This window comes from Bradyrhizobium sp. 157, from assembly GCF_023073815.1.
GTDB lineage: Bacteria > Pseudomonadota > Alphaproteobacteria > Rhizobiales > Xanthobacteraceae > Bradyrhizobium.
In genome coordinates this window covers 1-55,599 of the sequence record NZ_JADPKF010000091.1, presented here as the reverse complement: position 1 = coordinate 55,599, position 55,599 = coordinate 1, and the positions used below count along the sequence as shown (strand labels likewise).

At 62.0% G+C, this 55,599-nt stretch carries 56 protein-coding genes and 1 pseudogene (1 of these 57 only partly in view); 36 read left to right on the top strand and 21 right to left on the bottom strand.

The window, feature by feature from the left end; all coding sequences use genetic code 11:
- The 5 genes from pqqE to pqqA form a co-directional block, all read right to left on the bottom strand.
- On the bottom strand, positions 1-704 hold the 5' portion of the coding sequence (pqqE, locus tag IVA95_RS27235) for a pyrroloquinoline quinone biosynthesis protein PqqE (protein WP_247513306.1). Its footprint begins 505 nt before the window's first position; only the first 704 of its 1,209 coding nucleotides appear in the window; its start codon is at positions 702-704; its stop codon lies off the left edge, out of view.
- Positions 701-1,012, bottom strand: a complete 312-nt coding sequence (gene pqqD / locus IVA95_RS27230) for a pyrroloquinoline quinone biosynthesis peptide chaperone PqqD (protein WP_247513305.1) — start codon at positions 1,010-1,012, stop codon at positions 701-703. Before pqqD ends, pqqE begins: the two co-directional genes overlap by 4 nt.
- Positions 1,013-1,055: 43 nt before the next feature.
- Positions 1,056-1,811, bottom strand: a complete 756-nt coding sequence (gene pqqC, locus IVA95_RS27225; RefSeq protein ID WP_247513659.1) for a pyrroloquinoline-quinone synthase PqqC — start codon at positions 1,809-1,811, stop codon at positions 1,056-1,058.
- A 20-nt stretch (positions 1,812-1,831) separates the two neighbouring features.
- Positions 1,832-2,761, bottom strand: a complete 930-nt coding sequence (gene pqqB, locus IVA95_RS27220; RefSeq protein ID WP_247513304.1) for a pyrroloquinoline quinone biosynthesis protein PqqB — start codon at positions 2,759-2,761, stop codon at positions 1,832-1,834.
- 140 nt (positions 2,762-2,901) lie between these two features.
- A complete protein-coding gene (gene pqqA / locus IVA95_RS27215; RefSeq protein WP_082637312.1) occupies positions 2,902-2,982 on the bottom strand; it encodes a pyrroloquinoline quinone precursor peptide PqqA in 81 nt (26 codons plus the stop codon).
- A gap of 304 nt (positions 2,983-3,286) precedes the next feature.
- On the opposite strand from pqqA, the gene IVA95_RS27210 reads away from it, so the two are divergent.
- The 7 genes and pseudogenes from IVA95_RS27210 (at position 3,287) to IVA95_RS27180 (ending at position 9,261) form a co-directional block, all read left to right on the top strand.
- Positions 3,287-3,544 carry a hypothetical protein gene (locus tag IVA95_RS27210; protein WP_028347078.1) on the top strand — a complete coding sequence of 86 codons (258 nt, stop codon included), beginning with the start codon at positions 3,287-3,289 and terminating at the stop codon, positions 3,542-3,544.
- Between the two features lie 185 nt (positions 3,545-3,729).
- The gene (locus IVA95_RS27205; protein WP_247513303.1) at positions 3,730-5,070 is read left to right on the top strand and encodes a PQQ-dependent sugar dehydrogenase; all 1,341 of its coding nucleotides are present in this window, start codon (positions 3,730-3,732) and stop codon (positions 5,068-5,070) included.
- A gap of 114 nt (positions 5,071-5,184) precedes the next feature.
- Entirely contained in the window at positions 5,185-5,751 is a 567-nt protein-coding gene (locus tag IVA95_RS27200) for a c-type cytochrome (RefSeq protein WP_247513302.1), read from the top strand.
- A 72-nt stretch (positions 5,752-5,823) separates the two neighbouring features.
- Positions 5,824-7,215 carry an amidase family protein gene (locus tag IVA95_RS27195; RefSeq protein WP_247513301.1) on the top strand — a complete coding sequence of 464 codons (1,392 nt, stop codon included), beginning with the start codon at positions 5,824-5,826 and terminating at the stop codon, positions 7,213-7,215.
- Positions 7,216-7,227: 12 nt separating this feature from the next.
- On the top strand, positions 7,228-7,704 hold the full coding sequence (locus tag IVA95_RS27190) for a glutathione peroxidase (RefSeq protein ID WP_247513300.1): 477 nt from the start codon (positions 7,228-7,230) through the stop codon (positions 7,702-7,704).
- 17 nt (positions 7,705-7,721) lie between these two features.
- Positions 7,722-7,970, top strand: coding sequence for a DUF3297 family protein (locus tag IVA95_RS27185; protein ID WP_247513299.1), 249 nt, complete (start codon positions 7,722-7,724; stop codon positions 7,968-7,970).
- Between the two features lie 123 nt (positions 7,971-8,093).
- A pseudogene (locus tag IVA95_RS27180) lies at positions 8,094-9,261 on the top strand (mandelate racemase/muconate lactonizing enzyme family protein).
- Between the two features lie 147 nt (positions 9,262-9,408).
- Here the strand turns inward: IVA95_RS27180 and IVA95_RS27175 are convergent.
- The 3 genes from IVA95_RS27175 to IVA95_RS27165 all read right to left on the bottom strand — a co-directional run bounded on the left by IVA95_RS27175 (position 9,409) and on the right by IVA95_RS27165 (position 12,181).
- Complete coding sequence (locus tag IVA95_RS27175) at positions 9,409-9,840, bottom strand: GNAT family N-acetyltransferase (RefSeq protein WP_247513298.1); 432 nt, start codon at positions 9,838-9,840, stop codon at positions 9,409-9,411.
- A gap of 22 nt (positions 9,841-9,862) precedes the next feature.
- Complete coding sequence (locus IVA95_RS27170) at positions 9,863-11,215, bottom strand: malonyl-CoA decarboxylase (protein WP_247513297.1); 1,353 nt, start codon at positions 11,213-11,215, stop codon at positions 9,863-9,865.
- A 165-nt stretch (positions 11,216-11,380) separates the two neighbouring features.
- Complete coding sequence (locus IVA95_RS27165; RefSeq protein WP_247513296.1) at positions 11,381-12,181, bottom strand: helix-turn-helix transcriptional regulator; 801 nt, start codon at positions 12,179-12,181, stop codon at positions 11,381-11,383.
- A gap of 68 nt (positions 12,182-12,249) precedes the next feature.
- On the opposite strand from IVA95_RS27165, the gene IVA95_RS27160 reads away from it, so the two are divergent.
- The 6 genes from IVA95_RS27160 (at position 12,250) to IVA95_RS27135 (ending at position 18,779) form a co-directional block, all read left to right on the top strand.
- Entirely contained in the window at positions 12,250-13,431 is a 1,182-nt protein-coding gene (locus IVA95_RS27160; RefSeq protein WP_247513295.1) for an MFS transporter, read from the top strand.
- Between the two features lie 179 nt (positions 13,432-13,610).
- The gene (locus tag IVA95_RS27155; RefSeq protein WP_247513294.1) at positions 13,611-14,027 is read left to right on the top strand and encodes a hypothetical protein; all 417 of its coding nucleotides are present in this window, start codon (positions 13,611-13,613) and stop codon (positions 14,025-14,027) included.
- Positions 14,027-14,689, top strand: a complete 663-nt coding sequence (locus IVA95_RS27150; RefSeq protein ID WP_247513293.1) for an OmpA family protein — start codon at positions 14,027-14,029, stop codon at positions 14,687-14,689. The genes IVA95_RS27155 and IVA95_RS27150 overlap by 1 nt, the downstream gene beginning before the upstream one ends.
- A gap of 112 nt (positions 14,690-14,801) precedes the next feature.
- Positions 14,802-15,548 carry a transporter substrate-binding domain-containing protein gene (locus IVA95_RS27145; protein ID WP_247513658.1) on the top strand — a complete coding sequence of 249 codons (747 nt, stop codon included), beginning with the start codon at positions 14,802-14,804 and terminating at the stop codon, positions 15,546-15,548.
- Between the two features lie 581 nt (positions 15,549-16,129).
- Positions 16,130-16,981 (top strand): formate/nitrite transporter family protein, encoded by an 852-nt coding sequence (locus tag IVA95_RS27140; protein WP_213252842.1) that lies wholly within the window; start codon positions 16,130-16,132, stop codon positions 16,979-16,981.
- 61 nt (positions 16,982-17,042) lie between these two features.
- On the top strand, positions 17,043-18,779 hold the full coding sequence (locus IVA95_RS27135; RefSeq protein ID WP_247513292.1) for a bifunctional protein-serine/threonine kinase/phosphatase: 1,737 nt from the start codon (positions 17,043-17,045) through the stop codon (positions 18,777-18,779).
- Between the two features lie 113 nt (positions 18,780-18,892).
- Here IVA95_RS27135 and IVA95_RS27130 read toward each other — a convergent pair whose 3' ends face one another.
- A complete protein-coding gene (locus IVA95_RS27130; RefSeq protein WP_247513291.1) occupies positions 18,893-19,687 on the bottom strand; it encodes a substrate-binding domain-containing protein in 795 nt (264 codons plus the stop codon).
- A gap of 228 nt (positions 19,688-19,915) precedes the next feature.
- Complete coding sequence (phaZ, locus tag IVA95_RS27125) at positions 19,916-21,139, bottom strand: polyhydroxyalkanoate depolymerase (RefSeq protein ID WP_247513290.1); 1,224 nt, start codon at positions 21,137-21,139, stop codon at positions 19,916-19,918.
- A 178-nt stretch (positions 21,140-21,317) separates the two neighbouring features.
- Here phaZ and IVA95_RS27120 point away from each other — a divergent pair, with 178 nt between their 5' ends.
- Positions 21,318-21,971, top strand: a complete 654-nt coding sequence (locus IVA95_RS27120) for a glutathione S-transferase family protein (RefSeq protein ID WP_247513289.1) — start codon at positions 21,318-21,320, stop codon at positions 21,969-21,971.
- Between the two features lie 308 nt (positions 21,972-22,279).
- Positions 22,280-22,714 carry a cupin domain-containing protein gene (locus IVA95_RS27115; protein WP_247513288.1) on the top strand — a complete coding sequence of 145 codons (435 nt, stop codon included), beginning with the start codon at positions 22,280-22,282 and terminating at the stop codon, positions 22,712-22,714.
- A 226-nt stretch (positions 22,715-22,940) separates the two neighbouring features.
- Here IVA95_RS27115 and IVA95_RS27110 read toward each other — a convergent pair whose 3' ends face one another.
- The gene (locus IVA95_RS27110; RefSeq protein ID WP_213252836.1) at positions 22,941-23,174 is read right to left on the bottom strand and encodes a hypothetical protein; all 234 of its coding nucleotides are present in this window, start codon (positions 23,172-23,174) and stop codon (positions 22,941-22,943) included.
- Between the two features lie 226 nt (positions 23,175-23,400).
- Between IVA95_RS27110 and IVA95_RS27105 the strand changes: the two genes are divergently transcribed.
- Positions 23,401-23,757, top strand: coding sequence for a hypothetical protein (locus IVA95_RS27105; RefSeq protein WP_247513657.1), 357 nt, complete (start codon positions 23,401-23,403; stop codon positions 23,755-23,757).
- A 401-nt stretch (positions 23,758-24,158) separates the two neighbouring features.
- Here IVA95_RS27105 and IVA95_RS27100 read toward each other — a convergent pair whose 3' ends face one another.
- A complete protein-coding gene (locus IVA95_RS27100) occupies positions 24,159-25,265 on the bottom strand; it encodes a mandelate racemase/muconate lactonizing enzyme family protein (RefSeq protein WP_247513287.1) in 1,107 nt (368 codons plus the stop codon).
- A 118-nt stretch (positions 25,266-25,383) separates the two neighbouring features.
- On the opposite strand from IVA95_RS27100, the gene IVA95_RS27095 reads away from it, so the two are divergent.
- The 9 genes from IVA95_RS27095 (at position 25,384) to IVA95_RS27055 (ending at position 34,948) form a co-directional block, all read left to right on the top strand.
- Complete coding sequence (locus tag IVA95_RS27095) at positions 25,384-26,217, top strand: AraC family transcriptional regulator (protein ID WP_247513286.1); 834 nt, start codon at positions 25,384-25,386, stop codon at positions 26,215-26,217.
- Between the two features lie 283 nt (positions 26,218-26,500).
- Entirely contained in the window at positions 26,501-27,427 is a 927-nt protein-coding gene (locus tag IVA95_RS27090; protein ID WP_247513285.1) for an SMP-30/gluconolactonase/LRE family protein, read from the top strand.
- Positions 27,428-27,541: 114 nt separating this feature from the next.
- Positions 27,542-28,135 carry a GNAT family protein gene (locus IVA95_RS27085; protein ID WP_213252832.1) on the top strand — a complete coding sequence of 198 codons (594 nt, stop codon included), beginning with the start codon at positions 27,542-27,544 and terminating at the stop codon, positions 28,133-28,135.
- 25 nt (positions 28,136-28,160) lie between these two features.
- Complete coding sequence (locus IVA95_RS27080) at positions 28,161-29,804, top strand: GMC family oxidoreductase N-terminal domain-containing protein (RefSeq protein ID WP_247513284.1); 1,644 nt, start codon at positions 28,161-28,163, stop codon at positions 29,802-29,804.
- Between the two features lie 16 nt (positions 29,805-29,820).
- Positions 29,821-30,231, top strand: a complete 411-nt coding sequence (locus tag IVA95_RS27075) for a hypothetical protein (RefSeq protein ID WP_247513283.1) — start codon at positions 29,821-29,823, stop codon at positions 30,229-30,231.
- A 700-nt stretch (positions 30,232-30,931) separates the two neighbouring features.
- The gene (locus IVA95_RS27070; RefSeq protein ID WP_247513282.1) at positions 30,932-31,381 is read left to right on the top strand and encodes a cupin domain-containing protein; all 450 of its coding nucleotides are present in this window, start codon (positions 30,932-30,934) and stop codon (positions 31,379-31,381) included.
- Positions 31,382-31,530: 149 nt separating this feature from the next.
- Positions 31,531-32,184 carry a glycerophosphodiester phosphodiesterase gene (locus tag IVA95_RS27065; protein WP_247513281.1) on the top strand — a complete coding sequence of 218 codons (654 nt, stop codon included), beginning with the start codon at positions 31,531-31,533 and terminating at the stop codon, positions 32,182-32,184.
- 1,812 nt (positions 32,185-33,996) lie between these two features.
- On the top strand, positions 33,997-34,188 hold the full coding sequence (locus IVA95_RS27060) for a hypothetical protein (RefSeq protein WP_247513280.1): 192 nt from the start codon (positions 33,997-33,999) through the stop codon (positions 34,186-34,188).
- 52 nt (positions 34,189-34,240) lie between these two features.
- Positions 34,241-34,948, top strand: a complete 708-nt coding sequence (locus tag IVA95_RS27055; protein ID WP_247513279.1) for a hypothetical protein — start codon at positions 34,241-34,243, stop codon at positions 34,946-34,948.
- 104 nt (positions 34,949-35,052) lie between these two features.
- On the opposite strand, the gene IVA95_RS27050 is transcribed toward IVA95_RS27055, so the two are convergent.
- The 3 genes from IVA95_RS27050 to IVA95_RS27040 are packed head-to-tail and all read right to left on the bottom strand — an operon-like array spanning position 35,053 to position 37,849.
- Positions 35,053-36,033, bottom strand: coding sequence for a PDR/VanB family oxidoreductase (locus tag IVA95_RS27050; protein ID WP_247513278.1), 981 nt, complete (start codon positions 36,031-36,033; stop codon positions 35,053-35,055).
- Between the two features lie 9 nt (positions 36,034-36,042).
- Positions 36,043-36,795 carry a GntR family transcriptional regulator gene (locus tag IVA95_RS27045; protein WP_247513277.1) on the bottom strand — a complete coding sequence of 251 codons (753 nt, stop codon included), beginning with the start codon at positions 36,793-36,795 and terminating at the stop codon, positions 36,043-36,045.
- 4 nt (positions 36,796-36,799) lie between these two features.
- Complete coding sequence (locus IVA95_RS27040; RefSeq protein ID WP_247513276.1) at positions 36,800-37,849, bottom strand: aromatic ring-hydroxylating dioxygenase subunit alpha; 1,050 nt, start codon at positions 37,847-37,849, stop codon at positions 36,800-36,802.
- A 184-nt stretch (positions 37,850-38,033) separates the two neighbouring features.
- Here IVA95_RS27040 and IVA95_RS27035 point away from each other — a divergent pair, with 184 nt between their 5' ends.
- The 3 genes from IVA95_RS27035 to IVA95_RS27025 all read left to right on the top strand — a co-directional run bounded on the left by IVA95_RS27035 (position 38,034) and on the right by IVA95_RS27025 (position 40,641).
- Entirely contained in the window at positions 38,034-38,591 is a 558-nt protein-coding gene (locus tag IVA95_RS27035) for a MarR family winged helix-turn-helix transcriptional regulator (protein WP_247513275.1), read from the top strand.
- Positions 38,566-39,606 carry a tripartite tricarboxylate transporter substrate binding protein gene (locus tag IVA95_RS27030; RefSeq protein WP_247513274.1) on the top strand — a complete coding sequence of 347 codons (1,041 nt, stop codon included), beginning with the start codon at positions 38,566-38,568 and terminating at the stop codon, positions 39,604-39,606. The genes IVA95_RS27035 and IVA95_RS27030 overlap by 26 nt, the downstream gene beginning before the upstream one ends.
- Before the next feature lie 351 nt (positions 39,607-39,957).
- Positions 39,958-40,641, top strand: a complete 684-nt coding sequence (locus tag IVA95_RS27025; RefSeq protein WP_247513273.1) for a methyltransferase — start codon at positions 39,958-39,960, stop codon at positions 40,639-40,641.
- Between the two features lie 53 nt (positions 40,642-40,694).
- On the opposite strand, the gene IVA95_RS27020 is transcribed toward IVA95_RS27025, so the two are convergent.
- The 3 genes from IVA95_RS27020 to IVA95_RS27010 form a co-directional block, all read right to left on the bottom strand.
- A complete protein-coding gene (locus IVA95_RS27020) occupies positions 40,695-42,197 on the bottom strand; it encodes an NAD(P)/FAD-dependent oxidoreductase (RefSeq protein ID WP_247513272.1) in 1,503 nt (500 codons plus the stop codon).
- A gap of 82 nt (positions 42,198-42,279) precedes the next feature.
- The gene (locus IVA95_RS27015; protein WP_213253813.1) at positions 42,280-43,122 is read right to left on the bottom strand and encodes a MoxR family ATPase; all 843 of its coding nucleotides are present in this window, start codon (positions 43,120-43,122) and stop codon (positions 42,280-42,282) included.
- A gap of 98 nt (positions 43,123-43,220) precedes the next feature.
- Entirely contained in the window at positions 43,221-43,463 is a 243-nt protein-coding gene (locus IVA95_RS27010) for a GlsB/YeaQ/YmgE family stress response membrane protein (protein WP_247513271.1), read from the bottom strand.
- A gap of 141 nt (positions 43,464-43,604) precedes the next feature.
- On the opposite strand from IVA95_RS27010, the gene IVA95_RS27005 reads away from it, so the two are divergent.
- The 3 genes from IVA95_RS27005 (at position 43,605) to sseA (ending at position 46,379) form a co-directional block, all read left to right on the top strand.
- On the top strand, positions 43,605-44,780 hold the full coding sequence (locus IVA95_RS27005) for a VWA domain-containing protein (RefSeq protein ID WP_247513270.1): 1,176 nt from the start codon (positions 43,605-43,607) through the stop codon (positions 44,778-44,780).
- Positions 44,781-44,980: 200 nt separating this feature from the next.
- Positions 44,981-45,391 (top strand): rhodanese-like domain-containing protein, encoded by a 411-nt coding sequence (locus tag IVA95_RS27000; protein WP_247513269.1) that lies wholly within the window; start codon positions 44,981-44,983, stop codon positions 45,389-45,391.
- A 136-nt stretch (positions 45,392-45,527) separates the two neighbouring features.
- A complete protein-coding gene (gene sseA, locus IVA95_RS26995) occupies positions 45,528-46,379 on the top strand; it encodes a 3-mercaptopyruvate sulfurtransferase (RefSeq protein ID WP_247513268.1) in 852 nt (283 codons plus the stop codon).
- A gap of 15 nt (positions 46,380-46,394) precedes the next feature.
- Here sseA and IVA95_RS26990 read toward each other — a convergent pair whose 3' ends face one another.
- On the bottom strand, positions 46,395-47,195 hold the full coding sequence (locus tag IVA95_RS26990; protein WP_247513267.1) for a hypothetical protein: 801 nt from the start codon (positions 47,193-47,195) through the stop codon (positions 46,395-46,397).
- Between the two features lie 343 nt (positions 47,196-47,538).
- On the opposite strand from IVA95_RS26990, the gene IVA95_RS26985 reads away from it, so the two are divergent.
- Together IVA95_RS26985 and IVA95_RS26980 are read left to right on the top strand one after the other, a co-directional pair.
- The gene (locus IVA95_RS26985) at positions 47,539-48,876 is read left to right on the top strand and encodes a L,D-transpeptidase (RefSeq protein ID WP_247513656.1); all 1,338 of its coding nucleotides are present in this window, start codon (positions 47,539-47,541) and stop codon (positions 48,874-48,876) included.
- 207 nt (positions 48,877-49,083) lie between these two features.
- Positions 49,084-50,046, top strand: coding sequence for an NAD-dependent epimerase/dehydratase family protein (locus IVA95_RS26980; protein WP_247513266.1), 963 nt, complete (start codon positions 49,084-49,086; stop codon positions 50,044-50,046).
- 215 nt (positions 50,047-50,261) lie between these two features.
- On the opposite strand, the gene IVA95_RS26975 is transcribed toward IVA95_RS26980, so the two are convergent.
- A complete protein-coding gene (locus tag IVA95_RS26975; RefSeq protein WP_247513265.1) occupies positions 50,262-51,221 on the bottom strand; it encodes a D-2-hydroxyacid dehydrogenase family protein in 960 nt (319 codons plus the stop codon).
- 126 nt (positions 51,222-51,347) lie between these two features.
- Entirely contained in the window at positions 51,348-51,542 is a 195-nt protein-coding gene (locus IVA95_RS26970; protein ID WP_247513264.1) for a hypothetical protein, read from the bottom strand.
- A gap of 230 nt (positions 51,543-51,772) precedes the next feature.
- Between IVA95_RS26970 and ettA the strand changes: the two genes are divergently transcribed.
- From ettA to IVA95_RS26955, 3 genes are all read left to right on the top strand, one after another.
- Positions 51,773-53,422 carry an energy-dependent translational throttle protein EttA gene (gene ettA, locus IVA95_RS26965; protein WP_247513263.1) on the top strand — a complete coding sequence of 550 codons (1,650 nt, stop codon included), beginning with the start codon at positions 51,773-51,775 and terminating at the stop codon, positions 53,420-53,422.
- Positions 53,423-53,551: 129 nt separating this feature from the next.
- Positions 53,552-54,142, top strand: coding sequence for a TIGR00645 family protein (locus tag IVA95_RS26960; protein WP_247513262.1), 591 nt, complete (start codon positions 53,552-53,554; stop codon positions 54,140-54,142).
- A 73-nt stretch (positions 54,143-54,215) separates the two neighbouring features.
- Positions 54,216-55,409, top strand: a complete 1,194-nt coding sequence (locus IVA95_RS26955) for a lytic murein transglycosylase (RefSeq protein ID WP_247513655.1) — start codon at positions 54,216-54,218, stop codon at positions 55,407-55,409.
- The last annotated feature ends 190 nt before the right edge of the window (positions 55,410-55,599 follow it).

The window sequence follows — 55,599 nt, the reverse complement described above, 5'->3', positions numbered from 1 at the left end:
CTGGTTTCCTCGATCTGTTCGAGCGTCGGCATCAGCGCCGCGCGGTTCTTCAAGGCCCAGCCGTAATACTGGACATTGGCGACTTCCAGCCGGTCGGCATCGAGATCGACCGCCATCTGGATGATGTCGGAGAGCTGGTGCAAATTCTGGCGGTGCATGACCGCGTTGACTGTCAGCGGCAGGTCGAGCTCGCGTGTCCATTTTGCGGCTTCGATCTTCTTCTCATGCGCGTTCTTCAATCCGGCGACGCGATCGGCCACGATGGGCTCGTTGCCCTGGAAACTGATCTGCACATGGCAGAGCCCGGCATCGGCCAGCGCCGACAGTTTTTCCTTGGTCAACAGCACAGCCGAGGTAATGAGATTGCTATACAGCCCGACATCGGTTGCGTGCTGCACCAGCTCCACCAGGTCCTTGCGCGCGGTCGGCTCGCCGCCGGAGAAATGGATTTGCAGCACGCCGATTTCGGCGAGTTCGCTCAAGACCTTCTTCCATTCCGCAGTCGTCAGCTCGCTGCCTGCACGGTCGAGCTCGACTGGATTGGAGCAATAGGGGCATTGCAGCGGACAGCGGTGCGTCAGCTCGGCGAGTACGGCCAAGGGAATGCCGAACGTCTCCGCGGTGGAGCGTTGCGATTCCAGAACCGCGAGCCCATCACTGGGCGCAGTGCTGGCTGTTTTGCCGTCTGCGAGAATGTCGCTCATGACGCCTTCTCACGCGCTTCGGTCAGAAAGCCCTTGTCGGCGAGGTCCTGCAGCATCGCAATGACGTCGGTTAAAATCGCCTCGCGCGGCGCGGCATATTTGGCTGCAAGCTGGTCGACCATATCGGCGACGCTGCGCACGCCATCGCAAAGTTGCAACACCTCAACTGCGATCTCATCCGGCGCCAGCACCCGCTCCGGGGCCAGGATCACCCAGACCTGCCGCGTCTCATCGAACTTCAAGCGGGCGTGGCGCGGCAATTTCGGCCGGCTCGCCTCGCTGACACTGATGTTGCGGTTTAAAGCCATCGATCGCCAGTTCCCTTTGTCAATTTCCTTGTTAGTTTCCTTGTTAGTTTCCTTGGGGCACGAATGCCCCGGGCGGTATGTGGCCCTCGACATAGGCATGATACAGCGCGTCGAGCTGAACCCATAGCACATTGGTCTTGAAGATCAGCGCGTTGCAGACCGCCTCGCGCTCGGCCGGCGTTTTTGCGTTCGCCTTGACGTATTCCAGCGCAAAACTGGCATCGCGTGGCGCCTGGGCCAGGCGGCGGCTGAAATAGCTCATGATGTCAGGATTGACGAAATCATAGTGCTGCAGCATCCCCGAGATGCGCTCCTCGTGCAGGTTCGGCGCGAATAGTTCCGTGAGCGAAGAGGCGATGGCCTCCAGTGGCGTCTTGTCGCGGCAGAAATGCACATACGCCTCCACCGCAAACCGTGTTGCCGGCAGAATGCCTTCGGTCGATTCCACATAGGCGCTGTCGAGACCGAGGCCCTCGGTCAGTTTGAGCCAGCGCTCGATGCCGCCTTCGCTGCCCACATCGCCGTCGTGATCCTCGATGCGGTGCCGCCATTCGATCCGGGTCGCACGGTCGCGGAACCGCGAGATCACCATCGCATCCTTCAGCGGGATCGTGCTCTGGTAATAATAGCGGTTCAGTGCCCAGGCCTGCACCTGTCCCTTGTTAAGTTTGCCGCCATGCAGCAGCCGATGGAACGGATGCAAGCTATGATAGCGCGTCGCGCCGATATAGCGGAGCGTCGCCTCCAGTTCCTCGGCGCTGTTGAGCGTAATGCCCTTGCCGATCGATAGGGCGGTCATTCCGGGCGCAGCGACGACGTTCACAGCTTGATCTCCGTTCCGTCAGCGGGGATGTGCCAGCCAGCCTGCTCCACGGCCTTGCGCTCGTCCGAGCCGCGCAGCAGAGCAGGGTTGGAGTTGTTGATATGCAGGAACACTTTCGTTCCGACGTCGAGATCGGCAAGGCTCTCGATCGCGCCATGATCGCCCGACATCGAAATATGGCCCATGCTTTGTCCTGTCTTGGTGCCGAGGCCGGCTGCGATCAATTCATCGTCGCGCCACACGGTGCCGTCAAAAAACACCAGAGCAGCGCCCGAAAGGCGCGATTTGAGATCGTCGGTCACGCGTGCGCAGGCGGCCAGAAAATAGAAATACTTGCCGCTTCCTTTGTCCAGAATCCGCAAGCCCAGCGTATCACCCGCGCCATCGCCGCCTGCCGGATGCGCTTTGCCTTCGAGATACCACGCGCCCTTGCCGGGAACCGCGAACGGAAGCACCTCAATGCCTGACGGCCTGCCGTCGGGCAAAGCCGGCTCGAACGCCTTGTCGATCTCGATCGGCCGCCGCTTCACGTTTATCTGGTTCAGCACGTTGAAGATGCTGTTGGATCTGAGAATCGCAAGTACCCGTTCATGCGCATAAAGTGTGAAGGGTGAACCTTCGCGCATCGACAACAGTCCCGCGACGGCATCGATTTCGCCATTGGTCAGGATCACGCCGGCGATCGGGCTGTGCCTGAGCTGTCCTGCCTTGGGATGAAGCTGCGGGGTTGCAGTCACCTGCTGGCGCAGGTCGGGCGAGGCGTTGACGAGAAACCAGTGCTCGCCGTCGGCGCTGACCGCGATGGAAGCCTGGGTGCTCCGCAATTCGGGATGATCGCTTCGTGCTTTCCGGCACACCAGACATCCGCAATTCCACTGCGGAACGCCGCCCCCAGCCGCGGCGCCCAGGACGACGACGCGAAGCATGATCCGTCTCCTGGAGATACGAAACTCGAAGACACAAACCAAAAACGCCACGAGGTGGATCCGGCCGGGACACAGCTCCGCTCTCGCGAACGTGTCAGGCCCGGAAGTCCACCTGCGTGAGATTTGATACGCGCTACCGCTTATTTGCGGGTGGCGCACATATACATGTTGATTTCCATGCCGACCGATACTTCGGCGATTTTCGGTGCTTTCCAAGCCATTTGGTGATCCTTTTTGCTGCCGGACGAATTTCGCCCTGGTCTGTTAAGGTACTGCGGATCAAAAAGTTCGCCAGTTAAATCTTTTGCCTGGAACCTCTATTTGTTTATGCTGCGCCGCGAAGAAGAATTCACGGAGTTGTGCGGAGGCCTTGGTCAAAACGGCGTGGGATCAAGCATTTCGCGGTTGTTCGCACCACCGCGAATGGCAATTCTGGGTGCGACGGAGCGCTGCCGGCTCCGATAAGGAACTTTTGAGACAGGGCCCTCCGGTTGCGGGGGCTCAACCGGAGCCAGGTTTCCGCCGATGCCGCGATATTACTTCAACACCCGTATCGGCGATGAGCTGATTTCCGATCCCGACGGCGAAGTGCTTAGGGATCCCGATCGTGCCTGGGAAATGGCGCGTGCCATGATCCGGGAACTGCTCAAGACCGATGGCGCCGACGGTGCGCTTCTCAGCGCCACCATCGAAGTCACCGACGATGATGGTGAGATCGTGCTGGAGTTTCCGTTCGCCGAAGCGATTCTCGATGCGCCCGGCGGCCCCATCACCAGACACTGATTGCGCGCTGAGCCGACCGGCGCCGGAGCTTCGTGCTCACTCGGTTTGCGAAGCAACTTCCGGGCGCATGTTTTGCGATTGCGCACCGGCGGATAAATATTGGAGAGTGCCGGCCGGGAAGGCCTCCGGCGCCGGCGTCATGCGTGCCCGCGCAAAGAGAAAGGCTTCCGCCAGGGAGAACGCCCATGATGAGCTATTTGTCGGTGCCGCGCAGCGTGCTGCTGTCCGGCGCATTTTTGAGTGCCTTCATACTAAGTGCCGCGGCCCAGCAGTCCGCCGAACCGCCGGCTGCCGCCCAGCAGCCCACCACGCCACCGGCCGCCCAGCCGCCGGCTGCTGGCGCGCCGCCGCCCGCCGGTACTGCGGCCTCGCCCACGCTTCCGCCGGGATCGCCCCTGATCGGACGTCCCGCGGGCAATGATGCCGCCGCCAAGCTGGCGCCGATCGCGCCGCCGCCGATCCCCGCGGCGCCGGACAAATTGCCGACCGCGAAGCTCAAGGTGCCGGCCGGTTTCAACATCGAGGTCTATGCCGCCGGCGTGGCGAACGCCCGCTCGCTCGCGCTCGGCGACAAGGGCACGGTGTTCGTCGGCAGCCGCCTGGTCGACAAGGTCCATGCCATCGTCAACAAGGACGGCAGACGCGAGGTCAAGGTGTTGGCTTCCGGCCTGTACCGGCCGAACGGCGTCGCCTTCAAGGACGGCACGCTCTACATCGCTGAATTGTCCAGGATCTCCAAAATCGAGAACGTCGAAGACAATCTGGATAACCCGCCGAAGCCAACCGTGATCTTCGACAAGCTGCCGAAGGACGAGGCCCATGGCTGGAAGTTCATCGCCATCGGTCCCGACAACAAGCTCTACGCTCCCGTCGGCCAGCCCGGCAACAACGTGCTGAACGATGACGAGCATGGCCTGATCCGCCGGATGAATCTCGACGGCTCGGGCGCGGAAGTGATCGTTCGCGGTGTTCGCCACACTGTCGGCTTCGATTGGCATCCGGAGACCAAGCAGCTCTACTTCACCGACAACGGTCGCGACTGGATGTCGGAAGACGTGCCCGAGGACGAGCTCAACCGGATCACCAAGGTCGGCGAGCATTTCGGCGCGCCGTTCTGTCTGCAGGGCAACATCGTCGATCCCGAATTCGGCTGGGGCAAATCCTGCAGCGAATACACCGCGCCGGTAGGGCTGTTGGGCCCGCATTCTGCAGCGCTCGGCATGCGCTTCTACACCGGCAACATGTTCCCGAAAGCCTACAAGAGCGCGGCGATCATCGCCCGGCACGGCTCCTGGAACCGCTCCAGGAAAGTGGGTGGCGACGTCGTCATTGCCAAGCTCAACAAGGACGGCACCATGAGGTCGCTGGAGCCGTTCATCACGGGCTTCCTCGAGGACAACAAATATATCGGCCGCCCCGTCGATGTGCTGCAGATGAAGGACGGCTCGCTCTTGGTCTCCGACGACTACAACGGCGCCGTCTATCGCGTCACCTACGGCAAGCAAAAGACGGCGGGGAAGTCGTAGTCCAGCAAAAATCGTCATTGCGAGCGAAGCGAAGCAATCCATTTCTCCACTTGCGGGGCCGTGGATTGCTTCGTCGCGTAGCTCCTCGCAATGACGGAAGTGCGGAGTAGGCGGATGCGTAAAACAACAATGGCGATTGCGTTTGCCTCGATCACAGTGTGCGCCAACGCTCAAACCATCGAACAACGCATCGCGCCGTGCCTCGCCTGTCACGGCGAGAAAGGCCAATCGGAAACCGAGAGCACGCCCTCGCTCGGTGGCCAGCAGGCGCCTTATACGCTGATCCAGCTCTTCATGTTCCGCGAGAGGCTGCGCGTCTTCGAGCCGATGAACGAGATGACGAAGCCGCTGACCGACGACGATCTTCGACTTTTCTCCGACTTCATCGCCAAGATGCCGAAGCCTGAGCCGCCAGGAGAAAATGGCGAGCCGGCGCGGATGCAGCGCGGCCAGGCGCTGGTGCAGCAGCACCGCTGCGACAGTTGCCACAACCCCGATCTCTCCGGCAAGGAGAACGTCCCGCGCATTGCCAACCAGCGCGAGGACTACCTCGCCAAGACGCTTGGCGAGTACAAGGACAACAGCCGCCACGGCTATGACGCCAGCATGGCTGACGTCATGGCGTCCGTCACCTCAGAGCAGATCGCCGATCTCGCCTATTACATCGCCCGCATGCGCTAAATCCGGGCCGCGGCCCCGCTGGCATTGCCCCGCGCCCGGCGCTACAAGGGCGACAACCGGATGGAGTTTTGCATGCAAGATCTATGGCGCCTGTCGGCTGCGGAAATGGCCTCGCTGATCAGGTCGAAAAAAGTCTCGGCGAAAGAGGCGGCGGCCGCGGCGCTGGCGCGGCTCGACGCGGTGAATCCCAAAATCAATGCTGTCGTCGACCACAGACCCGAGGACGTTCTTTCTCAGGCTGCCGACATCGATGCCGCCATCGCGCGCGGCGCAGATGCCGGTCCGCTGGGCGGCGTGCCTGTTACGGTGAAGGTCAATATCGACCAGCAAGGCTTTGCCACCACCAACGGGCTGAAGCTGCAGCGCGACGCCATCGCCAAGAGCAACAGCCCGGTGATCGACAATTTGCGCAAGGCAGGCGCCGTCATTCTCGGACGCACCAATTGCCCGGCGTTCTCCTATCGCTGGTTCACCACCAACCTCATCCATGGCGATACCAAGAATCCGCGCGACCCCGGCATCACGCCGGGCGGCTCGTCCGGCGGCGCGGGGGCTGCGGTCGCGGCTGGCATCGGTCATATCGCGCACGGCACCGACATTGCGGGATCGATCCGCTATCCGGCTTACGCCTGTGGCGTGCACGGGCTGCGGCCGACCATGGGACGCATCGCCGCGTTCAACGCGGCGCTACCCGAACGGCCGATCGGGCCGCAGATCAGCGCCGTATCAGGCCCGCTGGCTCGCACCATCGGCGATATCAGGATCGCGCTGGCTGCGATGTCGGCGCGGGACTATCGCGATCCCTGGTGGGTGCCGGCGCCGCTCGAAGGTCCGGCAATGCCGAAGCGCGTCGCGATGTGTCTCAATCCTGGCGGCCTCGATCCCGTGCCCGAAGTGAAGGCCGCGGTGGCGGACGCCGGCAAGCGGCTCGAGCGGGCAGGCTGGATCGTCGAGGAAATCGCTGACACGCCGCCGCTGCGCGAGGCCGCCGATCTGCAGACAAAACTCTGGCTCGGCGACGGCTATGAAGCGCAATTGGAAGCTGCCGAGCGCGAAGGCGATCCCGGCGCGCTCGCGTGCCTGCGCGGCAACCGCGCCAAGGTGCATCCCTTCGATCTGTCGAAGGCGCTGACCCGGCGCGCAACGTTGACGCGCGAATGGCTGGCGTTCTTCGAGAAATATGCCGTGCTGCTGATGCCGGTATCCGGCGAATTGCCGTTCCCCGATCAGCTCGACCGTAAGGACGAGGCGTCGTTTGCGCGCGTCTGGCATGCGCAATTGCCGCAGATCGCCATTCCCTTCATGGGGCTGCCCGGGCTAACGGTTTCTACCGGGCTGGTCGGACGCGTTCCCGTCGGCGTGCAACTGGTCTCCGGGCGTTACCGCGAGGACCTGTGTCTCGCTGCGGGTGAGGCGATCGAAGCCGGCGGAACGCCCTCGGCTGCGATCGATCCGGCGAGCTAGACAGAGAGGACGATGTCAGGGGTTTACGATTTTGCGGCGCAGTCGCTCGCCGGCGAAGAGGTTTCGCTGAAGCGGTTCGAAGGTCAGGTGCTCCTGATCGTCAATACCGCGAGCGCCTGCGGGTTCACGCCGCAATACAAGGGCCTGGAGCAGTTGCATCGTGAACTGGCGCCGCGCGGCTTTGCGGTGCTCGGTTTTCCCTGCAACCAGTTCGGCGGGCAGGAACCGGGCGACGCCAAACAGATCGAGCAATTCTGCGCGGGCAAGTATGACGTGACGTTTCCGATGTTCGCCAAGATCGACGTCAACGGCAGTCATGCGCATCCGTTGTTCAACCATCTGAAGAACGCGAAATCGGGATTGTTGGGTTCGTCGATCAAATGGAATTTCACCAAATTCCTGGTCGACCGCTCGGGCAGGGTGGTCCGGCGCTACGCCCCAACCGCGACGCCCGAGGGAATCAGAAGAGAAATCGAGGCACTGCTGTGAACGAGACCAACAAAGCAATGAGCGACCAATTCCCCGACCGTCTCTCGGTCGATCCAAACAGCCCGTACTACAACGCCGAGATCCTCGCGCGCGATGTCGGCGTTCGCTTTAAGGGCGTCGAGAAAACCAATGTCGAGGAATATTGCATCAGCGAGGGCTGGGTGCGTGTCACCGCCGGCAACGCCAAGGACCGCCACGGCAACCCGCTGACCATCAAGGTGCACGGCCCGGTCGAGCCGTATTTCCGCGACAAAGCGAAGTCCTGAGCCTAACTGTATCAGTCGTCATTGCGAGGAGCGAAGCGACGAAGCAATCCATCCGTCCGTATGCGCGGCTCGATGGATTGCTTCGCTTCGCTCGCAATGACGGCAGCGACTGAAAGCCAAACCATGTCCGTCCGCATCGTCGACGTCTGCGAAATTACAAAACCGATCTCCTCACCGATCCGCAACGCCTATATCGATTTCACTAAAATGACGACGAGCCTGGTTGCCGTCGTCACCGACGCGGTGCGCGACGGCAAGCGCGTGGTCGGCTACGGCTTCAATTCCAACGGCCGGTACGGGCAGGGCGGCCTGATCCGAGAACGCTTTGCGCCGCGGCTGAAGGAGGCCGATCCCAACAGCCTGCTCGATGTGTCCGGTGACAATCTCGACCCCGACAAGATCTGGGCGACGATGATGTCGAACGAGAAGCCCGGCGGCCACGGCGAGCGCTCGGTCGCCGTCGGCACCATCGACATGGCGGTGGGACGCGGTGGGGAAGATCGCAGGCAAGCCGCTGTTCCGGCTGCTCGCCGAGCGCCATGGCCTTAAGGCCAATCCGCGCGTGTTCGTCTATGCCGCCGGCGGCTATTATTATCCGGGCAAGGACCTGTCGGCGCTGCGCGGTGAAATGCGCGGCTATCTCGACCGCGGCTACAACGTCGTCAAGATGAAGATTGGCGGTGCGCCGATCGCGGAAGACCGCGAGCGCATCGAAGCCGTGCTGAAGGAGATCGGCAAGGACGCGCAACTCGCCGTCGACGCCAACGGCCGCTTCGACCTGGAGACCGCGATCGCCTATGCCAAAATGCTGCGGGAGTATCCGCTGTTCTGGTACGAGGAGGCCGGCGATCCCCTCGACTTCGCGCTGCAGGCGGCGCTCGCCGAGTTCTATCCCGCGCCGATGGCGACTGGCGAAAACCTGTTCAGCCATCAGGACGCAAGAAACCTGATCCGTTATGGCGGCATGCGCCCCGATCGCGACTGGCTGCAGTTCGATTGCGCGCTGTCCTATGGCCTCTGTGAATATCAGCGCACGCTGGCGGTTCTGAAGACGCATGGGTGGTCGCCGAGCCGCTGCATCCCGCATGGCGGCCACCAGATGTCGCTCAATATCGCCGCCGGCCTCGGCCTCGGCGGCAATGAGAGCTATCCCGACCTGTTCCAGCCCTATGGCGGCTTCCCGGATGGCGTCCGTGTCGAGAACGGCCACATCACCATGCCGGACCTACCCGGCATCGGCTTCGAGGGAAAATCCGATCTCTATAAGGAAATGAAGGCGCTGGCGGCGTAGGGCGTCAGGAGCGAAGCTCCGTCATCTCCCACACGCTGTCATCGTCCGCGAAGGCGGACGATCCAGTACGCTGCGGCTTCTCGCTTCCATCACGAACGCCAGCGATTACTGGATGCCCTGGGTTCGCGGGCATGACGAGGCTCGCGATCAACTCTCCGACAACAACCCCTTCTCGATGGCTGATTGCCGGTTCCTGAAAATCGCCATCGCGGTCTTCATCCGCAGGAAGCCGAACTTTGCATAGAACGGCTCGCGGCCGGCGACCGCATAAAGGATGATCTTGGCGTGTCCTTGCGATTTGGCGAGCAGCCTTTCGATAAGCTGTTTTCCGAGGCCTGTGCCCTGATGGCTCGGCAGAACCGCGACGTCGCAGAGATACGCGCAATCGCGTCCATCGGCCAGAACGCGGCCGGCGCCAACGAGGCGGCCGTTGTCGCGGGCAAAGCAGCAGAACATGCTGTTGCCGAACACCAGTTCGAGATCGGCTGCATTCTTGTTGCCGAGCGGGGCGGCCCGATAGAGGGCTTCGAGCTCCTGCCAATCGACGCCGTCGCGGCTGTCGCTCCAAATGACCGTCATCGCGAAGGGGCTCCGCGCCGTCCTACGACAGCCGCATGTCCAGTAACCGCCGGCCTTCGCTCTTGAGCAGTTTCTTCACCGCACTTGATGCGGCGATCTCGCCCTGGTTGGCGTAGGCCTCGTGGTTCTTTTCGATGTCTTCGAGCCGGTAGAGGTAATTGACCATGATGCCGGCAGATTCTCGCAGGCCCTTGGGCGAGAGGTCGCCGAGCCAGTTGATCTTCTCCAGTCGCGCGCCGTTGCCGATATGGAAGCGCGCTACCGAATCGATCAGCCGGCCCTTCGCCGTGCGTGCTTTCAAGAAATAATACGCCGCCAGGGGCTCCAGCACGGCGCGCAGTTGCGCGGTCAATTCCGCGTTCTCGAACCAGTCCGGCTTGTCGAGGCTCTCCAGCAGCGTCCGTTCCTCGCCGGTGAGCGGCACGTCGTCGTCCTTTTTCAGCCATTGCATGAAGCCCGGCACCGGCGACAGCGTAATGAAGGTGTCGAGCTTCGGCAGTTCGCGCCGCAATTCCTCGACCACCTGCTTGATCAGGAAGCTGCCGAAGGAAATGCCGCCAAGCCCCTTTTGCGTATTCGAGATCGAATAGAACACCGCGGTGCGCGCGCGTTCGATCGGCACCGGCTGCCGCTCGGCGGCAAGCAGTGGCGCGATCGCGGTCGGTATCGTTTCGGTCAGCGCGACCTCGACGAAGATCAGCGGCTCGTCGTTGAGTTGCGGATGGAAGAAGGCGTAGCAACGCCGGTCGACGGGATCGATGCGGCGTCGCAAATCGTTCCAGTCGCGGATTTCGTGCACCGCTTCGTAACGAATGATCTGTTCCAGAATATTGGCTGGCGTCGACCAGTCTATCCTGCGCAGCACGAGAAATCCCCTGTTGAACCAAGAAGACAGCAAATGCACCACGTCGCGGTCGAGCGCGGCCAGATCCTTGTTGCCCTTCATCAGGGAAAGCAGGTCGGCGCGCATCGCCACCAGGTCGCTGGTGCCGCCGGGCGCGCGGTTGAGACGGCGGATCAGTTCCTGCCGGCGCGGCTCGGAAGCAAAATGAAGGTCGCTGGCATCGCTGTCGTTCGGCTGGCTGCGCCAATTCTCGATCGCCTGCGACAGCTTCTCGCGGTCGGGGCCGAAGTTGCGCGCCAGCGCTTCGAAGAAGGCGAGCCGGCCGGCGGCGTCGAGATCGTGGTAGCGATCGAGCACCTCGCGCGCCATCGCGGTGCCGGAGGCTTCGCCGCGGCCCGACAGCAGGGCTTCACATAATTCGATCAGCTCCGAAGCATCCTGGCCGTCGTCGGACGGTCCGGCCCGCCGCAGCAGCGTGCGGCCGCGTTCTGATATCGTCGCGAGAAGATCGGAGAAAAAGGCATTGGCCATGTGGCGGGTCGAATCCAGCGGGGGTTTTGCGGAATCTTACATCGAATTTAGGCCGGTGCCGATCACAATCAAGATGAACGAGCGGCAGCCCCTTCGTTAAGCCATCGTCCTTGAATACTAGATTACCCGCTTCGCTGACAATGACGACAATACAATGTCACCGCCTCACTCCTTCCCGGCGAATTCCGTTGGTGTTTTGCCGGTAACCTGCCGGAAAGCATGGGAAAACGCCGGCACGCTGGCATAGCCCAAATCCGAGGCAAGCTGCTTGATGGACACGCCGGCATCCGTCGACAGCTTCTCGATCGCCGCTGCAATCCGGGCGCGCTGGCACCAGCTCTTGAAGCTCAATTGCGTCTCGGCCGAGAACAGCCGCGACAGCGTCCGCACCGAGGTGCCGACCTCGCGCGCCAGCGTTTCGATCTCATGATCGCCGGTCGGGTCCGTCAGCACGATGTCCGCGGCGCGCCGGCAGCGCGGCTCCCGCGGCAGCGGGATGAAGGTCGCCGAATCTTCGGCCTGGTCGAGCTCCATAATGGCAAGTCGTAGCAGAAGCTCGGTTCGCTCGCGGTCGCCACGATCGTCGAACAAAGCCAGGATGGTCTGATGCAGCAGCGGCGACACCCGCACCACGAATTCCGCATCCAGGCTGTGGCTGCGCACTTCGCGCTGCAGCCAGTCGAGTTCGAAATAGAGCGTCCGCATCTCGATATCGGCGAGCACGTCGATCGCATGCTCCGATAGCGCGGGCACCCATACCGCGCGGTCCGGCGGCACCAGCCAGCGACCCTTTGGCGTCGTCACCTGCATGGTGCCCTTCGCCGCATAGACGAGCTGTGCCTCGCGGTGCATGTGGGTGTCGAGCCGGACGCCCTTCCGGTAGCTGTTGGCGATCATGTGGATGCCGTCGCCGGTCGAGATGCGGCGCCCGATAATGGCGGCAATTGGCTTTTCGGCGATATTCATTGGCGACATCCCGTCAGCGCAACCCCGTATAACCTATTTCGGAAAATTACGGGATTCGGGAATCGACCATGAACAGCCCCAGCCGGGTGATCACTTTCGTCAACGCCGCCCATTTCATCGACCATTATTCGATGCTGATCTTTGCCGCCGCCGTCATCATCATGGGCCCGGCGCTCGGCATGGCCTATTCGGAGCTGTTGCCCTACGCCACCCCGGGTTTTGTCGCCTTCGGCGCGGGCTCGCTCGTCACCGGCTGGCTCGGCGATCGCTGGAGCCGGCGCCACATGATGGTGATTTTCTTCTCAGGCATCGGCGCCTCGATGATCGCCGTCGGCTTCGTGCAAACGCCGCTGCAGCTCGGCGCGGCGCTGCTCGCGATCGGGCTGTTCGCCTCGATCTATCATCCGGTCGGTACCGCAATGATCGTGTCCTATGCCGACAAACTCGGCCGCGAAATGGGCCTGAACGGCGTCTGGGGCAATCTCGGCGTGGCGTCCTCGGCGCTGGTCACCGGCGTGATCGGGCAATATCTCGGCTGGCGCTGGGCCTTCATCGCGCCGGGAATCGTCACGATCCTGATCGGCGTGGCCTTTGCGCTGATGGTGGTGCATGAGGACCGAACCGGCACCAGGCAGGCCGCAGCACAGGCGCGCGTGGCGAAAGAAGACATGTGGCGGGTGTTCCTGGCGCTGCTAATCGTGGTGATCGCAATATCCACGACGTTCAACGCCATCACCGTGGCGATGCCGAAACTGTTCGCCGAGCGGCTGGCCGGCTTGACCACCAGTCCGGCGTTGCTCGGGGTGATCGCGGCCGGCGTCTATGTGTTCGGCGCGATGACGCAATATACCATCGGCAAGTTGATCGACCATTACTCGCTGAAGACCGTGATGCTGCCGCTGTCGTTTCTGCTGGCGCCGTTCATGTATTTCGCGGCGACGCTGTCGAACCTGCCGCTGATTATCGCCTCCATCGGCATCGTGATGGGCGCGTTCGGTCAGGTCACCGTCAATGACGCCATGGTTGGCAAGTACACCACCGAGGAATGGCGCTCGCGCGCCTATTCGGTGCGCTACTTCGTCGGCTTCACCGCTGCCGGCGCCTCCGTCGCGCTGGTGGCCTGGCTCTATGAAAAGGGCGGCTTTGTCACCATGCTGCAGGCGTTCGGCGCGCTGTGCCTTTTGGTGATCGTGGCGGCGATCATCCTGCCGCAGGAGATCAAGGTACCGGCGGCGCAAACCGCGCCGTGACATCACTAATCAATTGATCATGCACCACTTTCCGTCATGGAAGGCGGGCACGAGGCCGGGCATGACGAACGGAGGTACTGGTGCCTGCGACCCGCGACGATTTGTTGCGCCGCAATGTGCGGCTGCGAACCCAAACAGAACACTTGACCATCGCCACCCTCCTTGTGTGAGGTGAGCGCATGACCCGAATCCGGCTTTTCCTCTTCATGATTGCGATATCTGTGCCTTCGCTGGCGACGGCGCAGACCATGAAGTTCGAGGAGGCCGCGGCCATGCTGGCCGCGAGCTGCGGCAAGGACATCGATGACAATTGCCGCGGCGTCAATCTCGACGCAACGCGCCTCAAGGAGTGCTTGGGCCGCAACCAGGACGTGGTGTCGGCGAAGTGCAAGACCGATTATCCCCAGGCCCTCGGCGCCATCCAGCAGCGCATTACCGCGCGTACCTCCCTTGTGAAACTGTGCAATTGGGAATTGAACAAGCTGTGCGGCGAGGTTCGCCAGGATCCCGTCAAGGGCTTGCAATGCCTGTTGGAGTCCACCAAGAAGGCCACCCCCAACTGCAACAAGGCGATCAGCGCAGCGGGGTATCGCTGATGCTTTGGGGAGATAAGTTGCGCGGCATCGGTCTCGTGCTGGGCGGCTTGGCGCTGTTTGCCTTGCCGATCACGGCGGGGCAGGCGCAAACCGCCATGTCGAGCGGGGACATCATTGAGAAGCTTGCCGTCGAAGCCGAGTCGGATATCGATCTGGCTGCGTTGCGCCAGCAGGCCGCCGACCGCATCAAGGCAAGGGCGGATGCGCAGCCGCAAAAGCGGCCGCCGATCGCGCCGCAACTGACGAAGCTGCCGCAAATCCGTGTCGACGTCGTGTTCGACCAGGATTCCTCCCTGATCCGGCCGGCCTCCTATCAGACCATCGGCAGCATCGCGGACGCGCTCACAGATCCGAAGACGCGGCCCTATCGCTATCTGATCGTCGATCACGTCGAATCCGCCGGGCGGCGCGACCACAATCTGATCCTGAGCCAGCGCCGCGCCGACTCGATCCGGGATGTGCTGGTGAACACCTTCAAGGTATCGCCGAAACGGCTTCAGGCGCTTGGTCTGGGCGAGGAACAGTTGCAGGATGTCAATCGTCCGGCGTCGCCCGCCAATGCGCGCGTCCACATCATAGCGATCGGCAAGTTCGAAACGGCCGAGCCGGCACCGCCGGCTGCGGCTCCAAAAGGCGCGGCTGCGGCAAAAAAGAAACGCTGATCATCCGTGAAGGGATGAATGCGACGCCAGCGATCGGCTGGGGAAGGAGCTCCCGATGCTCAATCAACTCTCGCCGGCGACGGCCGGTCTCTTGTTGGGATTGACAGTGATGATGACGATGCCCGCTACAGCCGATGCGTTGAAGGACGAGATTGCGCCGACCGGCAAGCTGCGGGTGGCGATCGCGATCAGCCCGGCCGGCGGCGCGTTCTGGTCGACCAAGACCGCAACGGGCTATGCCGGCGTGCCAGTCGATCTCGGCAAGGCGATGGCGGATCAACTTGGCGTCCCCGTCGAATATGTCGCGCACAACAATTCCGGGCAGATCGTCGATGCGGCGTCAAAGGGCACCTGGGACATCACCTTCCTGCCAAAGGATCCCGAGCGGGAGGGCAGGATGTCGTTCGGCCCGATCTACGAGGTTGCGGACGCGACCTACATCGTCAAGCCAGGCTCGACGGTCACGAATTTCGCAACGCTCGATCAGCCCGGCGTCAAGGTCGCGGCCGTCAACAACACGACCACTATGCGCGGCGCGATCGCGCATTTGAAGAACGCCAAGGTCACGGGGTATCAGACCTATGACGAAATCTTCGGCCTGCTCAAGAATGGCGAGATCGATGCTTTTGCGCTGTCGCGCGACCAGCTCAACGCCATGGCGAAGCAGATTCCGGGTACCCGCGTGCTGGATGAAACCTTCAAGCAAACGGTCACGGCCGTAGCGGTGCCGCCCAATCGTCCGCTGTCGTTGGCGTTTGCGGTCAGGTTTCTGAACGAGGCGATCGCCAACGGCACGCTGCGCAAGGCCTATGACAATAACGGCCTGAAGGACCGGCCAGTGCGGACGCAGACAAAATAGCAGGGCACCATCTGGCGCCAATCTATCCCCATGTCATTCCGGGACGATGCGAAGCATCGAGTCCGGAATCCATTAGCTCCGGAGCTGACGCGACATGGATTCCGGGCTCGCGCTACGCGCGCCCCGGAATGACGAGGCGGCGCGGTAGGCGCTAACATATGTGCAACTGCACAAATACAGGGCATCAGTCCCAATCAGGGCACCCCCGCAATAAGACCATAACCACGTAGAAATACGCGATTTTTTTAAAGCCCACGGCCCAATTTCCGGTTGGCACATCGATTGCTTAATCCTGTCTCAGTCAATGACGACTGCCGTCCGTTCGGAGTGCCAAGGCCAGCGTTGGCCGAAGGCCGTTGGGATCAAGCGGCCTCGCGTGAGGCGCTTCGAGCAGTCTTCGGGACCACCTCACGATAGCTCGCGCGTCCTAAGTCCCTGATCGGGCCTGACCTGCGTCGTTCCGTGCCGTTCAAAGGCGGCGCGGATTGTCGCGCACGCGGACGGCAAGATCCTTCACTTCATCAGTGCACGGCTGCGCAGCATCCGGCGCGCTTCAACGTTGTCTCGAAAGGGGAACTGGAATGGCCTATCTCGCGCCTTCGGAATTCGTGACCAAGATGGTCGACGCCGGAGAATCCAAAATCTTCATGTCGACGCGGGATACGGTCATCCGCGCCTACATGGCCGGAGCGATCCTCGCGCTTGCCGCGGCGTTTGCGATCACCATCAACGTGCAGACCGGCGTGCCGATCGTCGGCGCCGCGCTGTTCCCGGTCGGCTTCTGCATGCTGTATCTGCTCGGCTTCGACCTGCTCACCGGCGTGTTCGTGCTGGCGCCGTTGGCACTGATCGACAAGCGCCCGGGCGTGACGCTCGGCGGCGTGCTGCGCAACTGGGGTCTTGTTTTCATCGGCAATTTCGCCGGCGCCTTCACGGTCGCCGTGATGATGGCGATCGTGTTCACCTTCGGCTGGTCCCAGCCGCCGGACAAGGTCGGCCAGGTGATCGGCACCATCGGCGAAAGCCGCACCGTCGGCTATGCCGATCATGGCGCGGCCGGCATGCTGACGCTGTTCATCCGCGGTATGCTCTGCAACTGGATGGTCTCGGCCGGCGTCGTCGGCGCGATGATCTCCACGCACGTCAGCGGCAAGGTGATCGCGATGTGGATGCCGATCATGCTGTTCTTCTTCATGACCTTCGAGCATTCCATCGTGAACATGTTCCTGTTCCCCTCCGGGCTGCTGCTCGGCGGCAAGTTCACCTGGTGGGACTACATCTTCTGGAACGAGATTCCGACCGTCGTCGGCAACCTCGTCGGTGGCCTCGCCTTCACCGGGCTGACGCTGTACGCGACCCACGTCAAGACCGGTCCGTCGCGCAACGCGTCGGCTGCGGCATCTTCGCGATCGTCCTCGCGCATTGCCGCTTGATCTTAAGATGAGGATGGGCCTCTCCTCGCAAGGGAGAGGCCCATTGTCGTGAAAGCCGGGAATGCCGCGCGAGCTGAAAATATCGGTCGGACAATTTTCCGATAAGGGAGCTAAGGAAACCAACCAGGATTTCCATGGCGTCCTGATCCCGGACGAGCCGCTGCTCAGCCTCAAGGGCATTGCCATCGTGCTGGCTGACGGCATCAGCACGAGCAAGGTCAGCCGGGTCGCCGCGGAATCGGCGGTCAAGGGATTTCTGACCGACTACTACTGCACATCGGAATCCTGGTCGGTGCGCACCTCGGCGCAGCGCGTGCTGGAGGCGACCAATTCCTGGCTGCATTCGCAGACGCGCAGCCAGTATGCCTATGACAAGGACCGGGGTTACGTCTGTACGCTCTCCGCCATGGTCATCAAGTCGACCACGGCGCATCTCTTTCACATCGGCGATTCCCGCATCTACCGTCTTTCCGGCAACACGCTGGAGCAACTGACCAACGACCATCGCATCGTCATCTCCTCGCAGCAGAGCTATCTCGGCCGGGCGCTCGGCGTAAATCCGCAAATCGAGATCGACTACCAGATGCTGCGGCTCGAGCCGGGCGACGTCTTTGTGCTCGCGACCGACGGCATCTACGAGCATCTTAGCGCCCGCCGCATTGCAAAGGCGGTGAACGAAGGCGGCGCCGATCTCGACGCTGCTGCCAGAGCGATCGTCGATCAGGCTTTTGAAGCTGGCAGTAAGGACAATCTCACCGTCCAGATCGTCCGCGTCGACGAAGTGCCCGACGGCGCCGCCAGCGAGGTGTTCGCGCAGCCGCATGAACTGCCGCTGCCGCCGCTGCTGGAGGCGCGGGCAGTATTCGACGGCTACCGGATCGTCCGCGAGCTGCACGGCTCCAGCCGCAGCCACATTTATCTCGCCGTCGATATCGAAACCGACGCGGTGGTCACCATCAAGATTCCGTCGATCGATTTGCGCGACGATCCCGCCTACCTGAAGCGGTTCATGATGGAGGAGTGGGTGGCGCGGCGGATCGACAGCCCGCATGTGCTGAAACCCTGCCTGCTGCAGCGCAAGCGCAATTTCCTCTATGTCGCGACCGAATACATCGAGGGGCAGACGCTGACGCAATGGATGATCGACAATCCAAAACCCAGCCTGGAAGCCGTGCGCGGCATCGTCGAGCAGATCGCCAAAGGCCTGCGCGCCTTCCACCGCAAGGAGATGCTGCACCAGGACGTCAGGCCCGACAACATCATGATCGACGCTACGGGTACGGTGAAGATCATCGATTTCGGCTCGACGAAAATCACCGGTGTCGTCGAGGCCGAGCCATCGGGCATCCGCAATGATATTCTCGGCACCCAGCAATACACCGCGCCCGAGTATTTTCTCGGCGAGCCGGCGACGACGCGCTCGGACCTGTTTTCGCTCGGCGTCATCACGTACCAGATGTTGACCGGAAAACTGCCCTACGGCGCGCAGGTCGCAAATGCCCGAACGCGATCGCAGTTCAACAGACTGGCCTACCGTCCTGCGGCGCATGGCGACCGCGACATACCGCAATGGATCGACGGCACGTTGGAAAAGGCCGTGCACCCCAATCCCATCAAGCGCTACGACAGTTTCTCGGAATTCTTGTTCGACCTACGCCATCCCAATGCGAACTATCTCTCGACGTCACGGACCCCGCTGATCGAGCGCAATCCGCTGCTGTTCTGGAAGAGCATGACCGTCCTGCTGGCGCTCGCGGTGATCGTGCTGCTGGCGATGCAGCACGGGATGTATCGTTAGCTCTGTCATGCCCCGCGAAGGCGGGGCATCCAGTACTCCGTGATATCGGTTCTTTCACAATGCCGGCCGGGGCGTACTGGATCGCCCGATCAAGTCGGGCGATGACGACCGGGTTAGTTCGTCGTCCCCGCCACAATGGGATCGAGGCCGCTCTTGACGATCTCGCTATGCGCCGCGGGAGAGGCGAGAAACTTGATCAGCGCCTTGCCGGCCTCGGGCTCCTTGGAAACGCTGGCGATGCCTGCGGAGAACACCGTGATCTTCTGCAATTCGTCGGGCAGCGGGCCGACGATCTCGATGCCTTCCACCGGCTTCAGTTCGCTCATCTGCTGGAAGCCGATCTCGGCCTCGCCATGGGCAACGATTTCACCGACCGGGGTTGCCGGAATTTTCCGCGCCTTGCCCTGCATGGCTTCTTTGATACCGAGCTTGTCGAACATCTCGGTCGAAACGTAGACGCCACTGGCGCTGTCGGAATAGGCGATGGTCTTCGCCGCTAGCAGCGCGCGCTTGAGCGCATCGGGCGTGGAGATATCCGGCTTCGGCGTGCCCGACTTTACGGCGACGCCGATCGGCGACTTGACGAGGTCGACACTGGTGCCGGCGGTTACTTTGCCTTTCTTGGCGAGATCTTCGAGCGCGTAGCCGACCATGATGAGAACATCCGCCGGCTCGCCTCGCTCCAGCCGCACGGGAATAGCATTGGTCGTCGTGCCCATCGATGGCCCGTAGGCGGTCAGCACCTTGTGGCCCGTGCTACGCTCGAATTCCGGAACCAGCGCCTTGTAGGCGGCCGACAGTCCGCCCGAGATCATCACCCGCACCTCGGCGGCAGAGGCCGTGACAGTCAGCAGGAATACGCCAAGAGTGGCGAGCGTGAACACGCGAAGATTGTTTGAAAGACGCATGATGGTTTCTCCCGAGGCGACTCTTGAACGGTCGGCCTTGGAAGAATGTTAGCGTGCGAAGAGCGAGGCGGCTAGAGCCACCGGCCGTCATTGCGAGGAGCGCAGCGACGAAGCAATCCATGCATCAGCGAATGCGGCGCGATGGATTGCTTCGCGGAGCCTGTCATCGGGCGCGCATTCGCGCGACCCGCTGGCTCGCATGACGGGGAGAAAGTGGCGCGAGCCACCTCACGAATTCACATGCACGAAATCCCGCAGCAGCGGATAGATCTCGTTGTTCCAGCGCTTGCCGGAGAACACGCCGTAATGGCCGACGCCGGCCTGCATGTGGTGCACCTTGCGATAGGCGCGCACGCCGGTGCAGAGGTCCTGCGCCGCCAGCGTCTGGCCGATCGAACAGATGTCGTCCTTCTCGCCTTCGACCGTCATCAACCCCATGCGCCGGATCGCGGCCGGGTTCACCGGCCGACCGCGATGCATCAGCTTGCCCTGCGGCAAGAGATGCTCCTGAAACACGTCGCGCACGGTTTCGATGTAGAATTCCGCTGGCAGGTCCATCACGGCAAAATATTCGTCATAGAAGGTCTTGATCATCGCGGCCTTTTCCTTCTCGCCCTTGGCCAGATGATTGGCGAGGTCGATGTGCTGCTTGATGTGACGCTCCAGATTCATTGACACGAAGGCGGTAAGCTGCACGAAGCCGGGATAGACTTTTCGGAACGCGCCCTTGCACTGCACCGGCACGTAATTGATCAGGTTTTTCTCGAACCAGTTGATTGGCTTGCTCTTTGCGAATTCATTGACTTTGGTCGGCTGGATCCGGGTGTCGATCGGGCCGGCCATCAGGGTCAGCGTGGCCGGACGGGCGGGATGATTGTCTTCCGACATCACGGCGGCCGCGGCCAGTGCCGATACCGACGGTTGGCAGATCGCCACCATGTGCGCGCGAGGGCCGATCTTGTCGAGGAAGGTGATCAGGTGATCGGTGTAGTCCTCCAGGCCGAAGCGCCCATGGCCGAGCGGAATGTCGCGCGGGTTGTGCCAGTCGGTGATGTAGACGTCGTGGTCCTGCAGCAGCGTCTTCACGGTGCCGCGGAGCAATGTTGCGAAATGACCGGACATCGGCGCCACCAATAATAGCCGCGGCTGCTCCGGCGCATTCTCTTTCTTGAAGTGCAGCAGCGAGCCGAACGGGGTGGCGAAGGTGACTTCCTCGGTCACCTCCAGCTCCTGGTTGCCGACCAGTACCGTATCGATGCCATAGGCTGGCCGGTGATAGGTGAGGGAGGAACGCGAGATCAGTTCGAGCGAGGCGGCCAGCCGTCCGTACAATTTATCCGAGACACCCTGCGGCACCAGATTGAGATATTTCAGCGCCGCCGCCGCCCCGGTCCGCCATGGCGACGTCAGGTCCATGTGGTTCTGATAGGCTTGGTACATCATTGACATCATTCACATCAGCCCCTGTCCGGTGACGCCATGCAATATCGACGCCAGAGCCGGGCCGGCCGCCTCTAAAACTGGCACGTGGCTTGCTGTACAAATGACCGACGCACAGGCATTGGGCGGCGGCGCGGTCGGCCGTCCTTGCATGGGCAAAGGCGTTTTGGGGTTCGAGGGAAGGGGCCATATGGCAAAGACCACACTGACCATCTCCAGCAAGAACTACTCGTCCTGGTCGCTGCGCGGCTGGCTGCTGGCGAAGTTCGCAGGCCTGGAGTTCGAGGAGGTCATCACGGCCCCCGACGATGCGTCGGCGCGGGCCGAAATCCTGCTGCTGTCGTCGTCGATCCTGGTGCCGTGCCTGCGCCACGAGGGGGCCACCATCTGGGATACGCTGGCGATCGCGGAGTATCTCAACGAGGTTATGCCGGACGCCGGCCTGCTGCCGGCCGACCGCATCCGGCGCGCGCATTGCCGCTCGATTTGCGGCGAAATCCATTCCGGCTTCACCACGCTGCGCGCCTCGCTGCCGGTTAACCTGAAGGGCCATTTCCCGGGCTTCAAGATCTGGTCGCGCGCGCAAGCCGACATCGACCGGGTCTGCACCATCTGGCGCGAATGCCTCGCGGAGTCAGGCGGACCGTTCCTGTTCGGTGAACGCACCATGGCGGATGCGATGTACGCGCCCGTCGTCACCCGTTTCATCACCTATGACGTCAAGCTCGAACCCGCCCTTGCGGCCTACGCCGGTACCATCATGGCGATGCCCGAGATGCAGCAATGGGTCGAGGCTGCCAAGGCCGAGCCCGCCGATATCGAAGAACTCGAGGTCGAATATTAGGCAGGCGCGGCGCGGCCTTGCCCGCCTCAAGGGCTCAGGTAGCGGGCAGGCTTGCTCAAGCCGGTGTCGGTCGCGACCAGTGTGCGGCTGGCCCGTTCGCCACTTTTCGCAAGTCGCTGAAACCGGATTCCTGCCTTCGGCCAAGCAGTTCAGTGCACCGATGCTGGCTCGATCGCTGCATCGCAACGCGACTGGCGTGGATTTCGCATAGCAACATGCAGCCGTGAACGCGACGATGCGAGGCTGCCGAAAATTTGGACGCTCTCCGCGTGGTCGCGTTCTCGCGAACAGGAACCGTGGAGGCTTCAATGAACAAGCAGGCTGTCGTCAGCAAATTCTCTCACGTCAAACCCGGCGATACCGAATTCAAGGGCGGAGGTCTGCGCGACTTCTTCCTGTATCGCGACCTCGGCATTGCCGACGCCACCGGCGGGCAGGTGATATGCCATCTGGTCAAGGCCAACCCCGACTTGCCGCCTGAAGAGGGCACCGGCTGGCACAAGCACGAATGCGAATTCCAGATCGTCATCATGACCAAGGGCTGGGCGCGCTTCATGTATGAGGACAAGTCGACCCTGGTGCAGGCCGGCGATGTCGTGCACCAACGGCCCGGCATCACGCATTACCTGTACGATTACTCGGAGGACATGGAGTACCTCGAGATCGTCAGCCCCGCCGACTTCAAGACCATCGATGTGCCGCCTGCTGTCGACAAGGTGCCGCCGCCCACTGCCTGGAGGTGACCGCCATGTCATCCTCCGAGAAATTAACCTTTGTCGTCGGCCGCTGGCCGCGGCCGATTGTTGTGGTGCTTGATGTGGTGCGCCTCGTGGGATGGCGCCCGACATCTAGCCGTGAACAGAGGAGTACGGCGCCAAATCACTGATTCGGGCGCGGTTCGTTCCATCGCTGTTCCGAACCTTAAAGTTCCGCGCGCGGCCATCGGATTTTGACGCAATCTGCGACGGGTCAGGGCCTGTCCGCGGCGTTTTCAGATCTCGGCCGCGGCAGTCGCCAACCGACCACCGTAGCCTCGACCATGCCGCCAGTCCTGTCATTACGCCATTGACCGTCGATCCAGCGGCAGGCGAAGGGCAGTTGATAGGTTCCGCTGTGATCCTCGCAAAGAACTTCCACCGGCAGGTTCGCCGGCGGGTCCCCGTTGCCGTCGAACTGCGCCAGTCGTTTTTCACGCGTTGCCATACAATCAATCTCCACTGCCGCAGCCGGCAAACACACCGACGTGCGGCGAAATCCATCCACCGTTAACGGAATGAAGCACAACGCCTGAATGAGGTATCAGTATGGTATCTCTGCGGACGGGGCCCTGCTTTGCGCAAATTGCCGTGATAGACGTTCCCCTGCGTGAGATGCTTTTGGAACGAGGATTTTGATGATTGCTCCGACGCCCAGGACCACGATCGTCGCCATGGCGCTGCTGATGGTTTTGTTGTCGGAGACCGTCCACGCGCAGGACGTTCCCGGCATTGAGATCTGCACCGTCGAAAAAACCATGGAGCGGCGCACCTCTTGCCTGCAGAGCAATGTCGACTTCCTGCAGAAGACGATCACAAAACTCACCACCGATCATCAGCAGAAGATTGATGCCGCCAACCGGCAGATCGAGGCGCTGAAGAACGCGGTGATCGGCTTGCAGAAGCTCGTCGTCGAGCTGCAGGCGGCACAGAGCAAGGCGGCGGAGGATGCGAAGAAGACCGCTGCGCCTGCCACGAAGGATGCCCCACCTGCTGCAAAGGATGCCGCCCCGAAGGACGGCACGAAGTGATCCGACTTTGAGCAAGTTGCCTGTTCGTGCGTGCCGGGTAAGGCACGGAGGCCTGCAACTTCGGCCGCCGCTGCGGCACACTTTAGAATCAATGGCGTGGATGTAGGATCGACCTTGATCAATGAAGCTTGGCCGTTCGCTTCGTATGCGGCGCAACAAGCTGCCCCGCGCTTCCGCGTCCTTGGGATGGCAGAAGAGGAACATGCGCGCGAGCGGACTCGTTGGAGGCCTGGAGGTTTCCTCAACGAGTCCGCAACCGCCGCCGCTGCCTTGATACCGCGCAGAAGACCCTTACGAATCCCGGCAACAGAGTCTGTAACGAAGCGAACACAACGATTGCGGAACTCGCGCTATGTTGTAACGGAGATACATTGTCTTGCGCCAGAATCTATCGCCGGCGGTTATGACACGCGGTATTGCTCCATAACGGCCTTATCCGGTTCGTAACCGAGTCCCGCCCCCTGCGGCACCTCCACATCGCCATTGGCATCGACGTCGATGCGACCGCGCCACAAGCAGGCGGCGCGTTTCATGGAGAACACCTCGACGAAGGTTGCGTCGTCGCGCAGCGACATCAATTGCAGCGTCGCCAGGAAGCCCGGCCCGAAATACGGCGAATGCGGCGCAAGCCTGAAGCCGAGTTCGTCGGCGAGGTCGACGACCTTCAGATACTCCGTGATGCCCCCGACCTTGATGACGGAGGGTTGCGCATGGCTCACCGCGCCCGCGTTCATCATCTGCCTGAACTGATGAACCGTGCAGGCATTCTCGCCGGCCGCAACGTTGAGCCCGCCTTTGGTGCGCACTTCGGCCAGCGTTGCAAAATCTTCCGGTGGCCAGACCGGCTCCTCCAGGAACATCGGCGCGGCGTCGCGGCAGGAATGCGCGAAGACAATTGCATCCTCGCCATTCAGCGGACAGTTCAAGTCGACCATCAGTGGAATGCCCGGACCGATCGCCTGCCGCGCGGCGAATACTGCGGGCGTCGTGGTCTCATGCAATTTGATCGCCTTGTAGCCCTGCTGCAGCGCGGTCTCGCATTCGCTTGCGATCAGCTCGGGCTTTCCGATCCGCAGCAGGCTCGCATAGGCGGGAATCCGAGTGCGCCTGGCCTCGCCGATCAGCCGGTGCAACGGCACGCCCTTCGCTTTGGCGGCAAGATCCCACATCGCGATATCGAGCGCCGATATCGCGAACATGGTGATGCCATAGCGGCCGAACAGATGCAGGTTGCGCTGGATCTGTTCCATGAAGGCGGGAATTCCGGCCGCGTCTGGAACTTCCTGTCCCTGCGCTTGCGGCGCGATCATTTCTTCTATGGCGGCGTAGCTCGTTCGCGGACAAACATAGGCAAAGGCATCGCCCCAGCCGGTGAGGCCGGCGTCGGTCGAAACCTCGATCATGACGACTTCCAGGGCCGAGATGGCGGACGCGCCTTGCTTGAAACTAGCCACCCCGGCGTCATAGGGAATCCGGATGTGGTGGGCCCGAACTTTCGTGATGAGCATGGCACCCTCCCAAAGCGTTCCCTACCTTGTCAGTGGCATGATCGAAGAGCAAGGACTGTCAAACGAAGCGCGGCGCAACCACCGATAATACCAATGCTTCGCATGAGAGCTGTCAGTCATGAATCCGGCCCAGAAAGCGCTCTGGTACATCGAAAGCCATCTCGCCGACCCGCTTACGTTCGATGAGATTGCTAATATTGCCGGCGTCTCGCGCTTCCATCTGGTGCGTGCGTTTGCCGCCGCGACCGGCGTTTCGGTCATGCGCTATGTACGCGCTCGCAGGCTCAGCAAGGCGGCGCGTGCGCTGGCTGCCGGGGCGCCCGATATCCTCAGCCTCGCATTGGATGCGGACTACAGCTCTCACGAAGCTTTCACCCGCGCGTTCCGCGACCATTTCGGCACAACGCCCGAAGCGGTCCGCGCCGCAACGTCGCTCGATCATCTGAAGCTTCAGGAGCCCATCGTCATGGATTCAACCGCACTCGATCATCTCAAGCCTCCGCGTTTTGAGACCAGCAAGCCGTTGCTCATCGCCGGCATCAGCGAGCGCTGCACGCATGAGAACGGCGGCGCCGGCATTCCGAACCAGTGGCAGAAATTTCACCAGACCGTCGACAACATCCCGGACCGGGTCGGAAAAGTAGCCTATGGCGTCTGCTGCAATGGCGACGATTCCGGCTTCGATTACATCGCCGGCGTCGAAGTGGCCGATTTCTCCGACCTGCCGCGCGAGTTCGCCCGCGTACGGATTCCGGAGCAGAAATATGCGGTGTTCACCCACACGGAGCACATCTCGACTATCCGTCGCACCGTCAACACGATCTGGAATCACTGGCTGCCGGTATCCGGCATGAAGGCGGCAGATGCGCCGAGCTTCGAGCGCTACGACGAGAATTTCGATCCTGCCACCGGCAATGGCGGGCTGGAGATCTGGATTCCGGTGAAGGAGTAGGTGGTGGGTAGGATGGCTGGAGCGACGTCCGCCGTAGCTCAAAGAGCGAAGGCGGAAGCGATACCCATCATCCCCTATCGGCCGCGGTTGATGGGTTTCGCTTCGCTCTAGCCATCCTACATTGGGCGTCGGACCAAACCTGCTGCAATGCTGCCCTGCGCCATGTAATCGCCCACCCTTGCTTGGCAAGCCAAACCGACTTTGCCATAACAGCGCAACCAATTGTTGCGCGTGCGGGGCCGAGCCAAAAATCCGCCTGCAGCCAAGCAAGCCGGGAGGATTCATGGCCGATATCCGCGTTCTCGCCACCGATCTGGAGTTTCCGGAAGGCCCGGTCGTCATGCCGGACGGATCGGTGGTGCTGGTCGAGATCCGGGGCAAGCGGCTGACGCGGGTTTATCCTGACGGGCGCAAGGAGGTCGTCGCGCAAATTCCCGGCGGGCCCAATGGCGCGGCGCTCGGTCCGGACGGCAAGATGTACGTCTGCAACAATGGCGGCTTTAGCTGGATTCCGACCGGCAAGATGATCATGCCGGGGCCGCAGCCGGATGACTATCAGGGCGGCTCGATCCAGCGCGTGGATCTGCAGAGCGGCAAGGTCGAGACCGTCGTCACCAAATGCGGCGAGCACGCCTTGCGGGGCCCGAACGACCTGGTGTTCGACAAGCACGGCGGCCTCTGGTTCTCCGATCTGGGCAAACGCCGCGCGCGCGAGATGGATGTCGGGGCGTTCTATTACGTCAAGCCGGGCATGACGGAGATCGTCGAGGCCGTGCACGGCGTGCTACCCGCCAACGGCATCGGCCTGTCGCCGGACGAGAAGACCGTGTACATCGCGGAGACGCCGACCGCGCGGTTGTGGGCCTATGAGATCTCCGAGCCCGGCACCATCAAGCCGCGCGACGTGATCTACCGCGGCGAGCGCGGCAAGCCGATCGCGGGGCTCGGTGGTTACCAGATGTTCGACTCGATGGCGGTGGAGGCCAACGGCAATGTCTGCGTGGCGACGCTGGTCTCGGGCTGCATCTCGGTGATCGCGCCTGACGGCACCCTCGTTGAGCAGGTGCCGACCGGCGATCGCGTCACCACCAACATCGCATTCGGCGGGCCGGAGTTGAAGACGGCGTACATCACGCTCTCGGGCAAGGGCGAGTTGATCGCGATGAATTGGGCGCGGCCTGGCCTGGCGCTGAACTTTTTGAACAAGTGAACCATCCACGTCGTTGCGAGCGAAGCGAAGCAATCCATGCGACCACACGGGGATAGATGGATTGCTTCGTCGCTTTGCTCCTCGCAATGACGGTGGAGAGAGCGGAGTTTACCGATGGCCTTTCTTGAACCGGTCACCCTTCGCGGCGAGTACGCGCGGCTGGAGCCGCTCTCGCACGATCACATCAACGGGCTCACGGAAGCCGTAAGCGACGGCGAGCTCTGGAAGCTCTGGTACACCTTCATTCCGACCGCCGAAAACATGAAAAAGGAAATCGACCGCCGGCTCGGCCTGTTCGCGGCCGGCACGATGCTGCCGTTCACGGTGTTCGATGCCGAGGGCAAGGTCGCGGGCATGACCACCTATATGAATGTCGATGCCGCCAACCGCCGCGTCGAGATCGGCTCGACCTGGTACGCCAAGCGCGTGCAGCGCAGCGCGCTCAATACGCAGTGCAAATTGCTGCTGTTGACGCACGCGTTCGAGAAGTTGAATTGCATTGCAGTGGAGTTCCGCACCCATTTCTTCAATCACCAGAGCCGGCGCGGCATCGAGCGCCTCGGCGCCAAGCAGGACGGCATTCTGAGGAGCCACCAGATCGCGCCAAACGGGACGTTGCGCGACACCGTCGTTTACAGCATCATTGCCAGCGAATGGCCGACGGTGAAGGCGCATCTCACCTATCAACTCAACGACAAGCCGCGGTAAGTAAAGCCGCGCCAGAAACGAGACGATGGAAACGTTCGATTATGTGATTATCGGCGCGGGCTCCGCGGGAAGCGTGCTCGCCAACCGGCTCAGCGAGGATTCTTCCAGCCGCATCTGCGTGCTCGAAGCGGGTGGCAAGGACTGGCATCCCTACATCCATTTGCCGGCCGGCTTCATCAAAACGTTCCACATGAAGAGCGTCAACTGGGCCTACCAGCAGGAGCCGGGGCCGTGGACCGGCGGGCGCAGCATCTACGCGCCGCGCGGCAAGACGCTGGGCGGCTCGTCGTCGATCAACGGCCACATCTACAACCGCGGCCAGCGCCAGGATTTCGACACCTGGGCGCAGCTTGGCAATCGCGGCTGGGGCTATCCGGACGTGCTGCCCTATTTCAAGCGGCTGGAGTGCCGCGTCGGCGACTGTGACGAGACCTATCGCGGCCGCGAAGGCAGCCTGATCGTCACGACCATGGACTGGAAGGACCCGCTCTGCGAGGCCTTTATGGAAGGCGCCGTCAGCCTCGGGATCCCGCGTAATCCCGATTATAACGCGGAGATTCAGGAGGGCGTGTCCTACTGCCAGCGCACCATCCAGAACGGCCTGCGCATGAGCGCGGCGAAGGCGTTTCTGCATCCGGCACGGAAGCGGGGCAACGTCGATGTGCGCACCCATGCGCATGTCACCAACATCATATTCGAGGGCAAGCGCGCCGTCGGCGTGCGCTATCTCCGGGGCGGTAAGGGCGGCGTGCCGGTCGAAGTGCGGGCCAACAAGGAAGTCATTCTGTCCGGTGGCGCCTATAACTCGCCGCAGGTGCTGCAACTGTCCGGCGTCGGCTCGCCCGAATTGCTGCAATCGCACGGCATCGAGGTCCGTCACGCGCTGCCTGGCGTCGGCGAGGGCCTGCAGGACCATTATGCGCCGCGCTCAGTCGCACGCGTCAAGAACATCAGGACCATCAATGAACTCAGGCGCGGCCTTAGTCTCTGGGTCGAGGCGCTGAAATGGGCGACGACCCGGCGCGGGCTGCTCTCGCTGTCGCCGACCATGGTTTATTGCTTCTGGCATTCCGGCGAGACCACCGAAAGCTCGGACCTGCAGCTCACCTTTACGCCGGCGAGCTACAAGGAAGGCGTGCAGGGCCAGCTCGAGGACGAGCCCGGCATGACCGTTGCCTCATGGCAGCAGCGCCCGGAGAGCCGCGGCTATGTCCGCATCCGCTCCGCCGATCCGTTCGCGCCGCCGATCATCCAGACCAATTATCTGGTGGAAGAGATCGACCGCCGCGTCGTCGTCGCCGGCATGAAGCTGGCGCGCCGGCTGCTCGCGTCCAAGCCGCTCGCGCCATACTACGCCTATGAGGATTTCCCCGGACCCAAGGTGCAGAGCGACGACGAATTCTTGGCGGCCGCCACCGAGCGCGGCACCACCACGTTCCATCCCGGCTGCACCTGCCGGATGGGACCGGCGGATGCCAAATGGGCCGTGGTCGACGATCAGTTGCGCGTGCACGGATTGCAGGGCTTGCGCGTCGTCGACGCCTCAATCATGCCGCGGATGATCTCCGCCAATCTCAACGCCTCGACGCTGATGATTGCCGACAAGGCGTCGGATATGATCCGCGGCAAGACCGCGCTGGAAGCGGTGAGATTCCCGGTGTCGGCCTAGCATTGGCACGAGGAGCATGGCGTTCGCGATCAAAGCCGAGGTTTCCGACCCGCGGCCGAAGACGTTTGTGTTCACCGCGCAAAAGACCATGTATGGCGGCAAGCATATCGCCGAAGGCGACACGGTTTTCGTGTTCGCGAGCGAGAACGAGGGCGGGCAGGGCCTTATCGCGCGCGGCGTTGTTATTTCAGCCGAAGCGATCGCCAGGAAGCGCGGCATCACCAGGCAAACACCACGTGTGAGCGTCGCCATCAGACGCACCGCGCTCGCGAAGCAGCCGCTGGGGCGGAGTGAACTCAAGCATTTCACCGACTGGAATGACGGTCAGCCCGGGACCGAACTCAATTTCAAGTTCTATCGTCAGGCAACGAACAAGATCGCCGGTATCTCGGATGAAGCGGCGGCGTTCCTCGGCGAATTCTTCTAGGGGCGTGGACTCATAAAGGCGTAGATGTCCGCTTCTGACGGGAGAAGCGGAAATCTTACGATCAGTTAGAGTATTACCGCTCGTGGCCCAACTCGGTCATCGAGGGCAGCAAATGTCAGGGATGGCGACACGGAGGCTCGGCTGGCTTGTCGCCCTCCTGGGCGCAACCTGCCGGACTGCCATAGTTCGTTCGCGCTACGTCCAGTAAAAAGTAAGAGTTGGAAGGCGCACGGATGCGTTTCGGCTTTTTCTAACCAGCGATGGCTTGAGGTTCAAACGAGCGGCTAATCGGGGAGGGATGGATCCGGGAGACAAGACGAGATTGGTGACGAGCCGACGCTCGCGCCAAGGCATTTAGGGCTAGCGCCAGACCAAGGTTTCAACACCGCGATCGCCCTTCGCAATAAGTTCCGGCGGCTCCAAGCGATGCTCATGGGCCATCGCTTTCGCCGCGGCAAATTGCGCGTAGAACGCGCGCTTGGGGAGGATACAGTGAATTATTGAATGTGACCCAGGGCGGGTCACAAGGACATGACGATTAGCATGAGCCGTTCCGCGACGCGCGCGAGCAGCGGCTCGACCAGATGCTGACGCAGCCGTTCCGAGAAGACGACCGCAGCTACCCACTTCGGGCTTGGAAGCCTGGCGCATTATCCTGTCCGCTCTCATGGGGCGCATTCGCAACAAGGAGGACATCGCCATGACGCCCACACGTTTCGTTTCAACTGCCAGCGTGCTGGCGGCAATCTGGCTCGTGACCGGAGCCGCGACAGTGCGCGCCCAGGACAGTGCGCTGCCGGCCGGCTTCAAGACCCAGCCGCTGCTGAAGACAGGTCAAACCCGAGACAAGCAGCCGATTGTTTATCCGAAGACAGACAAGCCAGAAATGATCTCCGTTATTGGGACCATCGAGCCCGGTGGCCGCACGCCACTGCATGAGCACCCGGTACCGACCTACGTCTATGTCCTCGAGGGCGAGGTGGAGTTGCAGAGTCACGGCGGACAACCGCATCAATATAAAACCGGCGAAGCCTACATCGAGGCTCTCAATCACCAACACCAGCTTTTCAATAAGGGCAATGTTCCGGCCAAGGTCCTGGTGGTCTTCGTCGGCGAGGAGGGTAAACCCACAACCATCGCGGCGAAATAGCCGCCGGTCCCAGCGCCAGTCGGCACGCCCGCTATCTAAAAAAGCCCGCGCCGCCGCGCTGATCAGGGGTCAACGTCGTGGCCGCGGATTGACATTTCTCTCTACGGGAGATTGCGCGGCGCGCACAGCTTGGCTTTACGGACCTCGTCATGAAGCTTATTGCGCATCGTGGATGGTCCGCGGGTTGGGGCGAAAACTCGCTCGCCGCGTTCGTACGTGCCGCCCGTGACCGCAGAATATCCGGTGTCGAATTCGACGTCTGCCGTGCAGCGGATTCCGACACATTGGTGGTGTCACACGACCCGCCGCGTCATGTCGAGAATGCGCTTACCCTCGATGCGGCACTGTCGCTTCTTTCGCCGACTGACCTTGAACTGTTCGTGGAGGTGAAGGAGACGGGACTTGTCTCTGGAGTCATCGAGAGGCTGGTTGCTAGCGACGTGGCCCGTCGCTCGGTCGTATTTGCCTTTGCCGCCGTCGCAAGATCCTTTCCGTGGGAGGGTGCGCGACCGGTGCGCCTGGGCATCATTGTCACGTACCCGTGGAACCTGAATCGTGCGGTGCGCAGGTATGCGCCGGATGTCCTCCTGCTCGGCTGGGACGCGCGCACTTGGACACGAGTCGCTTTTCGCGCCTGGTGGTCCGTTTTCTCCCTTGAGCAGCTTGCGCGACGCCACCACGTCCCGATTGTGGTAGGAGTCGTGCAACGCATGGACGACCTTCATTGGCTCTCACGGCAGCGCCTCTACGGCGCGGTTGCCGACGTCGACCGTACTATCGGCCGCAGCGCCAGGCCTGATTAGGCCGCGCAAACCCGTTCGTGGCCCGTGAAGTATGACAGATCGGCCTAATCTGGCGTGGGGGACGGGCTGTTTCGGTGATGTCGCCTTTTCGCCCCTTCGAGACATGCCGACCGGCCCCGAAAACATCTACTAGTCGGAGAAGAGCGGAAGTCGATTCGAATGTCGCTAATGACCCTCAACGGACTTTCGCTCGCATCTGCTAAGTTCAGAAAAGGTTCTGGAGTTGCCAATCTCTCCCATGCGCGGCGGGTGCTGGCTTGTTTTGATCCCTATTGGCCTAGTTTGAAATTTCGGGTGGCCTAGTATGGGTGATTGCCAGAATGGAGTAACCTAAGCTTGGGGGCGACGGTTAACTTACGGCGGAGCCACTTGTCATGACGCCTCTCAATAGAAACATACTGATCGCTGCCGTGGTGGTTATTGTTGCTGGAGTGCTCATTTATATTTACGGCGGATTCGATACGACTACGACAACGCCCTCGCCGCCTGCAACGCCGCCCGCGCCAACACAGAAGTAGCCGTCGAAGCGACGAATCAAAGAGCGAAGGGTACGATTCGCTAGTCGAAAGAGGCCCCCTCAGTGGGCGGCCTCTTTCATTTCGAATGTCACCTGTCGGCCCATAGCGGACCTGTAAGGGCGTTTTTGGTTGAGGACCGCTAATGGCCCATCTCCGGCATGACGATCACGATGGGCAACGTCTGTTCTCGCGGGCAGAACGGAAGTGCTGTGAGTTCAGCCAATGACCCCCAGTGGACATGCCGACCCGTCCGATTGGTGTGTGCTTCCCGGGGTAGACCGGACATGGCGAAGTAAACCGCCACTTCCGCTCAACTGACAATAGCCTGAAATTTTCGAACCCAGCCGGCTCCGCTAGCGTTCGAAAATTGCTAGCCCGCAACAAATTCAGCACCTCGTGAACATAAACATTTGACGCGCTGAATTTTCTCTGCGCTTAGATCATGACATTCGTCGCGGGTGAAATTGCCCGCACTCTTGAGGACCGTGATGCGCAACGCACGCACACACATCGCAGAGACTGCCGCCCGCGTCCGGCCGCTTATTCGGCTGGCCGATTGGTCGTGCATGTCCGTGATGACACGGGGTCCGAATTTTCAGCTCGAAGTGGGGCTGATCCGCAAAGCAAGAGTGTAACTCTCGGCGCAGGGCCGCTCCCTCCGCCGAACCGGCAGGAGGGCAAGATGAACGCCCGCAACGACGTCAAGAGACCATCCGATCAGAGCTTGCTGGCAACGGCTCAACGGCGATTTGCCGCGCGGGTTGATTTTCTCGTGGCTCACTGGCTCGAGCGCTGCGCCACAAACGCCGAGGCCGCACAACGGTTGTTGAGGACCGATCGGAAGCCCACACGTGAGTTCGGGATGGGCGTGAGTCTTGTCGTTTCATCTCCACGTTGGGATGAGTCCCCATGACGGGGGCAGGCGGCGGGGTGGCGGATAGCTTCAAGGCATGGAGAGAGGCTGCCCGCATGGCAGCCTCCGTTACTCTATTGCCGATCACCTCCGGGCTTCCGAGTTTGCCCAAAGCCGAACAACGTAGGCCCGTCGTCAATATCGCCTTGGCATCGCCATCGGATGGATTGGCGCGACAATGGCGTTCGGCTATCGCACCATCGACCCAATAGGGGTCGAGGTTCCGGCATGTCTCATATCTGCCGCACTGTAGACCTATCCCTCGAACGTGTCTGATCTGCCGCACTGTGGACGTATTCCGACACGCATGCTCACGGCATATCTGAGGGGAACGCGCAGCAGTTTGCTGCCTTGTTCCTTCTAACCTAGAGGAAAAGTACCGTGATGAAAATTGTGATTATTGCGGGTGCAACGCTTGCCGTGGTGACTGCCGCTGGCGCTGCCGACATTCCGCGCCGACAGCCCGTTTATCAGCAGGCCCAAATCGGCAAGATGCCGATTGGCAAGACCCCAATCGGGAAGACCCCAATCGGCAAGACGCCTGTCGCGACGCGGCCCTATACGCGGTATTGACTTAAGGTCTCGCTGAATCTGACCTTTATCGTCGATAGTTGAAGGGCGAAGCGTGTCAAATAGGCCGAAGAGGTTAGGACTATGCTTGCTTGCGGGATTCACACTCGCTGTCTTGCTCCAGTGCAAAATTCAATCAGCTTCTGCACACGAGATTGACACTCGCGCCCGCTCGGAACGTTTCATTTCCCAGAAACGGGAGGTCCACAAGCGCACCGCCGCCGCGAACGCGCTTGTTTCCAGTGAGGCGCCCATTGAATCCAAACCGGCGCCACAGTCGACTCGAAAGCCGGGATCGGGAGCAGCAAAGGGCCCGTACTACGTTGATTTCAGAGCCAGGACGGCGGCGAGTTGGGGACACGCTTTCGTCTGGTTCGGGAAGACAAGCGAGCGAGCAGTTGAGGTCGCGGGCCTTACCCCTGCGGGAGACAACGTAGCTTATGTACTTGGTCATTTGATGTGGGTGCCGTCCGAGACCACGGCAAGCTATGGCGATCTTGATCCGCAGTACTTGACCGCCAGTTACCGAGTTTACTTGAACGAGCCGGACGCAAAAAGGGTTTTCGCATACATCAAGAAATTACAGGCGAGTTCACCGGTCTGGAACGCCGAAACAACCAATTGCACTGCGTTTATCGGTAGCATCGCGGATTTCATGGGATTGAAAGTTCCTCACCGCTGGCAGCGCCCTGAGGACTACGTCAACAATCTCAAGGCGATGAATAGCGGGCGCCAGATAATACACCTGTCGTCAAAACAATAGCTCGCGTTCGTCCTTGACCCAGGGGCATAGCGGACCTCATCCGCACCTGACTGCGGCGCGGGTTTGTGAGTACGCCCTAGCGAGACCGGCGCCCGATCCAGGCGCTAGACAGCCTCAGCCCGGTACAGCGTGTCGATCGTCACGACACCGATCGCACGCGAGACGCAGGGGCAGATCTTGTGGTTGTCGTGCTTCTGCTGGTCGCTGAAGAACACATCGCGATGATCGATTTCGCCCTCGACGGCGACGACATCGACGGCGCAGACGCCGCATTCGCCGCGCTGGCAATCTGATATCACCTCGAAACCGGCGCCGTTCAGCGCGTCGAGCATCGAGCTATTCTGCGGCACGACCAGTTCGGTGTCGGTATCTTTCAGCCGCACGCGGAATTCTGCCGTCGGCATCAAGCCGCTGGAGCCGAAGGTCTCGTAGCGCAAATCGGCGGGCGCTCTACCTTCCTCGTTCCAGGCGCGCCGTGCCGCCTCCAGCATCCGCATCGGTCCGCAGATGACGGCGATGGCGTCGTCCGGCAGCGCGCGAAAAGTGGCGTCCAGGTCGAGCCGGTCGCCTTGGTCCGAGGCGTACACGTTCAGCCGGTCGCCGAGCAGTGCCGAGAGTCCGTCGAGGAAGGCGGCATCGCCGCGCGATTTCACGGCATAGTGCAGGACAGCGTCGATGTTCCGGCGACGTAAGGCGGCTGCAATGCCAGTTATCGGCGTGATGCCGATGCCGCCGGCGATCAGGCAATAGTGTCGCCGGCTCCAGTCGATGTCGAGCAGCGATGTCGGGTTGCAGGTTTCGAGCCGCGCGCCCGTCCGCAAACTCCACATGCCGCGCGAGCCGCCGCGGCTGTCCGGCGCCAGCCGCACCGCGATGCGATAAGTGCCGGTATCGCCGTTCTCCACCAGTGAATAGGAGCGCCGCGCCGGCTGGCCGTCGATCAGCAGGGAGACGCCGATATGGCTGCCGGCCGGGTAGGGCGGTACATGGCCGCTTTCAGGACGAAGCCGGAATTCTCGGATCGTTGGTGTCACGTCGCGGATCGATTCGACGGTGCACCAGCTCCATTGCTCGGCAAAACGCATGGGCTATCTCTATTCGACTGGCGATTTCAAAAGGGCGAGCGCGGGCAGCAAATCGAGATGCGTGCGATTTCGGATCGCGAGCCGCAGGTTGCGCGCGGCGAGACGGGAATGCTCGCGCATCACGGCTTCGGCCCGAGCGCCCTCGCGGTTCTCGATCGCATCGACCACGACGCGGTGATGATCCTGCCCGATCAGCAGGATCTGGTGCGCTTCCGGGAGCGCCGATTGCGCCATCACGAACGCGCTGGGCGAAGCAAAGGGTAGCGCCGAGACGCGGTCGATCTCCCGGATCAATGGGGCGCTGGCGGATAGTTCGTTGAGCAGCGCGTGAAACCGCGCGTTCATGGTCACATAGGCGGAAAAGGCTTCGACCGAAATCGGGTCCTGCCGAACCAGTTGGTCGAGATCGGCAAGGCACTCCTTGAGCGGCTCCAGGCTTCGCGCGCTGACGCCGCGCTCGGCGGCAAAGCGGGCGGCAAGGCCTTCCAGCGTACCGCGCAGTTCGATGGAATCGAGAATGTCGCGTTCGGTGAACGCTTTCACCATAAAGCCCCCGGAGGGGATCGCTTGCAGCAGGCCTTCATCCTCCAGCCGCACCAGCGCCAGCCGCACCGGCGTCCGCGACACGCCTGTGATGTCGACTGCCTGCAGCTCGGAGATGCGCTCGCCGGGGCGCAGCCGCCCGGACAGGATCATGTCGCGCAGCGCAAGCTGCGCCCGCACGGTCTGCGACACGGAGCGTTCGGCGTCGCGTTCGCTCATGCTCTCACTCCGCAGCTTGCATGGTCTGCGGTGCGCTCTCGCGCGCCACCATCCGGTCGATCACGCGCCGCGCCCACATCGCGCCGGCATCGATGTTGAGGTTGTAGAAGGTGCGGTCCGGATTTTCGTCCATCGCGCGCTGCTGCGCTTCGAGGATCAGTTCGTCTTCGCGAAAAATATTGGAGACGCCTTCGCGGATTTCGGTGGTCAGTTTCTGCTCGGTGGTCCGGTAATTGCGGACGAAGGCCCAGAAATAGTGACAGGTGGTCTCGGTCTCCGGCGTCGTGGTGTTGAGCACAAAGCCGTTGACGCCCTGCGAGCGGTCGCCTTCCGGCGCGCCGGTGCCGGCAGGCGCAACGCCGACGTCGATATTGATGGTAGCAGGCGCCTGGAAATGGATGATTTGCCAGCGGTCGACCGGGCCCGGCTTCTGCAGTTGCGCGGCCCAGAACGGCGGCGCGTCGATGCCCTTCATCCAGCGCGTCACCGTCACGGTTTTGTCGCCGTGCGTGACGTCGAACGGGGCTTCGGCGACGTGATCATTGCCGATGCTGGAGCCATGCACGAAGGTTTCGTGGGTCAGGTCCATCAGATTATCGACCACGAGGCGGTAGTCGCATTTGACGTGAATGGTCTTGCCGTCGCCCGCCCAGGCGGGATCGTCGTTCCAATGCATGTCAGGCACCAGCGCAGGGTCAGCCAGCGCCGGATCGCCCATCCACAGCCAGATGAAGCGGTGCCGTTCGACAACCGGATAGGAGCGCACGCAGGCCGACGGGTTGATGGTGTCCTGCGAGGGCATGTAGGTGCAGCGGCCCTGCGCATTGAACTTCAGGCCGTGATAGCCGCAGACGACGGTATCGCCGTCGAGCCGTCCCTTCGAAAGCGGCAGCAGGCGGTGCCAGCAGGCGTCCTCCAGCGCGCAGACCCGTCCGTTGGACTGTCGGTACATCACGACATGCTTGCCGCAGATCGTGCGCGGAACCAGCGCGTGCTTGATATCGACGTCCCAGGCGGCGGCATACCAGGCATTGAGCGGGAAGGACGCGGGCATGGGCACTCCTGATGTTCTGTGCGCACAATGTATACAAAAATAGAAGATTCCGGGCAAGTTCTGGTGATTTAGAGCATCATGATACCTGCATAGTATGCATCCTGCTAAGTCGCCATGACAATTAACGGGATTGTCTTCACTCCCGAAATAAAGTAAGAATTCTTATTATAAGAATACTTAGCGCATGGACATGTCAGAGCGTCGACCACACAGATCGTTAGTCCTGCCTTCGCACCGGGTGCCGGCTCATCTGGCCCGGCGCTTTCATCAAATCTGCCTCGGTGTCACGGCTGAGATTCTCGCGCCCGAAGATCTGACCCCACTGCTCTGGGGTGTAATGGCGGCGGTCCAGGAGGCCCCGGGAAGCGGCCAGAAGCAGGCTGCAAATCGCATGGGAGTTGACGCGGTGAACTTCGGCCAAATGATCGACGTTCTCGAAGGGAAGGGTCTCGTCGAGCGAAAGATCGATCCCGAAGATCGGCGGGCTCGAAAGCTCTATGTCACCGCGCGAGGCACTGACTTGCGCCGCCGCTTGCGTCCCACGTTGCTGTCGGCCCAGGAGCGCCTGCTGGCGCCCTTATCGAAAGCCGAGCGTGCCGCGCTTCTGGATATGCTCGTCCGCGTGATCGAAGCAAATGATTCCTACGCTCGTCCCGGCAACGGGCGACGGAAGCCGAAGCGCAAATCGAATCCTGAAACCAAAATAGGAGGTCGCCGTGAAAGCGGTTTGGAAGGCGCTTAGTCGATCGATACCGTCAAGTTCAGAAACAGCCAGCCGTTTCAATACGCGAACACGGCGCTGCATCTCAGCCATCTCGGTTTGCGTCGTGGCCCTCGCCTGGTCGCTTCCTGCGAGGGCGGATTGGCCTGAACGCCAGGTCAAATTGATTGTAACTTTTCCGGCCGGAAGCGCCAACGATGCGGCGGCTCGAATATTCGCCGACGCTCTCGGCAAAAAATGGGGCAAGCCTGTCGTGGTCGAGGCGAAACCCGGCGCTGAAGGCACCATTGGCGTTGGATCGTTTGTCGCGAGCCGTGACGATCATACGCTGCTGTATACCGTTGCAGGGTCGATCACTGTGGCTCCATTGCTCGTCGACAAGCTCCCGTACGACGTCAATCAGGACCTGGTGCCGATCGCAGCCACCACTTCGATCGTTCTGACCCTTGCCGTGAGCAACCAACTTCCAGTCCAGAGCATTCCGGAGCTGATCGCGGTACTGCGATCCAACCCGGAGAAATATGCATGGACGTCCGGGCCGACGTTACCCCGATATGTATTTGCGGCATTTCTAAAACAAAACGATCTGAAGATGAATTTCGTCAGCTACCGCGACGCTTCGCAGCCCCAGGCTGATCTTGGCGAAGGCAGGATACAAGCTCTGTTGACGTCTTTGACGGCATCCTCCTCACCGGTGCAAGCCGGAAAAGCGCGCTTCCTCGCGGTCGTAAATCCCAGTCGCGCCGCCGCGCTGCCTGAAATCAAGACTGTTCGCGAGCTAGGTCACCCCGAACTTGAAATTGATGGGCTGGCCGGAATTTTTGGTGGCAAGGACATGTCTGCAAAGCTGCGAAGCCGTATTGCGGCGGACGTTGCCGCAATCTGTCGGGATGATGCCGACGTTCGCCGGAAACTGGAAGCAAGCGGCCACAATGTGCTAAGTGGCACGCCTGAGCAACTGATGGGCGCGATAGAAAAACAACGCGCCTGGGTTAGCGAAATCACCAAGCTGATCGACATCCGCAACCCGCAATAACGAGCGATCGGTAACACAATGTCATCGCAAGTATCGGCCCTCAAACTTTTCGACTTGATACAGTCGCACCGTGTGACGGCCGTGATCTATGTCGCGGCCAGACTTGGGCTCGCCGAATTGTTGCGGCAGGGACCAAAGTCGCTTGGCGAACTCGCAAAGGCAACTGGCGCGGATGAACGGGCGCTTGGACGTCTGCTCACCGCGCTTTCCACCATCGGCATATGCTCGCGGACCGGCGACGATGTCTATGCGTTGACGGAAGTAGGTACCTGTCTCGATGGCTCTGCCGAGCACTCCTTCAAGAGCTGGGCCATTCTTGAAGCTGAAATGCTTTCAAAGTCCTGGAGCGGAATGCTCGAAACCATCATGACCGGCAAGACCGCGGCGGAATTGCAGGGCGTTGCCGATAGTTTCGAACTGATGGGCCGAACACCTGATAACGTCGACACATTCAATGCGGCGATGACCGAGCTTACCCGTCTCGTCACGCCGAATGTCCTTCAGTCCTACGACTTCAGCGGGATACTCCGTTTGATGGACGTCGGCGGCGGATCCGGTGAATTGCTCGGCGCCATCGCGCAGCAGAACCGGAAACTGCGCGGAACTGTTTTCGACCTGCCGAGATGTGCGGAGGCCGCGAGCAAACATCTCAAACAAATCGGTGTCGATGACCGCGTGGAATTTGTGGCCGGCGATTTCTTCAAGACTGTGCCGGCGATCGCTGATGCGATCATCCTCAAGAGCATCATTCACGACTGGGATGATGCGCGCAGTGTCACGATCCTGCAAAACTGTCGCAAGGCGCTCTCGGACGGAGGCAAGCTGCTTCTGGTGGAACGACTGATGCCGGAGAGGCCATCCATGTCGGACGAGGACCGGGAGCAGGCATTGAGCGATCTGAACATGCTTCGCGGGCCGGGAGGGCTCGAGCGCACCGAGCGACAGTACCGCGAATTGCTCCACCAAAGCGGATTCGATTTGGCCGCGGTTTATCCAGCCGGCCGCTTCAACGTGATGGAGGCTCGTCCCCGCTGATACCTGTCGAGTGACGGAATGTCACCCGTCACTCAGAACATCAGCCGGCCGCCTCAGCCGTAAACGAACGCCTTGTCCTTCAGATCAATCGCCGGAAATTCGTCCTTTTCCGCCCAGTAGTCCTGGTTGTGCTGCCATTCCGGCTTGTCGCCGCGTTTGGGCAGCAGGTGCATGCCGCGCATCATGTAGCCGGGATTGAAATTTTCCGGATCGATCCACGGCAACAGCGGCATGTTGTGGTCTTCGGGACGAAGCTGCGGCGTCACCTTTTTCGCGCCGGTCTCCTTCATGTGTTTGAGCAGCCGGCAGACGAAGTCGGCAACGAGATCGACGCGCAGCGTCCAGCTGGCGCGGAAATAGCCGAACACCCAGACCAGGTTCGGTACGCCGGTGAACATCATGCCGCGATAAGTCACGGTATCGGCGAAGTCGAGCGGCTTGCCGTCGATGGCAAATTCGATATCGCCGGTGGCGCAGAGGTTGAAGCCCGTCGCGGTCACGATGATGTCGGCTTCCAGCTCCTTGCCGGATTTCAGCAGGATTCCCTTCTCTGTGAAGCGGTCGATCTCGTCGGTAACGACGGAAGCTTTGCCCGACTTGATGCCCTGGAACAGGTCTCCATCAGGAATGAAGGCGATGCGCTGCCGCCACGGCCGGTAGTTTGGCGTGAAGTGGGTCGCGATGTCGTAATCCTTGCCGAGATAGGCTTCGACCGCCGACAACAAATCCTTCTTGGCCGCTTCCGGCTCATTGAACGTCTTGCGGGTAAAGGCGTCCTGGTCGAACAGGATCTTGCGCCGGGTGATTTCGTGGATCCACTTTTCGTCGACCTGCAGTTTCCGCAGCTCCTCGGCGATCTCGATCGCGTTGCGGCCGGTGCGAAAATACGTGGGCGAGCGCTGCAGCATAGTGACATGCGCGCAATCGGGAGCCAGCGCCGGGATCAGCGTCGCTGCGGTAGCACCGGAGCCGATCACGACGACGCGCTTGTTCTTGTAGTCGAGGTCTTCAGGCCATTTCTGCGGATGGACGATCGGGCCTTTGAACTTGGCCATATCCTTCCACTCCGGCGTATACCCCTCGGTGTGGCGGTAATAGCCCTGGCACATCCAGAAGAAATTGGTGGTGAAGCGGAGCCTCTCGCCGGTGTCGGTGCGCGTGGCCTCGATGGTCCAGAGGTTTTCCGCGCTCGACCATGTGGCCGAGGTGATGGTGTGCCGGTAGCGAATGTGACGGGCGAGATCGTTCTCCTCGATCACTTCGCCCATGTATTTGAGGATTTCCTTGGCGCTCGCGATCGGCGCAGTGGTCCACGGCTTGAAGCGATAGCCGAAGGTATGCAGGTCGCTGTCGGAGCGGATGCCGGGATAGCGGTGGGTGGTCCAGGTGCCGCCGAATGTCTTCTGCGCTTCCAGCGCCACGAACGTCGTTCCCGGGCACTGCGTGGTGAGGTGATAGGCCGCACCAACGCCGGAGATGCCGGCGCCGGCAATCAGAACGTCGAAATGTTCGGTGGTGCGGGGCGACATTGCGTCGATCTGGGTTTGAACGTTCATCTTCCCTGTCTTTTCGTTTGTTGTGTTTATTGCAAAGCAAAACGCCAGAACCTTGGGTTCTGGCGCGGTAGTTGTCAGCAAATTACACTTCGCGTCGGCTGAGGAACGCCAGCCGCTCGAACAGGTGCACGTCCTGCTCGTTCTTAAGCAGCGCGCCGTGCAGCGGCGGGATCAGCTTGCGCGGGTCGCGCTCCCTGAGCATTTCCGGGGTGATGTCCTCGTTCAAGAGAAGCTTGAGCCAGTCGAGCAACTCCGAGGTCGAGGGCTTCTTTTTCAGGCCCGGCACCTCGCGCACCTCGAAGAAGATGCGCAACGCTTCCTCCACCAGGCGCTTCTTGATGCCGGGGAAATGCACGTCAACGATCCGGGCCATGGTGTCGGCGTCGGGAAACTTGATGTAGTGGAAGAAGCAGCGGCGCAGGAACGCGTCCGGCAGCTCCTTCTCGTTGTTCGAGGTGATCATCACGATCGGGCGCAGGCTCGCCTTGATGTTCTCGCCGGTCTCGTAGACGAAGAACTCCATGCGATCGAGTTCGAGCAGGAGGTCGTTCGGAAATTCGATGTCGGCCTTATCGATCTCGTCGATCAACAGCACCGGGCGCTTTTCGTGGGTAAAAGCTTCCCACAATTTGCCGCGCTTGATGTAGTTGGAGATGTCGGAAACTCTGCTGTCGCCGAGTTGGCTGTCGCGCAGCCGCGACACCGCGTCGTATTCGTAAAGACCCTGCTGCGCTTTGGTGGTCGACTTGATGTGCCAGGTCAGAAGCGGCGCGCCGAGCGCCTTGGCGACTTCTTCCGCCAGCACGGTCTTGCCGGTGCCGGGCTCGCCCTTGATCAGCAGCGGGCGCTCGAGCACGATCGAGGCGTTGACGGCGACCTTGAGGTCGTCGGTGGCGACATAGTCCTTGGTGCCGGTAAATTTCATCTATCCGTTTACCTTGTTGTTCGTTCGTCGGCCGCGATGGCCTGAACAATAAACGACCGCCGGTAAGGCGGTCGCGATTGGAGTTGATGTGCTTATCCTCAGCGTTTGATCAGCGACAGGATCACCAGAATGATCACGGCGCCAATGGTGGCGTTGACGACATCGCGGACCCAGCCTGCGCCGAGGCTGACGCCGAGTTGCGGCAACAGCCAGCTCGCCAGCAGCGCGCCGATGATGCCGATCACGATATTGCCGATCAGCCCGAAGCCTGCGCCGCGCACGATCAACCCGGCAAGCCAGCCCGCAATACCGCCAATGACCAGCGCCGCTACGATTCCCATTGAATTTCCCCTGCCGGAATAAGCCTTTTATGGTTCAATTGTAATTGAAAAAGCCTCCCGGTCTAGGCCTGACAGCTATGCGCCGACCTTTGACATGCTCTGGGCCTTGACGTGTGCCGCCCGGCGGGCAATCTGTATCCCATGTTCCTGCAATTCTTCACATCGTTGCGCGACGCGCAGGTCCCGGTGACGCTGCGCGAATACCTGACGCTGATGGAGGCGCTCGACGCCGACCTCGCCGATCAGACGGTGGAGAATTTCTACTATCTCTCCCGCGCCGCTTTGGTGAAGGACGAGCGCAATCTCGACAAGTTCGACCGCGTCTTCGGCACGGTGTTCAAGGGGCTGGAAAGCCTTTTGGACGCCATGGAGAAGGCGGACATTCCCGCCGAATGGCTGAAGAAGCTCGCGGAGAAATACCTCACCGAGGAAGAGAAGAAGCAGATCGAGGCGATGGGCTGGGACAAGCTCATGGAGACGCTTCGCCAGCGCCTGAAGGAACAGCAGGGCCGCCACCAGGGCGGCAACAAGTGGATCGGCACCGCCGGTACTTCGCCGTTCGGCGCCTACGGCTACAATCCGGAAGGTGTGCGGATCGGGCAGGAGAAGAACCGCAACAACCGCGCCGTGAAGGTATGGGACAAGCGCGAGTTCAAAGACCTCGACGGCAATGTCGAACTCGGCATCCGCAACATCAAGATCGCGCTGCGACGTTTGCGGAAGTTCGCTCGCACCGGCGCGCCCGACGAACTCGATCTCGACACCACGATCCGGGAGACCGCCAACCACGGCTATCTCGACGTGCATATGCGGCCCGAGCGTCGCAACGCGGTGAAGGTTTTGGTGTTCTTTGACATCGGCGGCTCGATGGATTCGCACATCGAGCAGGTCGAGGAGCTGTTCTCGGCCGCGAAGTCCGAGTTCAAGCACATGGAATATTTTTATTTCCACAACTGCCTGTACGAGGGCGTGTGGAAGCAGAACAAGCGCCGCTTTACCGACCGGACGCCGACCTGGGACGTGCTGCATAAATATCCGCACGACTACAAGGTGGTGTTTGTCGGCGATGCCTCGATGTCGCCGTACGAGATCATGGTGCCGGGCGGTTCGGTCGAACACGTCAACGAGGAGGCCGGTGCGGTCTGGCTGGAGCGCATCACGCGCACCTACCCGCACACGGTGTGGCTCAATCCGGTGGCGCAGAAACACTGGGACTATTCGGAATCCACCACCATCATCCGCCGGCTGTTGTCTGATCGCATGTACCCGATCACGATCGAAGGTCTCGAAAGCGCGATGAAGGAATTGGTGCGGTAACGAGATTTGCGTGCCCCGGACGCAGCGCGGCACCTGAAGCGCGTTTACGCGCGTCTTCGACGCGCTATGGTGATGCGCTGCTGAGCCGGGGCCCATCGATTGGCCGCGATGTGGGTTCCGGCTCTGCGGTGCATCGTGAAGAACGCTGCATCGCGTCCGGGACACACGAGGGGAGGCGGCTCAAACAAAGAGGTAACAAAATGCCCCAGACCATTCACCGCGGCATCCAATCCCTGATCGACGAAGCCAATGGCGAGATCGAGACTGTCAGCGCCGCTGACGCCATCAAGGCCGCGAAGGATCCGAACGTCGTGATCGTCGATATCCGCGACCCCCGCGAGATCGAACGCGAGGGCAAGATCCCCGGCGCGTTCTCCTGCACCCGCGGCATGTTGGAGTTCTGGATCGATCCGCAAAGCCCCTATGCCAAGCCGATCTTCCAGGAAGACAAGAAGTTCATCTTCCATTGCGCCGGCGGCATGCGCTCGGCGCTCGCGGCCAAGACCGCGCAGGACATGGGCCTGAAGCCGGTCGCGCATATGGGCGGCGGCTTCGCCGCCTGGCGCGACGCCGGCGGCCCGGTTGAGAAATGGGAGCCGAAGAAGAAGTAATGGGCGCGAGCTTTAGCCCCTCGCCATGCCCGGCCTTGTGCCGGGCATCCACGTCTTTGCCAACCGCGAAGGAAGACGTGGATGGCCGGGACAAGCCCGGCCATGACGATCGAGAGAACCTGCGAGAGAAGAATCCATGACCACCACCGACCCGCTCGTCTCCACCGACTGGCTCGCCGCGCACCTGAACGATCCCGACGTCAAAATCGTCGACGCTTCGTTCAAGTTGCCGGGCGTGCTGCCGTTGCCGAAGGACGACTATCTCGCCGCGCATATTCCGGGCGCGGTGTTCTTCGATGTCGACGCGGTGTCCGACCATTCCAGTCCGCTGCCGCACATGTTTCCCTCCGCCGAGCAATTCGGCCGCGACGTCGGCGCGCTCGGGATCGGCAATGACGACACGGTCGTGGTCTATGATTCCGGCGGCTGGGTCGCCGCACCGCGGGTGTGGTGGATGTTTCTGTCGTTCGGCAAACACGTGCGCGTGCTCGATGGCGGCCTGAAGAAGTGGGTCGCGGAAGGCCGCAAGGTCGAGAGCGGGCAGGTGACGCCGAAGCCTTCGACGTTCAAGGCGACGTTCGATGCGCGGCGCACGCGCAGCATGCAGCAATTGATCGGCAACCTCGCGACCCGCGCCGAGCAGGTGATCGATGCGCGGGCCAATGAACGCTATCAGGGCAGGGTCGCCGAGCCGCGGCCGGGCCTTCGCTCCGGGCACATCCCGGGTAGCCTCAGCCTGCCCTACAACAATCTCTTCGACCCCGCGACCGGCACGATGAAGCCGCTGGATGAATTGCGGGCAGCGTTCACCGGCGCCGGCGTGAAGCTTGACGCACCGATCGTCACGAGCTGCGGATCTGGCGTCAGCGCCGCCGTGCTGACGCTGGCGCTTTATCGTCTCGGCGTCGAGAACCCGGCGCTCTATGACGGCTCGTGGACGGAGTGGGGCGCCGCCGACGGCCCGCCGGTCGCAACCGGCCCGGCCTGATCTCAAGGCTAGAGGCTACCTCGTCGCGCGCGTCACCGGGAACGGTAAGAACGGATTGGGTTGTTGCTGCTGCAAGGTCAGCGTCGCCTCTCGCGCGAGGCGCGCCCGCCTTGCTGCAGCAATCCGCTGCCGTTCCCGGGCCCGCTCTGCGGCCCGCCTCTTGACGGCGCTGCGGTCCGGCTTCGCTTCCGTCGTCTTCGCCGATGTCTGTCCGTCGACGATGACGGCGGGACCGCCGAGCGTTGCGATCCGGGTCGCCGCGGCATTGCCTTCGAATAATAGGACATCCGTCGCCGGCTCCGGTGGAGGCGGGGTGGCAGCTGCAGGCTCCGCCGTTTCCGGGATGGCGGCGAGCTTCACCTCGGTATTGGTAGCGGGCGGCATTTCGGTTTTGGCCGCGGCCCGAGCGACCGGCGTCTCCGGAATGGCCTCCTGGGCAGGGGCTTCCGGCCTTGCCGCTTCGACCTGTACCGGCTCGGCCGGCCTCACGGCTGCCAGCTCGGCCTCTGCCGGACTGGCGTCCGGAGCCTGTCCGACCGGTGCCGGGATATCCGGGGCCGCTTCCGGAGCGGCGGCTGTCGCGACATTCTCCGCCGGCTTCTCCTCGACCGGCGGATCGACGCGCAGCAGCGCTAGCGTTGGCGGCGTCTCGTCCGTCCGGCGGGCGAACATCGGCTCGGGCGCCGCCCGTCGCAGGGGAAGATTGGCAAATTCCTCATGCGCTGCCCGCAACAGGGCGGCAGCGCCAAGGCCAAAAACCAGGATCGACGTCGACAGCACGATCGCGGTGAACAAGAAACGAAAGCCGGGAAGCATGGACTCGGGTTCCACCCTCCTTGATCTCTGAAGGGTTATTGCTTGCAAAGGGAACGCGGTGACCACTGTGCGGCCGGATGCGGCGGTGGGGGGCGCGCGCGAATCAGGCCGATTTGAGAGTATCTCAATGCCCAGCGGCTTTTTGTTACAAAATCTGCGGTTCGACGTCGCGCGCCACCCGCCGACGGCGATTTCCGTCGTCCTGAGGCATCTTTGCCGCAGCTTGGCTGCGATCACAAATGACTGGCTGGGGCTGAATTTCGCGGATTTGTCTTGAATGCGCCGCGATCTTCCGTCATCTGCCGTTAACCGTCCGGTGGGGCTTGGGGTCTATACAAAGGCGATGATGAACAACCGCATTTTGACGATTTGTGCCGCCATTGCCGCTGGCATGGCGGGAACTTCGCTCGCCCATGCGCAGAGCTACCCGCACGCCCCCGGCCAAGTCTATTCGACAGCTCCGGGACCGTACGTGCCCGGTGGCTACGCGGTTGACGAACGCCGCCCCGGCGAACCTGATTTCGACGCACTGGAAGACGACGACGAGGCGCCGAACGCGCCGAGTTCGGCCGCGTTGCCGCCGCCCGGCCCGGTGCTGTCGCCCTCTGATCCCCGCTATGGCCGCCCGGCCGCTGCTCCGGTCTATTCGGACCGCGGCGCCCCGATGCCGACGGGCCCGATCCTTTCTCCCGACGACCCGCGCTATGGCCGCCCGGCCACCGCCGCGACGCCCACCGGCCCGATCCTTTCTCCCGATGATCCGCGTTACGGCCGCCCGGCCGGTCCGCCGCCGGTGATCTATGCGGACCGTCCGCCCGCATCGCAGCAACAGGTCTATTCAGATCGCGGCGATAGTCGCATTCCCGGCGCCGGTATCGTCTATCCGAACGACGACCGTTCTGGCCTGCGCCCGCCGGGAGCGATCGGTGCTGCACCGGCGCCCGCGCCCGGTGCTACCGGCGCGCTGCCGCAGCCGCAGCAACCTGCCGTCGGCGCCGACGGCAGGCCAGTGCAGCTCGCTGCGCTGCCGCCGGAAGAGCAGCCGGAAGTGGGCCCCGCGCAGCTTCCGCCGCACCTGCGCCGCCAGGAAGTGGCCTTTGCGACCAAGGAGCCCGCGGGCACCATCGTCGTCGATACGGCTAACACCCACCTCTATTACGTCCTCGGTGGCGGTCGCGCGATCCGCTATGGCGTCCGCGTCGGCCGCGACGGCTTCACCTGGAACGGCGTGCAGAAGATCAGCCGCAAGGCCGAGTGGCCGGACTGGCATCCGCCGACCGAGATGATCGAGCGCCAGCCCTATCTGCCGCGCTTCATGGCCGGCGGCCCCGGCAATCCGCTCGGCGCGCGTGCCATGTACCTCGGCTCGACCATCTATCGCATTCACGGCACCAACCAGCCCTCGACGATCGGCAAATTCGTTTCGTCAGGCTGCATCGGCATGCTGAACGAGGACGTCTCGGACCTGTTCGAGCGCGCCAAGGTCGGCACCCGCGTGGTCGTGTTGCCGGGCAGCCCGCCGCCCGCCAACATCGCAAACGCGTCGGCCACACCGCAGCCCGCCGCCGCACGCCCGGCCGCCGCCGCAGCCCCCGGACCGGCGCAGGCCCAACTGGCGCCTGTTTCCGGTGCACAGCCGACCGTGGTGCCGCCGCTGCCCGCGCCGGTCACGATTCGCTAACCGCCCGTTTTCGGACAAGCATCTAAGGCGCGCCGACAGCGCGCCTTTTTGTGGGGTTAGAGCATTTTCCAGCGAAGCATGCCCTCGGACTTGATCCGTGGGTGGATACCGGTTCGCGGGTTTCCGCCGCTGCCACATTCGCACGCTTGATTTCACATTCGCGCCGACTACCTGCCGGGCGGTCGCAACGAACGCGAGGATCACGCCATGCGAATTCTTGTTGCGGGTGCCACTGGCGCCATCGGCCTTAAGCTCGTTCCGCAGCTCGTTGAGGCCGGTCATTCCGTTGTTGGTACGACGCGAACGGCCGCGAAGGCCGAAATCATCAAGCGGATGGGCGCGGAACCTGCGATCGCCGATGGGCTCGACGCGCCGGCCATGCGCGCCGCAGTGATCGCGGCGAAGCCCGATATCGTCATCGATCAGATGACCGATCTCGCCGCGGTGACCGATCTCAGGCATTTCGATCGCGCCTTCGCCACCACCAATCGATTGCGCACGCAGGGCACCGATTTCCTGTTGGCGGCCGCACGCGAGGCCAGCGTGAAGCGCTTCATCGCACAGAGCTTCTGCGGCTGGACCTACGGCCGCGGCGAAGCGATCAAGACGGAGGCCGATCCGCTCGATTCCGATCCGCCGGAGGAGCTGCGCCGCACGCTGCAAGCGATCCAGCATCTGGAGAGCGCCGTCATCGGCTCGGCAAACCCTGAAGGGATTGTCCTGCGCTATGGATCATTCTACGGCCCGGATACCGGGCTGCTGTCGCGCGCGATGATTGATCAGTTGCGTCGCCGCCGCGTGCCGCTGATCGGCGGCGGTGGCGGACGGTGGTCGTTCATCCACGTCGAGGATGCGGCTGCCGCGACCGTTGCTGCCGTCGAACGCGGCAAGCCCGGCAACATCTACAACATCGTTGACGACGAACCGGCGCCGGTCAGCGAATGGCTGCCTGCTCTTGCCGCGTTGCTCGGTGCCAGGCCGCCAATTCGCGTGCCGGCCTGGCTTGGCCGGCTGTTCGCCGGCGAGCACCTGGTTTCCATGATGACCGAGGTGCAGGCAAGCTCCAACGCCAAGGCCAGGCGGGAGCTGGGCTGGCAGCCGGCGCATCCGTCGTGGCGTCAGGGATTTGCCCAAGTTGCCAGCGCTGCAACCGCGCAGCACGCCGCCTGAGTCTGGCCCTAGCGTTTTTGGTTAGATCGATTTGGCCGCAGACGCACTTCACCTCTCCCGCTTGCGGGGGAGGTCGGCGCGAAGCGCCGGGTGGGGGCTCTCTCCACTCGGGCAGTGTCGCCCGCGGAGACACCCCCACCCCAGCCCTCCCCCGCACGCGGGAGAGGGAGCGCACCTTTCTTCGTGGTCGCAATCAAATCCAATTTCATCATGCTCTAGGCCAGCCGCTGCTTCGGCTCGCCCTTGAACCAGGCGTCGATGCCCTCGACCATCTGTTGATAGTGGTTTCGAAAACTGTCTTCGGTGACGTAGCCGAGATGCGGCGTCAGCACCATGTTGTCGAGCTTGCGGAAGGGATGGTCGACCGGCAACGGCTCGACCGAGAACACGTCGACACCGGCACCCGCGATCTTCTTCTGCGTCAGCGCTTCCAACAGCGCACCTTCGTCGACGATCGGCCCGCGCGCGGTGTTGACGAGGTAGGCGGTTGGTTTCATCCGCGCGAGATCATCACGCCCGACCAGCCCGCGCGTGCGCTGGCTCAGCACCACATGGATGGTGACGATGTCGGCGGTCGAGAACAGCTCTTCCTTGCTGACATAGGTGACGCCGACCTCGTTGCACCTTTCCGGCGTCAGGTTCTGGCTCCAGGCGATCGCGTTCATGCCGAAGGCCTGCGCCAGTTTCGATACTTTCGTGCCGAGCTTGCCGAGGCCGATCACCCCGAGCGTGCGGCCCTCGATCTCCATGCCGACATGTGCCTGCAACGGCTCGCCGGCATGCATGCGGGCGTTCTCGCGGCCGATATTGCGGGTCAGCTCCAGGATCAGGCCCATGGTCAGCGGCGCCGTAGGGTCGCGGCCCCATTGCGTGCCGCACAGCACCACCTTGTGGTCCTTGGCGGCCTCTATATCGATGGCGGCATTGCGCAGGCCCGAGGTGATCAGGAGTTTCAGGTTGGGCAGGGCTGCAAACATGGTGCGCGGGAATGGGGTGCGCTCGCGCATCGCACAGATGATCTCGAAATCCCTGAGCGCGCTGGCCGCGGCTTCCGCGTTTGCAAACGGCTGGTTGAACACCGTGATGTCGACGCGGTCAGTGACTTTGGACCAGTCGGCGACCTTGAGTGCCACATTGAGGTAATCGTCGAGGATTGCACAGCGCAGCCGCGTCATGAGGAAGTCCGTTGATGGCGAGGATGACGGCTAAGGTAGCCGTCGGGGAGGTCGCCATGGTTGCGCGCAATCGGAAAGCGCGCAACCGGACTTAAATGCGGGGCTGCCTCAAATAACCGGAAGAGCTCAGTTCGAATGGCCGAGATGCTTGGCGCGCCAGGCCGGTCCCGGGCCGCGCATATAGTGCAGTTCCGGGCGGTAGGGGTTGAACGCCTTGGCCACAAACTGGCGCCAGAAGGCGCAGAGTTCTGCCAACGGTTTTGCCAATCCGGCGTGTGCATGAGCCGGGGCGGAAAGGGATGCCGAACCGATCGTAGCCATGACGCGGGCCCTTGTTTTCAAGACGCCTTTTTCGGCGCTGAAAACGAGTTTTCGCCTGATTTATTAAAAGATAGTTTCAATTGTCGGGATCTCGGCCGACATGGTGACCATCTCGTATTCATCCGTGGTGAACGGATGGAAAACGCCCTGCCGCGGTTGCCCTTTGGGGGCCGCGCCGCTACATCAGCGGCAGCAAATTTCCGTAAAATCCAACGATTCCAAGGATCGCGATGGCTCGCCAATTCATCTATTTCATGCAGGGTCTGACTAAGAGCTACCCGACCCGAAAGGTGCTCGATAACATCCATCTGAGCTTCTACCCGGACGCCAAGATCGGCGTGCTCGGCGTCAACGGTTCCGGTAAGTCGACCCTGCTCAAGATTATGGCCGGCCTCGACAAGGAATACACCGGCGAGGCCTGGGTCGCCGAGGGCGCCCGTGTCGGCTACCTCGAGCAGGAGCCGCACCTGGACCCTGCGCTTACCGTCCGCGAAAACGTCATGCAGGGCGTCGCCAAGCAGAAGGCGATCCTCGATCGCTACAACGAGCTGGCGATGAACTATTCGGACGAGACCGCCGATGAGATGACCAAATTGCAGGACCAGATCGAGGCCGCCGGCCTCTGGGATCTCGACAGCAAGGTTGACCAGGCGATGGACGCGCTGCGCTGCCCGCCCGACGATTCGGACGTGACAACACTCTCTGGCGGCGAGCGCCGCCGCGTCGCGCTGTGCAAATTGCTGCTGGACCAGCCGGACCTGCTGCTGCTGGACGAGCCAACCAACCACCTCGATGCCGAGTCGGTGTCGTGGCTGGAAGGCCACCTGCGCAATTATCCCGGCGCGATCCTGATCGTGACCCACGACCGCTACTTCCTCGACAACGTCACGGGCTGGATCCTCGAGCTCGACCGCGGCCGCGGCATTCCCTACGAGGGCAATTATTCGTCCTGGCTGGTGCAGAAGCAGAAGCGCCTTGAGCAAGAGGGCCGCGAGGAGGCCGCACACCAGAAGACGCTGGCCCGCGAGCAGGAATGGATCGCATCCTCACCGAAGGCGCGTCAGGCCAAGTCGAAGGCGCGCTATCAGCGCTATGAGGAATTGCTCAAGCAGGCGAGCGAAAAGCAGACGCAGACCGCGCAGATCACCATTCCCGTGGCCGAGCGCCTCGGCCAGAACGTGGTCGATTTCGAAGGCCTCACCAAGGCGTTCGGCGACCGCGTGCTGATCGAGGATCTCACCTTCAAGCTGCCGCCGGGCGGCATTGTCGGCGTGATCGGCCCCAACGGCGCCGGCAAGACCACGCTGTTCCGCATGATCACCGGGCAGGAAAAGCCGGACAAGGGCACCATCACCGTCGGCGAGAGCGTTCATCTCGGCTACGTAGACCAGTCGCGCGACGATCTCGACGGCAAGAAGACCGTGTGGGAAGAGATTTCCGGCGGTAACGAACTGATCCTGCTCGGCAAGCGCGAGGTCAATTCGCGCGGCTATTGCTCGTCGTTCAATTTCAAGGGCGCCGACCAGCAGAAGAAGGTCGGTGCGCTGTCGGGCGGCGAGCGCAACCGCGTACATCTGGCCAAGATGCTCAAATCAGGCGCCAACGTGTTGTTGCTCGACGAACCGACCAACGACCTCGACGTCGACACGCTGCGTGCGCTGGAAGAGGCGCTGGAGGATTTCGCCGGCTGCGCCGTCATCATCAGCCACGATCGCTGGTTCCTCGATCGCATCGCGACCCATATCCTGTCCTTCGAAGGCGACAGCCATGTCGAATGGTTCGAAGGCAACTTCCAGGACTATGAAAAGGACAAGATGCGCCGGCTCGGCCAGGACAGCATCATTCCGCATCGCGTGAAGTACAAGAAGCTGACGAGGTGAGCGAATAGCGGCGTTTGCGTGATTGTGCCGCAGCAGTTGCTGCGGCCAGTTGTCGCTTCACACGGCAGTGACAGTGCGTAGATATAGGACGCCTTCCGCAATTCGAATCCCTGCAGCGAGCCCTCCCGAATGTCCCTTACTCCCGAGACCCCCTTGCCGCCCAAAGCTCAGAGGAAAGCACTGCGTCCGGTCCCGCTGCTGATCTTCAGCTCCCGCTGGCTGCAACTGCCGCTCTATCTTGGCCTGATCGTCGCGCAGGGCGTCTATGTCGTGCTGTTTCTGAAGGAGTTGTGGCACCTGTTCGCCCACGCCTTCGATTTCAGCGAGCAGCAGATCATGCTGGCGGTCCTCGGCCTGATCGATGTGGTGATGATTTCCAACCTGCTGGTGATGGTCATCGTCGGCGGCTACGAGACGTTCGTCTCCCGTCTTAATCTGGAAGGGCATCCCGATCAGCCGGAATGGCTCAGCCACGTCAATGCCAGCGTGCTCAAGATCAAGCTCGCGATGGCTATCATCGGCATCTCGTCGATCCATTTGTTGCGCACCTTCATCGAGGCTGGAGCATTGGCCTCGGGCAAGAGCGGCTATACCGAAACCGGCGTGATGTGGCAGACCATCATCCACACGGTTTTCATTCTGTCGGCGATCGGCATTGCCTATGTCGACAGATTGTCGAATGTTTCCACCGAACATGCCAAACACGCTGTCTCGCATTGATGACCGACGTGTCGATCGACAGGATTCCGGCTTGCGACAGAGATTGATAGCCGCGGTTCTGATACTCGCAGCGATGACGCCGGGCGCGGTGCGCCCGGCCCGTGCCGCCGACGCCGCCTTCACCCAGTTCATCGCCTCGCTGTGGCCGGAGGCGCAGGCAGCCGGCGTATCGCGCGCGACGTTCGACGCTGAAACGCAAGAACTGGAGCCTGACTACAAATTGCCCGACCTGCTGCTGCCCGGGCGGCCCCCCACCGGCGCGCCGGCGCAGGCCGAGTTCGTGCAGGTGCCGGCGGATTATCTGAAGGAAGCTTCCATCGCGCGGCTGGCGGCCGAAGGGCAAAAGTTGATGCAGAAGCATCGCGCCGCGCTGACCGAAATCGAAAAGCGCTTCGGTGTACCGGCTAGCGTCGTGCTCGCGATCTGGGGCCGCGAGACCGATTTCGGCCGCTACCGGTTGCCTTACGATACGCTCCGCGTGGTCGCGACGCAGGCCTATGTCGGTCGGCGCAAGGATCAGTATCGCGCCGAGTTCATTCAGGCGCTCAAACTTCTCGGCGAGGGCGCCGTGGCGCGCAAGGATTTTCGTTCATCCTGGGCCGGCGCCACGGGCTACACGCAATTTCTGCCCTCCGAATATTACAAGCACGGTGTCGATCTCGACGGCGATGGCCGCGTCGACATCTGGAATTCCGTGCCGGATGCGCTGGCTTCCGCCGCGCAGCAACTCGTCAACAAGGGCTGGCAGGCGGGCGTGCGCTGGGCCTATGAGGTCAAGGCGCCCGCCAATGTCGACTGCACCATGGGCGTGCCCGAGGTGACGAAGCCGATCGCCGAGTGGCTGCGCGCCGGCTTTGTGCCGGTGCGCGGGCAGAAGTTAAACGCAACCGAGCAGGCGCAGCCGGCTTCGCTGCTACAACCCGAAGGCATGTACGGCCCGGCGTTCCTAACCACGAAGAACTATTTCGTCATCAAGGAATACAATTTCTCCGACCTGTATGTGCTGTTCGTCGGCCATCTCGCCGACCGCATGACGAGCCCGCTGCCGTTCGCAACGCCGTGGTCGGCCTCGACACAGTTGCGCTCCGCCGATGTCGAGGCCATGCAGCGTCATTTGACGCGCATCGGTCTTTATAAGGACAAGCTCGACGGCAAGGCCGGCATGCAGACCCGTGCGGCATTGGGCGCGTATCAGAAGTCGGCGGGCCTGAAGGTGGATTGCTGGCCGAGCGAGGCGGTGCTGCGCTCGATGAGTGGGGGGCGTTGAGGAGCTCGTAGTTTCGTAGCCCGGATGGAGCGAAGCGCAATCCGGGGTAGGTCCATCCGCGGATGAAATTGTCCCGGATTGCGCTGCGCTCCATCCGGGCTTCTGTAACGGGCCTTAGTTAGTCAATCCCTTTTTGCGCTGTCCACCTGCCGGGCACTTGCTTCTGTACGGGATCGGCACTGAGGCCGTC

Bases quoted from the DNA above. Each gene is read 5' to 3' on its own strand.
- pqqD (WP_247513305.1), bottom strand. From the start codon at position 1,012: ATGGCTTTAAACCGCAACATCAGTGTCAGCGAGGCGAGCCGGCCGAAA.
- pqqC (WP_247513659.1), bottom strand. From the start codon at position 1,811: ATGACCGCCCTATCGATCGGCAAGGGCATTACGCTCAACAGCGCCGAG.
- pqqB (WP_247513304.1), bottom strand. From the start codon at position 2,761: ATGCTTCGCGTCGTCGTCCTGGGCGCCGCGGCTGGGGGCGGCGTTCCG.
- pqqA (WP_082637312.1), bottom strand. From the start codon at position 2,982: ATGGCTTGGAAAGCACCGAAAATCGCCGAAGTATCGGTCGGCATGGAA.
- IVA95_RS27210 (WP_028347078.1), top strand. From the start codon at position 3,287: ATGCCGCGATATTACTTCAACACCCGTATCGGCGATGAGCTGATTTCC.
- IVA95_RS27205 (WP_247513303.1), top strand. From the start codon at position 3,730: ATGATGAGCTATTTGTCGGTGCCGCGCAGCGTGCTGCTGTCCGGCGCA.
- IVA95_RS27200 (WP_247513302.1), top strand. From the start codon at position 5,185: ATGCGTAAAACAACAATGGCGATTGCGTTTGCCTCGATCACAGTGTGC.
- IVA95_RS27195 (WP_247513301.1), top strand. From the start codon at position 5,824: ATGCAAGATCTATGGCGCCTGTCGGCTGCGGAAATGGCCTCGCTGATC.
- IVA95_RS27190 (WP_247513300.1), top strand. From the start codon at position 7,228: ATGTCAGGGGTTTACGATTTTGCGGCGCAGTCGCTCGCCGGCGAAGAG.
- IVA95_RS27185 (WP_247513299.1), top strand. From the start codon at position 7,722: ATGAGCGACCAATTCCCCGACCGTCTCTCGGTCGATCCAAACAGCCCG.
- IVA95_RS27175 (WP_247513298.1), bottom strand. From the start codon at position 9,840: ATGACGGTCATTTGGAGCGACAGCCGCGACGGCGTCGATTGGCAGGAG.
- IVA95_RS27170 (WP_247513297.1), bottom strand. From the start codon at position 11,215: ATGGCCAATGCCTTTTTCTCCGATCTTCTCGCGACGATATCAGAACGC.
- IVA95_RS27165 (WP_247513296.1), bottom strand. From the start codon at position 12,181: ATGAATATCGCCGAAAAGCCAATTGCCGCCATTATCGGGCGCCGCATC.
- IVA95_RS27160 (WP_247513295.1), top strand. From the start codon at position 12,250: ATGAACAGCCCCAGCCGGGTGATCACTTTCGTCAACGCCGCCCATTTC.
- IVA95_RS27155 (WP_247513294.1), top strand. From the start codon at position 13,611: ATGACCCGAATCCGGCTTTTCCTCTTCATGATTGCGATATCTGTGCCT.
- IVA95_RS27150 (WP_247513293.1), top strand. From the start codon at position 14,027: ATGCTTTGGGGAGATAAGTTGCGCGGCATCGGTCTCGTGCTGGGCGGC.
- IVA95_RS27145 (WP_247513658.1), top strand. From the start codon at position 14,802: ATGACGATGCCCGCTACAGCCGATGCGTTGAAGGACGAGATTGCGCCG.
- IVA95_RS27140 (WP_213252842.1), top strand. From the start codon at position 16,130: ATGGCCTATCTCGCGCCTTCGGAATTCGTGACCAAGATGGTCGACGCC.
- IVA95_RS27135 (WP_247513292.1), top strand. From the start codon at position 17,043: ATGCCGCGCGAGCTGAAAATATCGGTCGGACAATTTTCCGATAAGGGA.
- IVA95_RS27130 (WP_247513291.1), bottom strand. From the start codon at position 19,687: ATGCGTCTTTCAAACAATCTTCGCGTGTTCACGCTCGCCACTCTTGGC.
- phaZ (WP_247513290.1), bottom strand. From the start codon at position 21,139: ATGATGTCAATGATGTACCAAGCCTATCAGAACCACATGGACCTGACG.
- IVA95_RS27120 (WP_247513289.1), top strand. From the start codon at position 21,318: ATGGCAAAGACCACACTGACCATCTCCAGCAAGAACTACTCGTCCTGG.
- IVA95_RS27115 (WP_247513288.1), top strand. From the start codon at position 22,280: ATGAACAAGCAGGCTGTCGTCAGCAAATTCTCTCACGTCAAACCCGGC.
- IVA95_RS27110 (WP_213252836.1), bottom strand. From the start codon at position 23,174: ATGGCAACGCGTGAAAAACGACTGGCGCAGTTCGACGGCAACGGGGAC.
- IVA95_RS27105 (WP_247513657.1), top strand. From the start codon at position 23,401: ATGGCGCTGCTGATGGTTTTGTTGTCGGAGACCGTCCACGCGCAGGAC.
- IVA95_RS27100 (WP_247513287.1), bottom strand. From the start codon at position 25,265: ATGCTCATCACGAAAGTTCGGGCCCACCACATCCGGATTCCCTATGAC.
- IVA95_RS27095 (WP_247513286.1), top strand. From the start codon at position 25,384: ATGAATCCGGCCCAGAAAGCGCTCTGGTACATCGAAAGCCATCTCGCC.
- IVA95_RS27090 (WP_247513285.1), top strand. From the start codon at position 26,501: ATGGCCGATATCCGCGTTCTCGCCACCGATCTGGAGTTTCCGGAAGGC.
- IVA95_RS27085 (WP_213252832.1), top strand. From the start codon at position 27,542: ATGGCCTTTCTTGAACCGGTCACCCTTCGCGGCGAGTACGCGCGGCTG.
- IVA95_RS27080 (WP_247513284.1), top strand. From the start codon at position 28,161: ATGGAAACGTTCGATTATGTGATTATCGGCGCGGGCTCCGCGGGAAGC.
- IVA95_RS27075 (WP_247513283.1), top strand. From the start codon at position 29,821: ATGGCGTTCGCGATCAAAGCCGAGGTTTCCGACCCGCGGCCGAAGACG.
- IVA95_RS27070 (WP_247513282.1), top strand. From the start codon at position 30,932: ATGACGCCCACACGTTTCGTTTCAACTGCCAGCGTGCTGGCGGCAATC.
- IVA95_RS27065 (WP_247513281.1), top strand. From the start codon at position 31,531: ATGAAGCTTATTGCGCATCGTGGATGGTCCGCGGGTTGGGGCGAAAAC.
- IVA95_RS27050 (WP_247513278.1), bottom strand. From the start codon at position 36,033: ATGCGTTTTGCCGAGCAATGGAGCTGGTGCACCGTCGAATCGATCCGC.
- IVA95_RS27045 (WP_247513277.1), bottom strand. From the start codon at position 36,795: ATGAGCGAACGCGACGCCGAACGCTCCGTGTCGCAGACCGTGCGGGCG.
- IVA95_RS27040 (WP_247513276.1), bottom strand. From the start codon at position 37,849: ATGCCCGCGTCCTTCCCGCTCAATGCCTGGTATGCCGCCGCCTGGGAC.
- IVA95_RS27035 (WP_247513275.1), top strand. From the start codon at position 38,034: ATGGACATGTCAGAGCGTCGACCACACAGATCGTTAGTCCTGCCTTCG.
- IVA95_RS27025 (WP_247513273.1), top strand. From the start codon at position 39,958: ATGCTCGAAACCATCATGACCGGCAAGACCGCGGCGGAATTGCAGGGC.
- IVA95_RS27020 (WP_247513272.1), bottom strand. From the start codon at position 42,197: ATGAACGTTCAAACCCAGATCGACGCAATGTCGCCCCGCACCACCGAA.
- IVA95_RS27015 (WP_213253813.1), bottom strand. From the start codon at position 43,122: ATGAAATTTACCGGCACCAAGGACTATGTCGCCACCGACGACCTCAAG.
- IVA95_RS27010 (WP_247513271.1), bottom strand. From the start codon at position 43,463: ATGGGAATCGTAGCGGCGCTGGTCATTGGCGGTATTGCGGGCTGGCTT.
- IVA95_RS27005 (WP_247513270.1), top strand. From the start codon at position 43,605: ATGTTCCTGCAATTCTTCACATCGTTGCGCGACGCGCAGGTCCCGGTG.
- IVA95_RS27000 (WP_247513269.1), top strand. From the start codon at position 44,981: ATGCCCCAGACCATTCACCGCGGCATCCAATCCCTGATCGACGAAGCC.
- sseA (WP_247513268.1), top strand. From the start codon at position 45,528: ATGACCACCACCGACCCGCTCGTCTCCACCGACTGGCTCGCCGCGCAC.
- IVA95_RS26990 (WP_247513267.1), bottom strand. From the start codon at position 47,195: ATGCTTCCCGGCTTTCGTTTCTTGTTCACCGCGATCGTGCTGTCGACG.
- IVA95_RS26985 (WP_247513656.1), top strand. From the start codon at position 47,539: ATGATGAACAACCGCATTTTGACGATTTGTGCCGCCATTGCCGCTGGC.
- IVA95_RS26980 (WP_247513266.1), top strand. From the start codon at position 49,084: ATGCGAATTCTTGTTGCGGGTGCCACTGGCGCCATCGGCCTTAAGCTC.
- IVA95_RS26975 (WP_247513265.1), bottom strand. From the start codon at position 51,221: ATGACGCGGCTGCGCTGTGCAATCCTCGACGATTACCTCAATGTGGCA.
- IVA95_RS26970 (WP_247513264.1), bottom strand. From the start codon at position 51,542: ATGGCTACGATCGGTTCGGCATCCCTTTCCGCCCCGGCTCATGCACAC.
- ettA (WP_247513263.1), top strand. From the start codon at position 51,773: ATGGCTCGCCAATTCATCTATTTCATGCAGGGTCTGACTAAGAGCTAC.
- IVA95_RS26960 (WP_247513262.1), top strand. From the start codon at position 53,552: ATGTCCCTTACTCCCGAGACCCCCTTGCCGCCCAAAGCTCAGAGGAAA.
- IVA95_RS26955 (WP_247513655.1), top strand. From the start codon at position 54,216: ATGACGCCGGGCGCGGTGCGCCCGGCCCGTGCCGCCGACGCCGCCTTC.